This window comes from Fusobacterium sp., assembly GCF_032477075.1.
Lineage (GTDB): Bacteria > Fusobacteriota > Fusobacteriia > Fusobacteriales > Fusobacteriaceae > Fusobacterium_A.
In genome coordinates this window covers 1-57,671 of record NZ_JAWDXO010000012.1, presented here as the reverse complement: position 1 = coordinate 57,671, position 57,671 = coordinate 1, and the positions used below count along the sequence as shown (strand labels likewise).

The following is a 57,671-nucleotide window of genomic DNA, read 5'->3' as shown; positions in this document are numbered from 1 at the left end:
AGGATTAAATATAAGCGGTTATGAAAATATTTCTGTAATTAGAGGAAATAATTCAAATATTAGTGATTCAGTAATATCTCTAGGGTATAATTCAGGAACAGAAAGTTATTTAAGCTCATCAAATATAACTTCATCTGGAGCTCTTTCTATAGATAATTCCAGTGTTGTAATTGATTTAGCAAATCAAGCAGCAGGTATACCTTTGGTAAGTGCTGATAATTTAGTATTAGCAGGAGATATGAAACTTGCTTTTACTTCAACAAATGGGCAGAAAGAATTTAATTTAAAAGATATGCTTGGTGGAATAACTCTTGATGTTAACAATGCAAACTTTGGAGATACAGCAGTATGGGAATATAAAATTGACAGTGATGGAAATCTTCAAGTAACTAAAAATGACTATAGTAAAGTTATGACAAAATCTCAATTAAGAAACTTTGCAGATGTACTGGATAATGAACAATATACAGCAAGTGGAGATTTTCAGAAAGGTGTAGCCCTATTAAGTACTTTAAACGCAGGAGAATTCACTGGGGCTCTTACACAGTTATCAGGAGGAATACATGGATATATCCCAGATTTGACAGTTATTAATTCAAGGACTTTAACAGGAGTTATGAAAAATAGAACATTGTCAAGGGATACAACAAGAAACAGACCTGTAAGTTCATATGATCAGGATATAGCATATATAAATAATCATCATAAATTAAGTGGACTTATGGATGTAAAATATGATGAAAATGGAATTTTAGGAATAACAGAAAAACAGATACTTTCTAATGGAAGAATAGGACTTGTGTATGGAGGATCAAAAGGAAAAGTAAAATTTGATGGTGGAACAAATGGCAAGGCAGATATGGATAATTTATATATTGGAGGATATTATAATCATGAATTTTCTGATAAGTTAGTACTTATGTCTAATATGAATTTTGTTTATTCTCATAACAATGTAACAAGATACTTAAAATTTGGAGATTTAGATTATACTTTTGATTCTACTTATCCATCATTTGGATTTGGAGCAGGAACTACACTGTTCTATACTGTGTATGATAAAGATGGGAATAAAGCAGTCCTGTATGGTGGGATAAATTGGGAAAAAGTTATTCAGGGGAATATAAATGAAGAGCCTGACAGAAGAGATAGTAAAGATGATAAAAATCTTACTGTAAAAAATGTTCCAGCAAATGAACAATGGTATGATTCAGTAGTTCCAAGTATTGGAGTATCTTTACAGCATAATGGATATATATTAGATAGAAAATATAGATTAGGCGCAGATATAGGTTATGAAACAGAACTTGGAAATATAAAAGATGGAAAGAGATTAAAACTTTCAGCATTAAATAAAGTTCATAGTGTAGAAACAACTACTAGAGAAAATATATTGTCTTATTCTTTATATGGAGAATTAGATATGACAGAAAATCTTTCAATATTTGCAGACTATACAAAATCTAAATCAAAAGAATATGATGCAGATAAAGTTGGAGCTGGATTTAAATATAAAATGGATAGAATGTCTGATGTATTTGTCATGGGACCAATATTAAGTGGAATAGAAAATACAAGACTTCATTCAAATAGATGGAGTGGAGTGATGGGTCTGATGATGGAAGCAGAAGATGATACAAATAGACCATATTATGATGAAGCTGGAAAACTTTCAAGTGGAGATTATGCTACTTCATTAAAATTGAAACCTAAATTTACTTTAAGTTTAAATGATAGGCAGACAAAATGGTCTTACTACTTTGAAGGATATTATTTAGGAAATTCATTAGGAAAAGACAGAAGAGTCAATGAAAGAAAACAGTATGATACAAGATTGCATGGAGAAGCCAGATGGACAGATCAATATTCAAAAGGAAGATATGGTTTTACTATTGGATATAGAAATGAAACATCATCAAAGCCTAATCTTTCTCAATATGTAATAGCTACAAGATCAAAAAGAGGAACACATGAATTTAGATTTGCTCCTAATTTTACATATAATTTAGGAAATGGATTTGTTTTTGGTGGATCAACAACAGGTATTGTAACTTATGATTACAGAGGAGTCAGAAAAGGAGAAATGGACTTTGAAATGGAAAATCAATATGGAATAACATATAATGGGTTTATGCCAAGAATGAGACTTACAGTGAACTATTTTAGAGAGGAATTCTGGCGTGATCATGGATATAAAAAGCCAGCAAGAAAAAATCTTGGTAATGGACAATATGTATTTGATCTTATAGAAGGAGACAGAAGATATCAGTCTAATCAGTTGAGACCAAGTATGACATATTTCTTTGGAAATGGAGGAAGACTTCAATTAGATGCAAGAATTCCTTTAGGTAATGGAGCATGGTATAAAGCAGATGGGGATGGAAAAAAAGCAGCAGAGACTTATGAAACTAGATATGGAATAAAATATTTTCAACCTATTACTCCAGGATTGACAGGATTTATAGGAACAGAAATATTGACAATGAAAGTTAAAAATAAGAATCATGCCAGTTCTGATTATGGAAAAGAAACAAGAACATATTCTATAAGACCAAATGTTGGATTTTCATATAACTTTTAATTAGGGGGAAGAAATGATGAGAAGAATTATAGCTATTATTTTAATGATTTTTTTAACAATAACTGCTTTCTCTAATGAAGAAGTTAAAGATGAGGCAGAAGATTACAGAAAGATAAGAATAAAATGGGCAGAATTTCTAACAGGAGTAAGTGCAGATGATGATATCAATAAAGCTGATATAAAAACTGTAATACTTGCTAATGAAAGAAATGCAGAAAAATTTTATGAAAAGTTGAATAAAGATAAAAATAAAGGATATCTTCTAGAAGGAAATGAAGATATGAAAAATGGAGTTCAAATAATGGCATCTTATGATGCTATAAGAAATATAGCAAAAGGGTATGCTTCTAAAGGAACTAAGTTTTATAAAAATCCAGAAATTAAGGAACAGCTGATAGAGGGATTAGACTGGCTTTATGATAATGCTTACCATGAAGGAGTTCCAGAACTCGGAAACTGGTGGCAGTGGGAAATAGGAATACCTAAAGCAATAAATGATATTCTAGCTCTTATGTATGATGATATACCAGAAGATAAAAGAATAAAGTATCTCAAAGCAACAGAATTTTTTCAACCTGATGCAAGATATAGTGGGGCAGGAGCAACAGCATCATATTCTTCAACTCCTGATAAAAGAAAATCTACTGGAGGGAATAGAACAGATACAGCTATAATATCTTTTTTGAGAGGAATACTTCTGCAAGATAGAAAACATACTGTTGATGCTTTGACAGCTGTAACTGACATAGGAGAATATGTAACTAAAGGAGATGGATTTTATAAAGATGGATCATTTATACAGCATGAAAATGTAGCATATAATGGAACATATGCAGCTGTATTATTTAATGGTCTAGGCTCGATTCTTTATTTAGTAAAGGATACATCATTTGAAATAACAGATGAAAGAATAGATAATATCTATGAGGCTATTATTGATGGATATGGATATTTGTTTATAAATGGTGGAATAAATGATTCAGTAAGTGGAAGAGCAATTTCCAGAGATAAATCAAGTGATTTGGAAAGAGGAAGAGGAACTATTAATTCTTTAGCTATGCTTTCAGAAGGGGCATCAGATTTTTATAAAGAAAGAATTCAATCTCTTATTAAAGCAACTATAAAATCTAATAATTCATATGACATAGTAGAAAAATCAGCAAACAAAACAATAAAAAATATTCTTGAGAAAATAGTAAATGATAAAAATATAAAAATGAGTGAAACAACAGGAAATAAAATATTTCATTCAATGGACAGAGTTGTAAGTAAAAATGATAAAGGTGGGGCAGTAGTTGTTTCTATGCATTCTTCAAGAATAGCTAATTTTGAAACTATGAATGGTGAAAATATCAAAGGATGGTTTACTGGAGAAGGAATGACATATATTTATGGTGATGATTCAGAAGTGTTTACAGATTTCTGGCCTACTGTTGATCAATATCATCTTCCAGGAGTAACAAATAGTTTATCAAAAAGAGGTGACAGATCAGGAGAAAGGAGAGGAATCCCTACTCCTAAAGCATGGACAGGAGGAGCAGGAAATGAAAATGAAGTTTTTGCTGGAATGGATATGCTTTCTTGGAACAAATCTTTAAAGGTGAAAAAGTCATACCTTTTAACAGATGATGGAGCAGTATTAATTACAGCTAGTAATTTAACAGGTCATGATGGAGAAATTCATACAACTGTTGATAATAGAATAATTAAGAATGGAAAGATTTATGTAAATGGAAAAGAGATTAATGAAACTACAACTATAAAATCTGCTAAGGATATTTTTATAAATTTTACAGGAAATTATACTGATGAAAATATAGGATATAGAATAATAAATGCTCCTGAAATAACTATCAAGTTTGAAAATAGAAAAGGAAATTGGAAATCTATTGGAGGAACTTTTGAGGAAGAGATAGAGAAAAAATATGTAACTATATTTATAGCTCATGGGAAAAATCCAAAAGAACAAAAATTTACATATATGATTTTTCCTATGTTTACTCAAAAAGAAGTTGAGAATTATGATATTTCAAAATTTGATATAGTAAAATCAGATAAAGATATGCATGTAATAAAGAATAACGCAAATGGTGTTGTATATATGAATTTCTGGAGAGATATACCAGTAAAATTTGAAACTATAAAATCTTATTCTACAGCATCACTAATAATGAAAGAAGATGGAAATATACTTGACTTATATGTATGTGATCCTACACAGCTTTCTAAATCTGCTTCTATATTTGAATTAGATGGGATATATGGAATTCAGGAGACATCAACTGAAGATATAAAAATAATATCAGATAGAAATAAAACAAGAATAGAAATAAATTTGAGAAATAATGGAGCTACAGAGCATATAAAATTGAAAAAATTAAATATATAACTATTTATTTCAAATATTTATGGAGGAAAAATGGAACTTACAAAGGAAACAAGAGAAAGATTTTCATATGAAACTGAATTATCAAAGGAAATGCTAAATGGAGCTTTACATGAAGCACTAACAAAAATAGATCAGAATACTAAAACTTTTATAAATACATTTCCAAGACCTGCAAGTACAAACTATGTATATCCAGGAATATTAAATGGCGGAGAATGGGATGACTGGACAAGCGGATTTTGGACAGGAATATTATGGCTTGCTTATGAAATAACTCATGAAGAAAGATATAAAAAAGTAGCAGCATTTCAAACTAAAAGTTATGAAGAAAGAATAGATAATAAAGTTGGAGTAAATCATCATGATCTTGGCTTTCTATATACACCTTCTGTTGTTGCCCATTATAAGATTACTGGTAATAATTCAGCTAAAGAAGCTGGAGTAAAAGCAGCAGCTCATCTTATGGGAAGATTTAAGGAAAAAGGCGAGTTTATTCAAGCATGGGGAGAATTAGATGATCCTAATGCTTATAGATTGATAATAGACTGCAACCTAAACGTACCATTGCTGTTCTGGGCATCAGAGGCAACAGGAGATCCAAAATATAGAGAAATAGCTGCAAAACATATTAACACAGCAGCAAATGTAGTTCTGAGAGATGACAGTTCTACACACCACACTTATTATTTTGATAATGAAACAGGAAAACCTCTAAAAGGAGTAACAGCTCAAGGGGCTTCTGATACATCTGCATGGAGCAGAGGACAGGCATGGGGAATTTATGGTTTTCCTCTTGCATATAGTTATTTAAAAGATGAGAAATTTATAAAATTATATAAAAGAGTTACAAATTATTTTTTGAATCATCTCCCAAAAGATAATGTATGTTATTGGGACTTAAGCTTTGATGAATCATCAAATGAAGAAAAAGATACCTCAGCAGCAGCAATAGCAGTATGTGGAATGCTTGAAATGAATAAATATCTTCCTGATTCAGATCCAGATAAAAAAATTTATGAAAATGCAGTAAAAGCTATAATGGATTCATTGATAAAGAAATATACAACTAAAGATATGGAATGCTGTAATGGACTTTTAAAAGAAGCTGTATATAGTAAACCTCATGGAATAGGTGTAGAAGAATGTTGTATATGGGGAGATTATTTCTATATGGAAGCTCTTGTAAGAATTATGAAACCAGAATGGAAAAAATACTGGTAATATTGAGAGAAAAAAATAAATAAAACTATTGGAAGTTTGAAAAATGAATATTAACTGCTATTTTGGCTGTAAAAAGAACAGAAATATGTTAGGTATCATATAATTTATATCCTAGAGATTTAATCTCTAGGATTTTCTGTATTTAAAAAAAGTGTAAATTTATTTTTTAAATGATATAATTGTGGTATAAAGATATCTTTTGTATAGGAGAAGAAAAATGTTAGGGAATATAAATGAAAAGATAAAAGAAAGAATGAAAAGTAAAACAAACAAAATAATAACCCTGATTACACTTTTACTGCTTTTTTTAATTACAGGATATAATAGCAATAAAGTTATAGAAAAAATAACTGATGAAGAAAAAATGAAAATAGAACAAAGATATGAGAACATAAATAAAAAATTAGATTTTATGAATATTGCACTTTATGATTTTAAAACAAGCAGTATTTTTAAAAATTATTTTTTTGAAAATCTTACTTTTGAAGAAAAACAATATAGAAAAATACAGCTTTTTGATGAACTCAAAAAGAGAAATACTATATATGGAAAAATAGGATATTCTATAAATGTAGGAACAGAAGATGAAGATCTCATATTTTCTCAGGAAGGTACACTGGACAGAAAAAATTATTATAGAGATCATGGATTTCCAGAAAATATAGAAAAATGTGAAAGATATATTGTGAAAAATAATAATAAAATAAATATTTTTTTTAGAGAAGCTGATGATTTAGAAAAAACTGTAATTTATTGGATTGTTTCATTAAATGAAAATGACTTTTTTGCTGAAATATATGGAGAGTTAGAAAACTGGTATATAACTAATCATAAAAATATTTTAAATCTTGGAAACAAGAAAGAAAATGAAAAAAAATATAAAAAAATTCAAGAAATGATCATTGAAAAAAAGAATGTTGAAAATTTTTTTAGAGAAAAGAAAATATACCAATTTTACATTCCATATTTTTATGAAATTTTATTTTATGTTCAACCTAGAATAAATATTTTTAATATAGTTCTTTATGAATTATTTAAAGTAGTTTTGGTTATTGGAATAATCTATTTTATGATTCTTCTGGGAATATATCTTGTTATTAAACCAATGAAACAACTTGCTAGAAAAATGGGATATATGAAAAATAATAATGAAAAAGAACTGGAATATATTGAAAATAAAATAAAAGAAATAAGTACAATAAATGAAGATTTAAATTATAAAATAACAGATTTAAAAGTATATCAAAAAAAGAAAAAAATAAAAGATTTTCTGATTGGAATAACAGAGACAAAGGGTATTTCCAATTTGATAGAAGAATCTGAAATTTTTAAAGTAAAAAAATACAGAGTTATAATTATGGAAATATATGATATAGATTCTGTAGAAAATATATTTAATAAGTTTGATCTTTCTAAAGAGCTTATATTAAAATATTTTTCAGAAGATGTAGTTTGTGAAATAGTTGATATAGATTATAAGAGTATAGCTTTTATATTGGAAAATATTTTTGCTAAAGAGGAGCTGTATGAAATATTAAAATGTTTGGCTGTTCATATAGACAGAAATTTTTCACTTAAATTTACAGTGGCTGTAACAGATGCATATGAGAATCTGGAAGAACTTCCAAGAGCTTATAGAGCAGCTAAAAAAATTCTAGATTATAAATTTGTATTTAAACAAGAAAGAATAATATTTAAAGATAATATTGATGAAAGTAATCAGAAGAAATATTATTATCCAATTGAATTGGAGGCAAAGCTTATAATGAGAACTTTAAGTTCAAATGAAATTAGTGTAAGAAGAGTGCTTGAAGAAATGTTTGATGATAAATACAGTAGAAATATAGATAAAAAATATATAAAAGAATTTGGAGGCCTTTTATACAACACATTAGGAAGAATGTTTATAGAACTTAAAGATATGGATGAAACAATAGAAATAAAAAGTTTTAAGGCAGAGGAACTTCTCACTATAAAAGATGCTGATGAATTAAAAAATAAATTTGAAGAAAAAATCTTTGAAATATGTAAAGCTGTAAAAGTTAAAGATTTGAGTGATACAGAAAGCACTAGAATAAAAATAGAAAAATACTTAGATGAGAACTATATGATAGATATATCACTAGAAAACCTTGCAGATCATTTAGGACATTCATTTAAATATACAAGTGTATTATTTAAAAAGGTTATGGGGGATAATTTTAAAAACTATCTGAGCATCTACAGAATAGAAAAAGCAAAGGAACTTATGGAATATAATAAGGATTTAAAAATAAAAGAACTTGCAGAACTTATAGGATATAATAGTTCAAATACTTTTATAAGAATATTCAGAAAGTATGAAGGAGTTTCTCCAGGAAAATATTTTGGAGTTGGAGAACAAGAAGGAGAATAAAAATAAGAAATTTGCAATTATGAGAAAAATTATAAAACACGATTAACTATTCTTAGATAATCGTGTTTTTGTATTTAAGTATATTTTTAAATTGATGTGAGATAAAAATTTTTTAGGATACTTAAGATTTGGTCATTTATTTTTATGTAATTATATCACTCTTTATAGGAATTTTAATAATAATCTCCAAATATGCTTGCACATTACTTTTTATCATTTAATTTAATCTGTTCTTTTCCCCAATGATATAATTCATTCAATGTAGGAAGTAATGACTTTCCATGTTCAGTCAGTCGATATTCTACAGAGGGTGGAATGGTATTATGTTGAAATCTTGAAATAAGTCCATCTGATTCTAGCTCTCTTAAACATTTTGTGAGTATAGTATTTGTGATTCCTGCAACACATCTTTTTAATTCATTGTAATGCAGCATTTCAGATTCAGACAGATGCCACAGAATAGGAAGTTTCCATTTCTGCCCAATTATTTTTAATGCATAAAGTAATGGGCATTTATTATTGTATATTGTATCATAACTTTTTTTAAATTCATTCATATATTCGAGTTCGTTCATATTTTATATCCTCCTAGGTATATAATAGATACTAAGAAATAAAATTGTGCGTACTTGTACAATTGTTTTTGTTATTATATACTTATATAAACATAAAGTCAACCACCAAAAATAATTATTGAAGGAGAATGAACTATGAAAATAATTGCAATTAATGGAAGTCCAAGAAAAAAAGAAAATACAGCAACAATGTGTAATAAATTTTTAGAAGGTGCAAAATCTGTTTCTCCAGATATTGAAACAGAAATGATTAATTTATTTGATTTGAATTATAAAGGTTGTATAAGCTGTTTTGGATGTAAAAGAAAAGAGGGAAATACTTATGGAAAATGTATTGTAAGAGATGAGTTACAACCAGTGTTAGAAAAAGTTTCCACAGCAGATGGAGTTGTCTTTGGTTCGCCAATATATTTTGGAGATATAACAGGTCAATTACGCAGCTTTTTTGAAAGGTTAATTTTTCCATTTACTACTTATGAGGAGGGCTACAAAAAAATAGCTCCCAAAAAAATGCCTACAGCTATGATTTATACTATGAATGTTCCTGAAGATTTAATGAAACAATTTGGCTACGATGTACGTCTTTCAAATATGGAATCAATAATAGCTAATGTATTTAAAAAACCAGAGATTATTTATGCATTTAATACTTATCAGTTTAGTGATTACAATAAATATAAAATAGAAATATTTTCAGAAAAAGTAAAGGCAGAGCACAAACGTACACAATTTCCTATAGATTGTCAAAATGCTTTTGAAGCTGGAAAACTTATGGTAATGCAAATATAAAAACAAGGGAGTTGAAATTTCATCTCCCTTGTCAAATAGCAATCTATTATTTTTCAGTTAAAAAGTCAAAAGCAAATTGTGCAGCAACAGCTGCTCCTCTCTGTAATGCAGCTTCATCAACTGTGAAACATTCATGATGATTGCTTTTTTCAGAACCAGGAATTTCAGCACTTCTTGCACCAATAAAACCATATACTCCTGGAGCTTTTTCCATAAGGTAAGCAAAATCTTCAGAACCTGTCATTTTTTCAAGTTCAGCTAAGCCTTCTTCACCATATAGTTTTTTTACTGCATTTTGAGCTAAATCAACTAGATGTTGATCTTCATTAATAACAGCACCAGTTAGGTATGAATACTCAGTTTCAGCAGTACATTGATATCCAGCAGCTATATCTTCAGATATCTGTCTGATAAGTCCTTCAATTTCCATTCTGAATTTTTTATTAAAAGTACGTACAGTTCCTTCTAATACGGCTTTATCTGCAATTATATTAAATCTTTGTCCAGCATCAACTACTCCAATAGTTATAACAGCAGCATTCAATGGATTATTAATACGACTGACAATAGTCTGAAGTCCCATTATAACAGCACTGGCAGCAACAATGGCATCATGTCCTAAGTGAGGAGCAGAACCATGAGCTCCAAATCCTTTGATAGTTATTTTAAAGTTGTCACAAGAAGCCATTCTTTCTCCAATTTCCATATTGATTTTTGGAGAATCTACCATAGACCAGATGTGAATACCATAGCAGGCATCAACATCATCCATAACACCTTGCTCAACAACAGCCTTTGCTCCTACAGCTAATTCTTCAGCTGGCTGAAATAAAAACTTAACAGTTCCTGCAATTTCATCTTTCATATCAAATAGGATTTTAGCAGCTCCCAATAACATAGCTATATGATTATCATGTCCACATGCATGCATCTTTCCTTCAATTTTTGAAGCAAAAGGAAGTTCAGTTTTTTCTAATACAGGAAGAGCATCAATATCAGCCCGTAGAAGAACAGTTTTACCAGGCTTTCCTCCTTTTAATATTCCTACACATCCATAGAAATCTTTAAATGTTTTTATATCTTCTATCCCTATTTCTTTTAAATCTTTGATTATAGATTTTGTAGTTTCAATTTCTTGTAAGGTAAGTTCAGGATATTGATGGTAATATCTTCTACGATCTATTATATAATCATTATATTTTTCAGAAAGTTCTTTGATCAGCATTATTTATTCCCTCCCTCATTTTTAGATTTTTCAGCTAGGAAGTCAACTGCAAATTGAGCATATAGAGCAGAACCTCTGTGCAGTACAGTTTCATCCACTTTAAACTTGTCATTATGATTAGAATAACAAGCTCCTATTTCTTCATTTGCACATCCTAAAAATCCAAAGAATCCAGGAACTTTATCCATAAAATAAGCAAAGTCCTCTGAACCTGTAAGTTTAGGCATAGTAGTAAGAGATTCTTCACCATATAGTTTTACAGCAGCATCATGAGCAAGTCTGTTTAAATCCTTGTGCTCATTAATAACAGGGTTAGGGAAAGCATCATATTCTAATTCCACTTTGCAGCCAAAAATATTAGCAACATTTTCAATTATTGTCTTTATATTTGCTTCCATTTTTTTTCTTAATTCTCTTGAGTAAGTACGTATAGTTCCTTCCATTTCAACATGATTAGGAATTATGTTGAATCTTTGACCACCTTTAAAAGTACCAATTGAAAGAACAAGAGTATTCAAAGGATCATTCATACGACTTACAAAAGTTTGAAGATTCATTATCATTGAAGCAGCAGCAACAATGGCATCATGTCCAAGATGAGGAGCAGAACCATGAGCACTTGTACCTTTTACAGTTATTTTAAAGTTATCACAAGAAGCCATTCTTCCACCTGCTTCTAAATTGAAATAAGGAGCATCAAGAGTTCCCCAAATATGCATACCAAATACAGCATCTACATCATCAAGAATACCTTTTTCTACATAATATTTAGCTCCATAACAAGATTCTTCTGCTGATTGAAATAATATTTTTACATCTCCATCAAGTTCATCCTTAACTTCATTTAAAATTTTCACAGCTCCAAGGAGCATAGCCATATGACAGTCATGTCCACATGCATGCATTTTTCCATTTTTTGAAGCAAAAGGAACATCAGCATGTTCTTCTATAGGGAGAGCATCTATATCAGCTCTTAACATTATAGTTTTTCCTGATTTTTTTCCACCATGGATTATACCTACAAGTCCATAGTAATCATCAAAAGTAGTTACCTCTATTCCCATATCTTCAAGCTGATTTTTCAAGGCTTGAGTAGTTTCTTTTTCTTCAAAAGATAATTCAGGGCGTTGATGAAAATATCTTCTTTGTTCAATGATATAATCATCATATTTTTCAGCAAGTTTTTTTATATCCATGAAAAAATCTCCTTTTTATTAAAATTGATACAAAATATCTAGATCAGATTTACAAATATTCCAGCTATAATAACTGAAGTTATAGTTACTGTTACAAATCCTCCAACAATCATTTGAGGAAGAGTATTATCCATAAGAAATTGCTTTTCTTCTGGTGTTTGAGCTAGAGCTTTTGCAGCTTCTTCAGTAAGTATATAGTTAGGTGGGAATCCATAAAGAGCTGTAAGTGAGGTAGCAAGTGCCATTCTCCAGCTTACTTTCAGGAATTTTCCAACAAGAATAGAAAATATTCCCATTCCTATAACTCCAACAACTATGATTACAAACATTGGTCCTATACACTCTAAAAGCATTTCAGGAGTAGCATCTTTAAGACCAGAAAAAACAAATATCATAAGAACATACATTAAGAATCCATAAGAACCAGATTTTTGAAGAGAGTTTTTATCTAAGAATCCAAGTTCAGTAAAAACTATACCTAAAATAAGAGTAATAACTGCAGCATTAAGTTTTCCACCTGTCCAACCAGATATAACTGTAGATAAGTAAGATACAAGCATAAGTTTTAGTAATATAAATGCAGTAGTTGAATATTTTTCAGGCATAGGCGGAATAAGTGTTTTTTTAGTTTCTTCTTTGACAGCCATATTTCCTGTGTCAGTATCAACACCATCATTTCCAAGAACTCCTCTTTCTCCTTTGTGATATCTTTCAAGAAGTATTTTTCCTTCTTTTTTCAATACAATGGCAGTTAATGGATAACCAACAAATCCTTGAATAGCATACATAGCAATAGCAAGAACAGCAGCAACTTGAAGTCCTTTAGCTGCAGCAGCCTGATTCATCATTGTAGCAGCAACTATTCCTCCAGTAAGAGATGGAAGCCCAGCTATAACATAATCACGGCCTACTAAAGGGATACAGATAAACCAGCAGAAAACTACCATTCCCAATAATCCTGCAAGTGTTACACAGATAATCTTCCATTGTGATTTTAGTTGTTCTATACTAATAATAGTACCCATGTGAGTAATACAAAGCATAATAGCAAGTAATCCACCAAGTGGAGCTCCTAGTCCAGCAATATCAACTATATTCTTTGGAAAGAATGTCCAATATCCAAGTAAGAATAAACAAGCAGTGACAAAAACAGAAGGTATCCATGCCTTAGTCCTTGTTCCAATAAATTCACCAGCATAATATACTATACCTAGTACAATAAAAGCCTGTAAACTGTTCATTAACATACAAATTCCCCCTTATAATCTTTAATAAAAAGATTTAGATAAGTTTCCTAATTGTCTTTGCATTTTTCAAGAAAAAAGAAAACTTATTTATTATAAAGAAAAATACCACATTTTGACTAAAAATTCAAGAATTTTGTTTGAATAATTAGCATTAGGCAAAATGATAATATAAAATTTCATTTTTTTTATATAGAATTTAAGGATAAAATAGAGATAACTTAGAATAAACTATTTTGAAAAATATGTTTAAAATAACCAGAAAAAATTTATTCTAATAAAATAGAGCTGTAAAAATTTCAAAATATACAAATACATATAAAAGAAATCTTTACAAATATAAATAAACTTATTATAATTTTCTTATACAGGGTGTGATTTTTTATAGAAATAAAAGGCTGCATAAGGAGGAAAAGATGATAAGTTTTAAAAACGATTACAGTGAAGGAGCATTACCATATGTAATGGAAGCTTTATTGAAAACAAATATGGAACAAACAGTTGGATATGGTGAAGATGAATATACAGCTCAGGCTATAGAAGCAATAAAGAAAAGTATTAAGTGTGATGACTGTTATGTGCGTCTTTTGGTAGGAGGAACTCAAACAAATCTGCTTACAATAGCTCACTCCCTTCGTCCTCATGAGGCAGTAATAGCTGCAGATACTGGACACATAAGTGTACATGAAGGTGGAGCTATAGAAGCTACTGGACATAAAGTAATTGAATTAAAAACTTCAGGAGATGGAAAATTAGATGTAGAAATTATAAGCAAGTCTGTTGATCTTCATGAAGATACTCACATGGTACAGCCTAAAATGGTATATATATCAAATCCTACAGAGATAGGAACTCTTTATAGTAAACAGGAACTTATTGATCTTTATTATATATTGATGGAGCAAGACTTGCTTCAGCCTTAGCTTCAGAAAAAAATGATTTAAAACTTGAAGATTATCCAAAATATTCAGATGTTTTTTATATAGGTGGAACAAAATGTGGACTTCTGTTTGGAGAAGCTTTAGTAATAATTAATGAAGAATTAAGAAAGAGCCAATTTATACGTATCACAAAGCAAAAAGGAGCTACTTTAGCGAAAGGAAGACTTTTAGGAGTACAGTTTGCTGAATTATTTAAAGGTGATAATTATTATCAAGTAGGAAAACATTCTAATGAAATGGCTATGACATTAAAAAAAGCATTTTTAGATAAAGGATTTAAGCTAAAAACAGATTCATATACAAATCAGCAATTTCCAATATTTCCAGTGGAAATGATAGAAGAAATAGATAAAAAATATAGATATGAATTCTGGGAAAAAATAGACGAAAAGTATTCTGCTATACGTTTTGTTACATCTTGGGCAACTAAAAAAGAACATGTAGATGAGTTTTTAAAGGATTTTGAAGAATTATGCAAAAAATATAATTAAAATTTAAAAGAATAAATTTATTTTAATTAACTGAATTTTTTTAAATTTTTCATTAAGAAATAAAATAAAAGTTCTTCATTTTGTGAAAGAAAGGTATCTGAATGATAAAACCAAAGAGATTAAAAAAAGGTGATAAAATTGCTATTGTCAGTCTTTCATGGGGTGGACTAGGAGATGAAAACTTTATTCATAAATTTTATATTGCAAAAGAGAGACTGGAAAAAGATTTTCAATTAGAAGTTATCTGTATGCCGAATGCATTGAAAGGCAGTGAATTTATAGCACAACATCCAGAATTAAGAGCTAAAGATTTAATGGATGCATTTTTAGATAAATCAATTTCAGCTGTCTTTTGTGCTATTGGGGGAGAAGATACAATACGTATACTTCCATATATTGATTTAGAAATCATACAAAATAATCCTAAAATATTTATGGGATATTCAGACAGTACTATAAATCATTTTATGATGCACAAAGCAGGGCTTATATCATTTTATGGACCTTCCATAATGTGTGAATTTGGTGAATATGTAAAAATGTTTGATTATACTCAAAATGCTGTTAATGATATATTATTTGGAGAATGGAATAAATATTCTCTTCTTCCAAGTTTGGAATGGACAGATGAATATATTTTATGGGAAAAAAATAATATAAATATATCACATACAATGAAAAAAGATATACATGGTTATGAAGTTATAAATGGAACTGGAATTACAAAAGGGCATCTTTTAGGTGGATGTATAGATGTGTTTATGATGGTTAATTGTACAAAAATTTGGCCAACTTTAGACAAATGGACAAATTCCATATTATTTATTGAAACAAGTGAAGATAAACCATCACCAGAATTTATTAAATGGACTTTTAGAAATCTTGCTGCTCAAGGAATACTAAATGTAATAAATGGGATCATTGTAGGAAAGCCACAAGGGGAAGTATTTTATGAAGAGTATAAAACAGCAATTAAAGATGTTGTAGTTAATGAGGAAAAATTAGTAAATCTTCCTATTTTTTATAACATAAATTTTGGACATTCTAAACCAATAGGAATAATTCCATATGGAATTGTAGCAGAGTTAAATTGTGAAGAAAAAACGATAACTTTTTTAGAGAATCCAACAGTATATTAATTTTATCTTATATATTTTATAATGAAGGTTTTAGAAATAGAATCTATATGAAGATAAAAATAAACAATTACTGTAGAAGCAATTAGATCAGGAAGTCATGAAGATATAAGAGTATAATCTTTGAAAATCAGCAAGACCTTATTTAATTAACATAAATAAAAAATATGAAAATAGCAGATCAGTTTTTTACTGTCTGCTATTTTCATATACTTATATATTAAAACATCTTGGGGAAAGATTTTATATGTTTAATATATCAAGTAATTATGGCAAAATTGTTACAAAGAAAAAAATAAAATTTCAAAAATCATCTTGATTTTAGATATTAATAGAGTATACTTATATTGTTACAGATTGGAAATATTAGGAGGGAACCATTTATGAAAAAGAAAATATTTACAATTTTGATGTTTATGATGATTGCTTTATTTAGTTTTAATGCAGTTTATGCTGAAACTACTGTAGTTGTAGCACAGAATGCAGATGCAAAAAGTATGGATCCAACAGCTTCAAATGACGTTCCATCACACAGAGTATATCTTAATATTTATGATACTTTGATAGAAAGAGATACAAATATGAAACTTGTTCCAGCATTAGCAGAAAGTTGGGAACAGATAGACCCATTAACTTTAGTTTTGCATTTAAGAAAAGATATTAAATTTCATAATGGAGATCCATTAAAAGCTTCAGATGTTGTATTTAGTCTGACTAGAGCTAAAGAAGCTCCAAGTTTAATGAGTTTTTTTTATGATGTAGATAAAATAGAAGCTGTAGATGATAGTACGGTTAAAATAACAACAACAAAACCTTTTGGACCATTAACAAATTATCTAGCTCATAAAGGTGCTGCTATTTTAAATGAAAAAGCAGTGAAAGCAGCAGGGAATGATTATGGACAACAACCAATAGGTACAGGACCATTTATCTTTGATTCTTGGAGATCAGGAGATAAAGTTACTTTGAAAGCAAATCCTAACTATTTTAAAGGAAAACCAGCAATAGATACATTGGTCTTTAGAGTTATTCCAGAAGGAGTAAACAGAACAATATCTTTAGAAACAAAAGAAGCAGATATTGCATATGATATAGATCCTGTTGATTTAAAAATGGTTAAAGAACATTCAGATTTAAATCTTATTCAAGAACCAGCAATGAATATAAATTATCTTGGATTTAATACTAAAAAAGCTCCTTTTGATAATAAACTTGTAAGACAGGCAATAGCTTATGCTGTGGATAGACAGAGTATTATAGATGCAGTATATTTAGGAGCAGCTAATGAAGCAAATTCACCAGTATCTCCTAGCGTATTTGGATATAGTAAAGATGCTAAAAAATATTCTTTTGATATAGCTAAAGCCAAGGAACTTTTAGCACAAGCAGGATATCCAAATGGATTTAAAACAAAAATATGGTTAAATGATAATACAGTAAGAAGAGATATAGCTGTTATCCTTCAAGACCAATTGAAACAAATAGGAATAGATCTTCAAATAGAAATATTAGAATGGGGTTCATATCTTGATAGATTGGCAAGAGGAGAACATGATATGTTTTTATTAGGATGGACTTCAAGCCCAGATTCTGACTCGGCTTTGTATGCTTTATTCCATTCTAAAAATCATGGAAGTTCAGGGAATAGAACATATTTCAATAATTCAAGAATGGATCAGCTTCTTGATATGGGAAGAGAAAGCACAGTTCCAGAGGATAGAATTAAATATTATAAAGAAGCTCAAAATATAGTTCAGGAGGAAGTTCCAATGCTTGTTCTTGTATATCCATATGATAATGTAGGTTTACAAAAAACAATAAAAGGATTTATATTAGATGCCGAAAGTGAGCATCGTTTGATACATGTAAGTAAATAATAAAAAAATAAAAATAGCAGAACAAACAGGGAGGTTTGCTCTGCTATTCTCATCTATATATAAAACATCTTGGGGAAAGATTTTATACACATAATATATCAATGAATTGTGACAGAAATGTTACAAAGAAAAAAATAAAATTTCAAAAATAAAAAAAATATTTAGTTCTAAGTTTTCATAGTGAGAATAACAGTTGTATAAAAAAGTAATTTACGATATAATTTATATGTTAATAATTTTTTATTTTAGAAGGGAAATAATAAATGAAAGTTTCAATTTTAGGAAGTGGAAGTAGTGGAAACTCTATTTTTGTGGAGAATGATGGTATCAAGCTTTTAGTTGATGCAGGTTTTAGCTGCAAAAAAATAGAAGAAAAATTAAAATGTATAGATAGGGATATAAATGAAATAGATGCTTTGCTGATAACACATGAGCATACAGATCATATACAGGGAGCAGGAATAATATCAAGGAAATATAACATTCCAATATATATAACACCTGAAAGTTATACTGCAGGAGAGAGTAAGCTTGGAAAAATTTCTGATAAAAATTTAAGATTTATAACAAAGGACTTTTTTTTAAAAGATGGAATAAAAGTACGTCCTTTTGATGTAATGCATGATGCAGAAAGAACCATAGGATACAGATTAGAAACTGAATGTGGAAAAAGAATGGCTATATCAACAGATATAGGTTATGTAAGCAATACAGTAAAGGAATATTTTAAAGAAGTAGATATTATGATTATTGAATGTAATTATGATTATAATATGCTTATGAAATGCAGTTATCCATGGGATTTGAAAGCAAGGGTAAAAAGCAGAAATGGTCATCTTTCTAATAATGATGCAGCTAAATTTATAAAAGATATGTATACTGAAAGATTAAGAAAAGTATATCTTGCTCATATCAGTAAGGATAGTAACAATTATGATATAGTGAGAAATACTTTAAGAGAAGAGCTTTTAACCAGTAATATAAAACTTGATTTTGAAATAGCTATGCAGGATAAAGTAACAGATGTTTTTGAGCTGTAAGGAGGTGTAGATAATGATAAATGAAGAAGTAGGAGAACTTTGGGAAACTATAAAGTTTGAAGTAGGAGGTCTTGGAAATAATTATGGAGAGGGAGCTGATAGAAAGCTTCTTATAGGAAGCGGAAATAAAGAGGCCCCTGTACTTTTTATAGGAGATGATCCAGATCTTTATCAAAATGATGATTTAAAAGTTGCTTCTGGTTCTAGTGGAGAATTCCTTATAAAATTATGTGATATAGAAGGAATAGTGCCAGATGAATACTACATAACTACACTTGCCAAAAAAGATTGCAAATTTAGAGATTATATGGAAGATGATCAAAATGAATTGTTGGAAATGCTGGATATGCAGATAGCTCTTATAAATCCTCAAATAGTTGTGGCATTAGGATCTGAAGCAGCAAGAGCTCTTCTTAAAAGAGAAGTAAAAATAGGAGAGGAAAGAGGAAAATTTATTCAATGGATTGGTGGAATAAAACTTCTTTTGACTTATGACGTGAATTTTGTAAAAAAATCTAGAAATGACAGCGGAAAAAAATCTAAAGTAGCTATAGAATTCTGGAGCGATCTCAAACTTTTGAAAGAGGAGATGTCAAAAGGATATGGAGAAGAAGAGTATTAGAAATTGTATAAGAGAAAAAAGAGAACTACTTCCTTCTTTTGAAGTGAAAGAAACTAGTGAAAAAATAACAAAAGCTTTATTGAAAAGCAGATATTTTCGAGAAGCACAAATAATAATGAGTTATATGAGCTTTAGAAATGAAATAGATACTCATGAAATAAATGAAGCTTTAATAAAAGCAGGGAAAAAACTTCTACTTCCAAGAACAGCAGGAAAAGAAAAAATGGAAGCTGTAGAATATGGAAGAGGTTTTCAAAAAGGAGCTATGGGAATAGAAGAACCTATTGGAGATAAATACACTGGAAAAATAGACTTGATAGTGGTTCCAGGAATAGCTTTTGATAAAGATGGAAACAGAATAGGATTTGGAAGAGGATATTATGATAGATTTTTAGGAAACTATCCAGATTCTGTAAAAATATCTATTGCTTATGATTTTCAATTGGTAGAAAAAATAGAAAATGAAGAACATGATAAAAAAGTAGATATCATTTTTTTAAAAAATAGTATGATTGAAGTTAAGAAATATTGAAAAATCTAAGCTAATGTGATAAAATTTTATATTATTAAGAAAAATTAGGAGGTTTTTTGTGTCAGGACATAGTAAATGGAATAATATTCAGCATAGAAAAGGTGCTCAAGATAGAAAGAGAGCAAAATTATTCACTAAATTTGGGAGAGAACTAACAATAGCAGCTAAAGAAGGTGGAGGAGATCCAAATTTCAACCCTAGACTCAGACTTGCAATAGAGAAAGCAAAAGCTGGAAATATGCCTAAGGATATATTAGAAAGAGCTATAAAAAAAGGGACTGGAGAACTAGAAGGAGTAGAATTTTCTGAAATCAGATATGAAGGTTATGGACCAGCAGGAACTGCTTTTATAGTTGATGTAGTTACAGATAATAAAAATAGATCAGCTTCAGAAGTAAGAATGACTTTCACTAGAAAAGGTGGAAATCTTGGAACTGATGGTGCTGTTGCTTGGATGTTTAAAAAACAGGGAGTTATCACTGTAAAATCTGAAGGAGTAGATTCTGATGAATTCATGATGGCAGCTTTAGAGGCAGGAGCAGAGGATGTATCTGAAGAAGATGGAATATTTGAAGTTATTACTGATTATACTGAATTTCAAACTGTTCTTGAAAATCTGAAAGCAGCAGGATATACTTATGAAGAAGCTGAAATTTCAATGAATCCAGAAAATAAAGTTGAGATCACTGATCTTGAGACTGCTAAGAAAGTAATGGTTCTTTATGATGCATTAGATGATCTTGACGATGTTCAAGATGTTTATGCTAACTTTGATATTGCAGAGGAATTACTAGATCAATTAGATTAGAAAAAAGTATAGTGAGGGGGTTCAAAATTATTTTAGTTTTGAGCTGCCTCATAATTTTTATATAAAAGGAGGGAAATTTAGATGAAAAAAGAAGAGTACAGAGATATGTATCAGCCTATAGAAGATGCTGAAATAAAGTATTTCGATGAAAAAAATACAAATAAGCTGAAAAGACTGGGAATAAAATCTTTGTATGATTTATTTTACTATTTCCCAAGAGCATATGATGACAGAACTAATATCATGAAAATAGGAGATCTTCGTGGAGATGAATATGTAGTTCTCAAAGCAACTCTTCTTACTGTGAGTGCACCCCCCACTAGGTCGGGGCTGAAGATGGTCAAGGCAACAGCTACCGACAATACAGGGATAATAGAACTGGTATGGTTTCAAATGCCCTATCTCAGAAAAACTTTAAAGATAGGAGAGGAATATATATTCATTGGTCAGATAAAAAGAGGTTATATATATCAGCTGGTAAATCCAGAATTCAAATTAGGAAGTAATCAGCAGAAACTTGAAGCAGGAGAAATACTTCCCATATATAGTACAAGCAAAGAAATGCCACAGAATACTCTTCGAAAATTGATGAAAGAAGCTGTGAAAAGTAAATTATATATTTTTCAGGAAAATATTCCAGAGGAGATATTGAAAAAATATAAAGTAATGGATCGAGAACATGCAATGAAGGAAATACATTTTCCAACTAATAGCAAAAATCTTGAAGAGGCAAAAAGAAGATTTGCTATAGAAGAACTATTAGTTTTAGAAATGGGAATCCTTCAGAAAAGATTCGAAATGGATAGCCGGAATACAAGTAAATATGAACTTGAGGATAAAAAAACCTTAGTAAAAGAATATCTTGAAAAGTTAACTTTTTCTCTGACAAAAGCGCAAAAAAAAGTCATAACAGAAATATACAGAGATCTTTCTAATGGAAGAATAATAAACAGACTTATACAGGGAGATGTAGGAAGTGGAAAAACAATAGTATCTATGGTTCTTTTGCTTTACATGGTAGAAAATTCATATCAGGGAGTATTAATGGCACCAACAGAGATACTTGCAGTACAGCATTATCTTTCTGTAAAAGATAAATTTGAAAAACTTGGAGTAAAAGTGGAACTTCTTACAGGAAGTTTTAAAGGGAAAGTTAAACAGAAACTTCTGGATTCAATAAAAGAGGGAGAAGTTGATATAGTAATAGGAACTCATGCTCTTATAGAAGAAAATGTAGAATTTGAAAGGCTTGGTCTAATAATAATAGATGAACAGCATAGATTTGGTGTAGTACAAAGAAAACTATTGAGAGATAAGGGAGTTCTCGCTAATTTAGTAGTAATGAGTGCGACACCAATTCCAAGATCATTGGCATTGAGTATTTACGGGGATTTAGATGTATCAGTAATAGATGAGCTTCCTCCAGGAAGAAAACCTATAAAAACTAAGTGGATAGCTACAATAGATGAAACAAAGACTATGTATGAATTTATTGGGAAAAAATTATCTCAAGGAAGACAGGCATATTTTGTAGCACCTCTTATAGAGGAAAGTGAAAAACTAGCAGCTAAATCTACAGAGGAACTTCTTGAAGAAGTGAACAAATATCTTCCTGATTATAGAATAGGAGTACTTCATGGAAGAATGAAGAACGCCGATAAAGATGAAATAATGAGCAGTTTTAAAAACAAGGAACTGGATATTATGGTATCTACTACTGTTATTGAAGTCGGAGTAGATGTGCCAAATGCTACAGTTATGGTAATAAATAATGCTGAAAGATTTGGACTTTCTGCTCTTCATCAATTAAGAGGAAGAGTAGGAAGAGGAGAATATCAATCTTACTGTTTTCTAGTATCAAGAACAGATAATGCAGTATCTAAATCCAGACTTCAAGTAATGGAAGAGACACAGGATGGATTTAAGATAGCAGAAGAAGATTTAAAACTTAGAAAATCAGGAGAGATATTTGGAACAAAACAAAGTGGATTTAGTGATCTTAAATTTACAGACATAGTTCATGATGTAAAAACTATCAAGCTTGTGAAGGATATCTGTACAGATTATCTCAAAGAAAACAAGGGAATAATAAAAAATAGATATCTGAAATATGACATTGAAGAAAAGTTTAAAGAAAATTAGAAAAAAAAATTAAAATATGATAGAATATAGAGTAAATTATAGAAAATTCGGAGGGTAAAATGAGATTTAGTAAGAGTTATATAAAAACACTTAAGGAAACTCCAAAAGAAGCAGAAACAGCAAGTCATAAACTTCTATTGAGAGCAGGTATGATAAAAAAACTTACAAGTGGAGTTTATACATATTTACCATTAGGATATAAAGCTTTAAGAAAAGTGGAAAATATAGTAAGAGAAGAAATGAATAGAGCAGGATCACAGGAAATATTGATGCCAGTACTTCAACCAGCTGAATTATGGAAAGAAAGTGGAAGATGGGATGTAATGGGACCTTTAATGATGAAGCTTCAAGATAGAAATAAAAGAGATTTTGTATTAGGACCAACTCATGAAGAAGTTGTAACAGACCTGATAAGAAATGATATATCTTCATATAAAGCATTGCCATTAAGTCTTTATCAAATTCAAACTAAATTTAGAGATGAAATAAGACCAAGATTTGGACTTATGAGAGGAAGAGAATTTGTCATGAAAGATGGATACTCTTTTCATGCAACAGCTGAGTCATTAGATGAAGAATTTTTAAATATGAGAGATACCTATTCAAGAATATTTTCAAGGTGTGGGCTTAAATTCAGACCAGTAGAAGCAGATTCAGGAGCAATAGGAGGAAGTGGTTCTCAAGAGTTTCATGTATTAGCAGATTCAGGAGAAGATGAAATCATATACTGTGATTCTTGTTCATATGCAGCAAATGTGGAAACTGCTGTAAGCAATGTAGAAGCAGCCCCAAAAGAAGAGATAAAAAATGCAGAATTGATAGATACTCCAAATGTGTCTAAGATACATGATATAGTTCAATTTCTTAATATTCCTTACAGTAAAACTGTAAAAGCTATGATGTATAGAGATATGGGGAATGATCAAGTGTATATGGTTCTCATAAGAGGTGATTATGAAGTAAATGAAACTAAGCTTAAAAATGTAATCAATGCTGTAGATGTAGTTCTTCTTACAGATGAAGAAATTGAAAATTATGGGTTTATAAAAGGATTTATTGGACCATATGGAATAAAAATAGAAAATATAAAAGTAGTTGCAGATACTGCTGTAACTGAAATCAATAATCATACTGCTGGAGGAAATAATCTTGATACTCACTACATAAATGTAAATTATGGAAGAGATTATAAAGCTGATATAGTTGCAGATATAAAAACTGTAAAAGCAGGAGAAACATGTGAAAGATGTGGAGGAAAACTTCATAGTGCAAGAGGGATAGAAGTAGGACATATTTTTAAACTTGGAGATAAATATTCAAAAGCTATGAATGCAACTTTCCTTGATGATAAAGGTGAAAGTAAAGTTATGGTTATGGGATGTTATGGAATAGGAATATCAAGAACTCTCGCTTCTACAATAGAACAGAACAATGATGAATTTGGAATTATTTGGCCTACTGCTTTGGCACCATATATTGTTGATGTTATTCCTGCTAATATAAAAAATGAAGAGCAGGTAAAGGTAGCTGAAGAAATATATGAAGCTCTTTTAAATGATGGAATAGAATCTATGATAGATGACAGAGATGAAAGACCTGGATTTAAATTTAAAGATGCAGATCTTATTGGATTTCCATTTAAAGTTGTTTCTGGTAAAAAAGCTGGAGAAGGAATTGTGGAACTTAAGATTAGAAGAACAGGAGAAACTATTGAAATATCTAAGGATAATGTAGTTTCAACGGTGAGAGAACTTATGAAAAAATATTAATTGCAATAAAGTTGAAGAGGCAGATGAATTTTTCGACCTGCCTCTTTTTTAATTATTTTAATGGGGGATATTATGAGTGAAAAAAGAGAAAGTTTTACAGGAAAAATAGGATTCATGCTTTCATGTGTTGGAGCAGCTATTGGACTTGGGAATATATGGTTATTTTCTTGGAAATTAGGAAAATATGGAGGAGCAGCATTTCTTATACCATATTTCATATTTATTGCATTATTTGCAGTAGTTGGTCTTGTAGGAGAAATATCCTTTGGAAGAATGATGAAAAAAGGAATATTTGGTTTACCTGAGGTAATAAAAAATACTAAAATACCTTTTAAAAAATATCTTTCAGTAGTTCCTATAGTATCAGTTACAGGAGTATTTATATTTTATGTTATAGTTTTTGGTTGGGTAATAAGATACTTTTTTTCATATCTAACTGGAACTATAAATCATGTTGAGTATGGAGAGTATTTTGGTCAACTTGCAGGACAGAGAGCTTCTATTCCATGGCATATAGTGGGAATAATCTTTAGTGTAACAGTTATATCTTTTGGAGTTGTAAAAGGGATAGAAAAGATAAATAAAATAATAATGCCTTTAATGTTTGTAATATTTTTAGGACTTATGATAAGATCACTGACTTTGCCAAATGCTGTATCTGGAGTTAATTTTCTTCTTCAGCCTAATTGGAATATGCTTAAAGAGCCAATGACATGGATAATGGCATTAGGACAGGCATTTTTTACAGTTGGATTGAGTGGATCAGCACTCTTGGTATATGGAAGTTATCTTGGAGATGATGTAAATATATTTGAAAGTGTAATTCAGACTTGTTTTCTCGATACAATAGCAGCTCTCATGGCTGGATTTATAATAATACCAGCAGCTTTTGCTTTTGGATTGGATGCAGGAGCAGGACCTTCACTTTTATTTATAACAATACCAGCAATTTTTTCACAGATTCCAGGAGGAAGGTTACTTGGAGGAATATTTTTCTTAAGTATTATATTTGCTGCTCTCTCATCTGCCATTAATCAACTGGAAGTACCAGTAGAATCATTTATGAATAAATTTAGTTTTTCAAGAAAAAAATCTGCTGTAATAGTAGGGTTTATAGCTTTGATTATAGGATTGCTTTTGGACTTAAATATGAATTATTTTGGAAAATTTGCTGATTTTGTTTCAGTTATTCTTATTCCATTAGGAGCAGTTATATCTCTAGGAATTTACTTTTATTGTATAGATAAAAATAAAGTAGTGGCTGAAATCAACAAAGGAAGTAATTTTAAAAGTGGAAATATAATATTATGGTTTGGGAGATATATATTTATTCCAGGAACAATAGTAATAATAATTTTAGGACTTATTTATGGAAGTATAGGATAAGGGTCTTGACAAAATAGATTAAATTAATTATAATCATAAGGAAGTAATACAGTAGAACAGTAGAAGCAGTGAAAAAGTAAAATTATGTAGAATAGTAGAATTGTAGTATAGGAAAATAATTAATTTAGTAATATATTAAAAATCTCCTTTTTAGGAAATGTCTTTTTGTATTATTTTGCCTTTTTACAATTTTATGTAAGAAGGCTTTTTTTATGCAGAAAGAGGAGAGATGAAAATGAGAGAAAAGATTAAAAAAAGTTTGATTATGGATATTCTTCCAATAATTTTTATTATAGTATTTGGAGAGATATCGATACTTCAATGGAGAACAGGTGTGGTTCCTCCTATACTTGCAGGAGTAGTAGTATCAGGAACAATAGCCTTTATGAGAGGGGAAACTCTTAAGAATATTGAAGAAGCAATGGGAAGTGGTGTAAAAAGAGTATTTCCAGCACTCCTTACAGTTATTTTGGTAGGACTTATTGTAAGCAGCTGGATAATAGGAGGAATAATTCCATCTATGGTCTATTGGGGTTTTAAAATAATAGATTTTAGATTTTTTGTTCCAATTGTTATGGCTATGACTGGAGCTGTAGCGGTTATAACAGGAACATCTTTCACATCTATAGGAACAATTGGAGTATCATTTATAATAATAGCTAAACAAGTTGGGATACCTCTTGAGATTACAGCGGGAGCAATAGTATCAGGAGCTTTTTTAGGAGATAAAATGTCACCACTTTCAGATACAACAAATATATCTGCTGCACTTGGAAAAACAGATCTTTTTGAACATATACAGTATATGCTTATGGATACAATACCAGCCTTTATTATTGCTATAATAGGATTTACAATAGTTGGAAATAATATAGTAGTGGAGAATATAAACTTAGAAAACATAAATGGATTTTTAACAGAACTGGAAACAGTATTTAATATAACTCCGGTACTTCTTTTAGTTCCTCTTATTGTCATAATTTTGGGAGTAAAAAGAATACCATCAAATATAGTTCTTTTTTCTTCAGTAATAATGGGAGTATTGAGTAGCTTTATATTTCAAAACTTCAAAACTGTAGATATAATGAGAAGCACAATATTAGGAGTAAATCAAAAGTTTAATGATCCTTCAGTAACAAAATTGTTTGCTAGAGGAGGAATGAATGAGGTAAGTGGAACTGTAATAATTATAATATTTATAGGATGCCTTATTGGAATAATAAATGAATGCCATTCTTTTGATAATCTCTTGAGTAAGATACAGTCAGGAATAAAGAATTCCAGACAACTTACAGTAACTGTATTTTTAGTTTCTTTTGGAGTAGGTTTTGTAACAGGAGCACAACTTCTGGCAATTATTCTTCCAATATCTATTTTTCTCCCACTTTTTGAAAAGTTTAATTTAAAAAATAAAAATATAACAAGAATAGTAGAAGCAACTGGAACAGTGGGAATAACTCTTGTTCCATGGAGTGTACCTGGAATATTTATAGCAGGAACTTTAGGTGTGGATATGGTAAAAGTAATACCTTATCTATTTTTTCCAATAGCTTTATTAGCTGTAAATTTATTTTTTAATATAACAGAAATAGGAACAAGTAAACTTGAAAATAAAAGTAAAAAAGAAATAAAAATTAAGAAGGAAAGAATTATATTTAATCTTTTCAGTAAGTAAAAATAATTGATTTTAAGCAGCTTTGAACTTTACAGAGCTGCTTTTTTATTGTTATAAAAAAATTATAAATAAAAAATGAAATAGAAGAAATTGATCGAATAATTTTATAATAACATATACTAAAGAAAATTTTTTTAGATTTTTTGAAAATTTTAATAAAAAATAATAAAATTCATTATAAATTGTTCTATTTAAAATAAAAATTCACCAATAAAAAACAAAAATTATAGTTGACATTAAAAGTCCACAATGATACTATGTATATATAGTAAAAAAACATTAAATTTAATTTTGTATCCATTATAAAAAAGTTTTAAGAGTCACTTGGAATATTAAAACAAAAGGAGGCAGTATATGTTTTTTAAAACAACAGAAGATCATGAAAATTTGCGTATGAAAATCAGAGAATTTGCTGAAACAGAGGTAAAGCCCATAGCCTTTATGTTAGATAAGGAGAATGAATTTCCAACTGAGGCAGTAAAAAAATTAGGTGAAATGGGAATATTGGGAACACCATTTCCAAAAGAATATGGTGGAGCTGGTTTAGATACACTTAGTTATGCGATTGCTGTTGAGGAATTATCAAGAGTAGATGGAGGAACAGGAGTAATATTATCAGCTCATGTTTCTTTAGGTTCATATCCTATTTTTGCTTATGGAACTGAGGAACAAAAACAAAAATATTTAGTACCACTGGCAAAGGGAGAAAAATTAGGAGCCTTTGGACTTACAGAACCAAATGCAGGAAGTGATGCTGGTGGTACTGAAACAACAGCAGTATTAGAAGGAGACTATTATATTCTCAATGGTGGAAAAATATTTATAACAAATGCTGATAAAGCAGAAACTTATATAGTTTTTGCAGTTACAACTCCTGATATAGGAACTAGAGGAATAAGTGCTTTTATAGTTGAAAAAGGATGGGAAGGATTCACATTTGGAGATCATTATGATAAGATGGGTATTCGTTCATCTTCAACTGCTGAATTGATATTTAATAATGTAAAAGTGCCAAAAGAAAACCTTTTAGGGAAAGAAGGAGAAGGATTTAAAATTGCTATGTTCACACTGGATGGTGGCAGAATAGGGATAGCTTCTCAAGCACTTGGAATTGCTCAAGGTGCTTTTGAAAATGCTCTTGCATATGCAAAAGAAAGAGAACAATTTGGAAAACCTATTGCTTTTCAGCAGGTAATTTCATTTAAATTAGCTGATATGGCAACAAAATTGAGAGCAGCAAGATTTTTAGTATACAGTGCTGCAGAATTAAAGGAAAATCATGAAGATTATGCCATGGAATCTGCTATGGCAAAACAATATGCTTCTGATGTATGCTTGGAAATTGTGAATGAGGCATTGCAAATTTTTGGAGGAACTGGATATCTTAAAGGAATGGAAGTAGAACGTGCTTATCGTGACGCAAAAATTTGTACTATTTATGAAGGAACAAATGAAATTCAGAGAGTGGTTATTGCTTCTCATTTAATTGGTAAAATGCCTAAAAGTGATGGCGGATCTAAAAAGCCATCTTCAAAAGGTCTTCCAACAGGTGTTCGTAAAAATATAATATTAAAAGAAGGAAATGCAAAAGAGAAAGTAGAAGCTCTGGTAGAAGCTTTAAAAGCTGATGGTTATGACTTTACAGTAGGGATAGATTTAGATACTCCTATATCAAAAGCTGACCGTGTAGTAAGTGCTGGAAAAGGAATTGGACCAAAAGAAAATATGGAACTTATTAAAAAACTAGCTATACAAGCTGGAGCTGCCATTGGATCATCTAGACCAGTAGCTGAAACTTTGAGATATCTTCCATTGAATCGTTATGTTGGAATGTCTGGACAAAAATTTAATGGAAATCTGTATATAGCTTGTGGAATTTCTGGAGCAGGGCAACACTTAAAAGGAATAAAAGATGCTACAACAATAGTTGCGATTAATAATAATCCAAATGCACCTATATTTAAAAATGCTGACTATGGAATAATAGGAACTGTAGAAGAAATACTTCCTTTACTTACAGCTGCATTGGATAATGGAGAGCCTAAAAAAGAAGCTCCTCCAATGAAAAAAATGAAGAGAGCTATTCCTAAAAAAGAAAAACCTACTTGGAAACTTCATGTCTGCAACGGATGTGGGTATGAGTACGATCCAGCTGTTGGAGATGAAGAAAATGATATAAAACCAGGAACTCTTTTTGAAGCTCTTCCTGAGGAATGGATCTGTCCATTATGTGGAGAAGATAAGGATATGTTTATTGAAGTTTAAGATACCTATAAAAATTTAAGCTGTTTTAAGCATAAAGGAGGAGTAATTCATGCATAATGTTAGAAAAATAACTGAAGATTTATACTGGGTAGGAGGAGATGATCATCGTCTTCATCTATTTGAAAATATACACCCTATTCCTAGAGGAGTTTCATATAATTCATATCTTCTTTTAGATAAAAAAACTGTATTATTTGATACAGTAGATTGGTCAATAGGGCGTCAATTTATAGAAAATATACAAACAGTTCTAGATGGAAGACTTTTAGATTATATGGTTATTAATCATATGGAACCAGATCATGCTGCTATGATAGAAGAAGTAATGCTTCGTTATCCAAAAGTTAAAATTATCAGCAGTGAAAAAGCTTTTTATTTTATGACTCAATTTGGATTTCATATAGACAGTTCAAAGACTCAAGAGGTAAAGGAAGGAGACAAGGTATCTTTTGGAAAACATGAGATTTTATTTGTTGCAGCTCCAATGGTACATTGGCCAGAGGCTATGGTAAGTTTTGATCTATCTAATGGAGTATTATTCAGTGCAGATGCTTTTGGGTCTTTTGGAGCTTTAGATGGAAAGTTATTTAATGATGAAGTAAAATTTGATAGAGAGTGGCTTGATGATGCAAGACGTTATTATACAAATATTGTTGGAAAATATGGTCCTCATGTACAAGCACTTTTAAAGAAAGCTGCTGGAATAGATATAAAAATTATATGTCCTTTACATGGCCCAGTTTGGCGTAATGATTTAGGATATTTCCTTGATAAATATGATAAGTGGAGCAGATATGAACCTGAAGAAAAAGGGGTAATGATTGTATATGCTTCAATGTATGGAAATACAGAAAATGCAGTATCTGTACTGGCATCTAAGCTAGTACAGAAAGGAATGACAAATGTAGTAATGTATGATGTTTCTAAAACTCATGTTTCTCAGCTTATATCTGAAACATTTAAATACAGCCATGTAGTGCTGGCTTCTGTGACATATAATTTAGGAATTTATCCATTAATGCATAATTATTTGATGGATATGAAAGCATTAAATTTACAAAAAAGAACATTTGGTATATTAGAAAATGGTTCTTGGGCTTGTGAATCTGGTAAATTGATGCAGGAGTTTTTAGAAGATATGAGGGAAACGACTGTATTGAATGAAAGAGTTACATTAACTTCTTCTATGAATGAAAGTACAATTGAAGAAATGGATATTTTTGTTGATAGTATACTTGAATCAATGAAAGAAAAGGAATAATTTTATAATAAAAAAGCTTGCTGATTTACTCAGTGAGCTTTTTTTATTATTTAAAAATAACTATGAGAAAGTTAAAAATTATCTCTAAAAGAATAGTAAAATTTAGAGTTTCTAAAAATATAAATAAATAATAGGGTGTTGGAGATGCATTAAGCATCTCTTTTTTATATTAAAATTTAAATGGTAGAGTAAGTATTAATGTGATAAAATTTAATTAGATTCAGTTTTATACAGATAAAATTTTTTTGAGGGGAATAAAGATATGGAAAAACTACAGAAATATAAAAAAGCTGTTATTTTTTCTGGAGGTGGATCCAGATTTGCTGTCTATGGGGGCATATTTTCTGCATTGAAAGATATGGGGCATACACCTGATCTCATTATAGGAAGCTGTGGTGGAGCAATAGCTGCTGCCATTATAAATTCACTTGAAACCGACATTGAGATAAAAGAATATATGAAGTCATTAGAGTTATATGGTTTTATGAAATCTTTAAAATTAACTAGAGAAAAAATGCTCTATAGAATAGGTATTGATTGTAAGTTGAGGGAATTAAGAAAAAAATTATATATTGAAAATATTTTTGATAAATATTTAGTAGATATACCAGAAGATTTAGATAATTATCTTCCAACATTGAGTAAAAGAAAAAATCTTTCTATTAAAACTATTATAATTGGTTCTAAAATACTATTTGATAAATTTGAAACAGGTAAAATATGTGGAGATAGAAAATTGTACCAAGAGGTTATTTTTACAGATAAAAAAACAGAAAAGTTATTTAAAAAAGAGGAATTAAAAGTAAAATCAAAAGTTTTATTGAAAAGCACAATTGCAGAAAAAGAAGAAATAATAACAGATTTTTCTTTATTAAAAGCAGCAAGAATATCAATTTCAGATATGTTTTATACTAAACCAGTACTACATAATGATGAATATTTTGCTGGTGGGGCAATAAATCTTGTACCAATAGAATTGGCAAAATTATTAGCAGATGAAGTAATACTGGAGCTAAAACAGGAATATGATAAAATAGAGGATTCTTCTGTAAAATCAGTTTTTGGTTATAGTGGAAATGAAAGATTGCAAGAAGTACATGATTCCTATGGAGATTATTGGATAGATACATCTGATGTTCCTTCAAAATTAAAAGGACATTATGTGACAGCCAGATTGAATTTACTTAAGTTACAAGTTGAATTATCAATTCCAGATGAATATGAAAAATTCAGAGAGGATGTAGATATTCAATGGAAATATGGGTATGAACGGGCAAAGGAAGCTATAATAAGTGGAAAGAATAATAAAAAAAATATGAGAAATAAAAATATATATAATACCTCTGAAATATTTAGAAAAATTAATACTGGAGGAATATAATGAAAATATTTATTGCAGGAGGAACATCAGGAATAGGATTGGCCATTGCTGAAAAATATTTAAAACAAGGTCATGAAGTAGCAGTTTGTGGACGTAATAAAGAAAAAATAGATAAAATAAGAAAAAATGATAAACTCAAAATTTATAGATTTGATACTTATGATAAAGAAGTTTTTGAAAAAGCAGTGAAAGATTTCTCCAATGGAGAATTGGATATAATGATAGCTTCAGCTGGAAATTATTCAAATAGCCGTACTAGAAGATTAACTCAGGAAGAAGCTGTAAATATGCTGAAAGTAAATATAGCTGGAACTATAAATGCTTTTGAAATAGCAAGAGAAATTATGTTGAAAAATAAAAATGGGCATATTGCTGCAATATCTTCAGTGGCAGCATTGTTAGAATATCCAGGGGCATCAGTATACAGCAAATCAAAAAGAGTAGTTATTAATTTATGTGAAGCATACAGAGAAGCTTTGGCAGATTTTGGAATAAGGGTGACAGCTGTTATACCAGGGTATATTGATACTTTAAAATTGAGGGAATTGAATAATAATGATGTCTCTAAAAAACCTTTTATAATATCAGAAGAATATGCAGCAGATATTATTATCAAAAGTATTAAAGAGAATAAAGAAAAAATAATATTCCCCTTGAAAATGAAAATAATTGTTTCTATCCTTTCTATATTACCTAAAAAAATGTTAAGTAAGATACTTTTAAGGAAAAGTAATGGAAAATAAAAATATAAAATTAAAAATTCAAAGTTTTTTATGGATGATAATAAGTTACTTGATTTTTATATTTTTTTATAAAGCAGCTGGAATACATGCTTCCACTTTAGAATCAGTACCATCATTTTATTTTCCTTGGGAGAAAAATATACCCTTTATTTCATGGTTAATAATTCCATATATGAGTTCTGGTATATTTTTTGTAATAATATTTTTTTTATGCAAAACAAAAGAAAGCTTATATATATTAGTAAAACAAATAAATTCCATAACAGTAATATCATCAATTTCTTTTTTTATATTTCCTTTGAAGTTTGCATTTGAAAAGCCTGAAATAAGCAATGGTTTTTTAAACACTATTTTCCAATTTCTTGAAAGAATGGACAATAATTTTAACCAATGTCCATCTCTACATATCAGCTATGCAATAGTATTTGCAATAGTATTTCAGAAAGAAATAAAAAGTAAAGTAAAATATGTATTTTATATTTGGTTTTTATTCATGGGATTATCAACAATTTTTATTTATCAGCACCATATTATAGATATAATATTTGCTTTGCTGCTTACTATATTTATTTTATTTATTTTTTCAGAAAAAGTTAATGAAAGAAATAAGAAAATAGGATTTATTTATTTTTTACTTAGTTTTCTTTTGTTTTCAACAGGAATAATATTTTTTAATTGGAGCATAGTATTATTTTTTCCTTCCTTAACTTTTTTTCTCGTTGGAAAAGCATATATAGAAAATAATCCAAATTTTATAAAGAAAGTGGGGAAAATAACACCATATAATAAAATAATATATTTCCCATATTTGTTTTGTTATAATATATTATGGAAATTTTTTAGAAAATATGAGGAAAATCCTTGGAAAGAAATTGCACCAGATATTTTTATTGGTTCAAAATTAAATGACAGACAAGTTAAAGAATTTATTTCAGATAAAAAAATTATCATAATAGATTTATCAGCTGAAGCAGAGGAAAACAGGATATTGAAAGAGAAAGGGGAATATTATTCTTTTCCTCTTTTAGATATTTGTAATTTTAATGAAGAAATATTTTTATCTGCTTTAGAATTTATATTAGGAGAATATAAAAATTTGGGGAAAAATGAAAAAATATATATCCATTGTTTAATGGGATATTCAAGGAGCACAGCATTAGGAATTGCTTTTTTAAAAAAGAATTACCAGGTTGAAACTAATGAAGCTGTTTCAGTAATAAAAAAAATAGTTAAATATGCTGTAATTCCAAACTATATATTAGATATTATTGAAAAATATTGAGAATTCAAATAAGGAGAATTTTATGGAGATGAATTATTTTAAAAGTTTTGATGGTACAGATATATTTTATAGAAATTGGAATTTTGATGAGAATAAAAAAACTTTAATTGTGATTCATAGAGGTCATGAACATTCAGAGAGATTAAATGATTTTGCAACTAGCGAAAGATTTAAAAAATATAATATTTTTTCTTATGATTTAAGAGGTCATGGATGTACAAAAGAAAAAAGTTCTCCAATATTTATGGATTATGTAAGAGATTTAAATTCATTTGTAAATTTTATAAAAAAAGAATATAAAATATTAGAAAAAGATATTTTTATAGTAGCAAATAGTATAGGAGGAGTTATTCTAACAGCATGGGTACATGATTATGCACCTGAAATTGCTGGGATGGCACTTCTTGCTCCTGCTTTTGAAATAAAATTATATGTTCCTTTAGCAAAGGAATCTATTATGCTTTTAACAAAGCTTAATAAAAATGCCAAAGTTCCAAGTTATGTTAAATCTAAGGTACTGACTCATGATGTAAATGAGCAAAAGAAATATGATTCAGATAGATTAATAACTAAAGATATCAATGCTAGGCTTCTTGTTGATCTTTTAGATGCAGGAAAAAGATTAGCTGATGATTCTGCTGCCATTGATATTCCTACAATCATTTTTTCTGCTGGAAAAGATTATGTCGTAAAAAATAATTCTCAGAAAAAATTCTATTTAGAACTAGGAAGTGAATTAAAAGAATTTGTATATTTAAAGGATTTCTATCATGGAATTATGTTTGAAGAAAAAAGAGAAGAAGTTTATAAAAAAATAGATGATTTTATTATAAAAAGTTATAGTTTAAAAAAGGAAAGTATAAATATTCTTCCAGAAAAATTTTCTCAAAAAGAATATGAAACTATTTTATTGAAGATGATCCCAATTAAAGAAAAAGTATCTTTTGGAATACAAAAATTTCTTCTAAATAAATTAGGATGGTTAAGTAAGGGAATGAGTATAGGATTGGAGCATGGGTTTGATTCAGGACCTTCTCTTGATTATATTTATAAAAATCAAACTGATGGAAAATTTGGGATAGGGAAATTCATGGACAGATGCTATTTGAATGAAATAGGGTGGCAGGGAATAAGAGTGAGAAAGAAAAATCTTCTTGAATTAGTCAGAGAAAGAATAACAACATTATCCAAAAATGATGTAAGGATATTAGATATAGCAGGAGGAGTTGGGAACTATCTTTTTGACATTAAAAGAGAATTTCCAGATGTTGAAATTATAATAAATGAATTTAAAAAAGAGAATATAGCAACAGGAGAAAAAGTCATTGAAGAAAATGGATGGGAAAAGATAAGATTTACTAATTTAGATTGTTTTGATTATGAAACTTATAAAAAACTTGAGTTTACACCAGATATAATTATAATTTCAGGAATATTTGAATTGTTCAATGAAAATGAACTTATAAATCAGGCAGTAAAAGGAGCTGTTGAAATACTTGAAAAAAATGGATGCATTATATATACAGGTCAGCCATGGCATCCTCAACTTCATAAGATAGCTTTTGTTTTAAATAATCATAGAGAAAGAAACTGGATAATGAGAAGAAGAGGTCAAAAAGAACTGGATAATATTTTCAGATATAATGGATTAGAAAAAAGAAAGATGCTTATAGATAATTTTGGAATTTTTACAGTTTCTTTAGTTGAAAAGAGAGGAGAATAATGGATATTTCAATATATAATTTAAAGAAAAAATTTCAGGATTTATTGATGCCATTATGCAGAAAGTTGAACTCTTTTGGTATAACTCCTAATCAGATAACCATTGGAACTATGATTTTAAGCATTATATTTTCTGTAATTTTTTATATATTTTCAAAATATAGATGGTTATTTTTGACAGTTCCATTATTTTTCTTAATAAGAATGGCTTTTAATGCATTAGATGGAATGATTGCCAGCAGATTTGATAAAAAAACAAATTTAGGTATTTTTCTCAATGAGATTGGAGATGTAGTTGCAGATACAGTTTTTTTTCTGTGCTTTTTTTCTGCTGTAAATATTAATATTATATCAACTATGCTGTTTACTTTTTTAGGAATATTATCAGAATATACAGGAATAGTGGCTATACAGATTGATAGAAAAAGACATTATGAAGGACCAATGGGTAAAAGTGACAGAGCTTTTTTTGTAAGTATATTGTCAATTTTCATATTTATAGGAATAGATAATAAATATATAAACTATCTCATATATTTAGGAATATTTTTATTAGTAGTCACTATATATAATAGAATAAAAGCTACTTTAAAAAATATTGTATAGAGGAGGAAAAGATGATATGAATATTTTTCAGAAAATTCCTATACTTATTTTTTTCTTTTTTATAGCAATAGGAGCATATATATTTGTTTATTTGTTAAAAAATAAATTTAGTAAAGAAAGATATACAAATCTATGCCAGAGAATAAAAACATGGTTGATGATAATTGGTATTTTTTATCTAGGAAGTATAAATAAAATATCAATGATTATTTTATTTATTTTGATATCTTATCTATCATTAATAGAATTTTTAAAATTATTTGATGTAAAAAGAACTTTTGGAATAAAAATGATATGTATATTAATAATAGGGATTAATTATTTTATAATATATCAGAATATGATTTATATTTTTTATTTCTTTATTCCATCTATAATAATATTTATTAATATATTTTTTAAAAAAGAAAAAATAATTTTAAGTCTATTTTTCAGTGTTTATTTCATAAGCTTTATTTCATATCTTGTAAATATAGAAAGTGGAATTCTATTAATTTTAGCTTGGATTATACTTATAGAACTGAATGATGTTTATCAGTATATAACTGGAAATATTTTTGGCAAAAGAAGGATAGCTCCTAAAATCAGTCCAAATAAAACTTTAGAAGGTGTAGTTGGTGGAATAATAATGACAACAGCAACCATATTCTTTTTAAATACAGCTTATGGATATAAAATTAATATTTGGATGGGACCAATAATAGCTATATTAGGATTTTTAGGAGATATTTCAATTTCTTATTTTAAAAGGAAGGCAAATAAGAAAGATTCAGGAACTATACTTGCAGGTCATGGGGGAATACTTGATCGTGTAGACAGTTTGATTTTTAATTCTCCTGTTATTTTGTTGATAACATTATACTTGAATTAAATACTTTAATTTAAAGAAGCTTATTAAAAAGATAGAGAAATATTTAAAGATAAAAATTAGAAAGTAAATATTTTTACTAAAATTTTTAAGATAGAATAAAATTCTTTATAAATGCTTCTTTTTTATTTTGTAAAGTTTGAAAGTGCTGATTGATAAAGAAAGAACGAAGAAAAGAGGATTAATAACTGTTTACTTATAGTTGCGGAAAAATTATCTGTAAATATATATAGGAGAATGTTTATTTATTTGAAATTTTGAAGTATAATAAGAAAGAAGATCAAGACCTGTCTATTCAGGTAAATAGATAAAATTATTATAAAACACAGGGGGTAAAAATGGCAAGAAAAGAAGCAGCAGAAATTATTATGAGAAATGTGTATTCTTATAAAGAACCTCAATTGAAAGAACAGATTGAAAGTTATATACTAGGGGAAACAAATACAGCTCCATCAGGTAATGATTTAAGACAGAAAATATCAATGTATCAGGCATATGGTTTTGATCAATTAGGGTGTTTTGATGAAAATAAAAATTTTATAGATAATGAAGATGGAGAGGTATTAAAAAGATATACAGAACTGTTATATAAAGAATGTCCAGATAAACTGAGCACTCAGTTTCAGCTTTTTAGTGGAAAATATAGCCTTTATAAAAAATTAGGATTCAGTAAGGCATTTATAAAAGAAGATTTCCAGAAAACTCTTTTATATACTACAAGATATTGGTGGCAGACAGAAAAAGAATCAGTAGACAAATTTATTGAGAATTATAAGGATATTGCTGATGAATATATAAATGAATATGATAAAGTAAATGGAAATGCAGCTTTTGCAGCAGGAATAATTCTTATAACAAAATTAGTAAATGAAAATGAAAGTACACCAATGGAAAAAATAGGTAATATTTTCTTTGGAAAAAAAGAAAAAGTAGTAGAAAAACTGGAAAGATTTTTTTATAGTATTTTAAAGAAAAGATTAAAAGATAAAACTGTAAAAAGAATTTTAGAAAATGATATAAGAGATACTCAAATAGATAAATATTATAATGAAGTTGTTCAAATAAAATTAGTTTTTACATCTGAAATGCATGAAACTATTTTAATTAATAAAATAATAAAAGAGATAAAAATGGCTTCAAATATTATTTTTCAAGGTATAAGAATAGCAGCAATGGCAGAACCTGTGACATTTCTTTATGTTCATAATAATGATGAACAGACTATGAAGAATATAGAAGAATTAAAGCTTTCAGATAAATATAAATTAGATTTCTGTTTAGAACGTATTTCAAATGACTACAGACATAATGAAAAATATTTTTATAAGGTAATAGAAGGAAGTATGAAATTATCCCCAGATTATGTTAAATCTATAATGAAAAGAGAAATAGATGAAGAAGACATTATGGGAGGAATACTTCTTAGTCTTCTTATAAAAAATAACTATATTGATGGAGCAGAGAAAAAAGAGTATTTAGGTAAAATTGAGAATCTATTTATAAAATCATATAGTGAAATATATGCAAATAAAGAAGTATATGGATATGAATTTCCTGAGATAGGAATGGAAGATTTTGAATTCTTGAGAAATGAAAAAGCAGTACTAGATGGAATAAAAATATCTGAAAGTGGAAGTGCATATAAATATAGAGCAAAAGCTAATAAAATAAATGTTTCAGCTCTTTCTTTAATAGAATATTCTACAGTGGCAAGAAATGCTGTTGGAGTAATTTTTAAGATGAAAGGATATATAAGATATCTTTTCCATTTTATAATAAATTATAAATGTGTATGTCCTGTAAAAAATGAAAATGTCTATACAAGGCTTTATGAAAAATTGGGAGTTTCATTTGAAGATATCTGTCAAGGATATCTTGACTATAGATTTAGAGAAGATGCAATAGAAAAAGATGAATTTTTAGAATTTGCTCATAAGTATGAAAAAGAGATATATGAATTATTAAAAAATAATTTTTTTGAAATAGAAAGTCTAAAGGATTTTATTAATATTCTTTACAAAGAAAATAATGGATTTGATTATGTAGAACTTACTAATGTATTTGAAAAGAAAATAAAAAGTGTAACAAGTATGGTAGAAGATATGCTTAAATCTAAAGAAAATGAAGTACGTTCTAAGATAGAGGAATTAGCTGGAGCTAAAAGCAAAATAACTGCTGATACTGCTATGCGTCTTATAAGAATATGGGATAATGATAAAATAGAAAAGGATTTAAAAGCAATGGAGGATATTAATAAAGTGACAGAATATATAGAAAATCTATATACAAAAACTAATGATAAAAATACTCCTTATGCTAAAGAAATAGATTATGGAAATGTTAGAATAAAAGATTCAGAAGAAAAAATTTCAGAAAAAGTAATGAAATATTTTGTATCAGAATATATAGTTTTAAAAGATCTATATATAATTAAAGGATGCAAAAAAATACAGGAAATTGTAAATATTTATGATTTGAGACTTTTAATGAAGAATATTTTTGATATGTGGATTGCTGAAGGATCAACTACAAAATATAGAAATTTACTTTTACCTCTAGCTCTTACAGCTGGTGAGACTCAAATACCTATGATTAAAAAGCAAATAGACTTCTGGGCAGAGAACAGTAAGCCTGGTCTTGCAACTTTTGCTATCCAATCTTTATGTATGAATGGAAGCAAAATGGCATTGCTTACAGTAGACAGTATGTCAAGAAAACATAAAAATAAAAGAGTAAAAAGAGCAGCTCTTGAGGCTATGGATATAGCAGCAGAAGCTATGGGAATGTCTAGAGATGAACTGGATGATATAATAGTTCCCGATTTAGGATTTGGAAAAGACAGAACTAGAATATTCAGTTATGGAGAAAGGGAATTTAAAGCTGTATTAGATGATAAAATGGAAATAACACTTTTTGATAACACAGGAAAACAGATAAAATCACTTCCAAAGGCATCAGCTAAAAATAATGATAATGAAGATATGGCGGCAGAATGTAAAGAGGAATTAAAGAATATAAAAAAACAGATCAAAATTGTTATAGAATCTCAAAAGTTAAGAATAGCTAAAGCAGTTATAATAGGAAGAAAATGGAGTATAGATAAATGGAAGGAACTGTTTATAGAAAATCCTATAATGAATAGCTTTGCAACAAAACTTGTATGGGAAGAGGCAGACAGTAAAGGAAATATTATAAAAACTTTCAGATACATGGAAGATGGAACATTTAATACAGTGGATGAAGAAGAGTACGAATTGGAAAATGGGACATATATACTTCCATTACACCCAGCTGATATAGATGAGGAAGAGTTGGCAGCATGGACAGAACAATTGGAAGATTATGAAATAGTACAGCCAGTAGATCAATTAAATATCCCAGTATATACTTTAAAAGATGAAGAGCTTGAAGAAAAAGAGATAACAGAATTCAAAACAAAGAAAATTTATGCTTCAACTTTCAAAAGTGCAGCAAATAAACTTGGTTTCAATATGGAGTTTGCTGAATATGGAGAATGTTGTGGGTGTACTTTTATAGATGAATCAAGTAATATAAAGATGTTTATATCTACTAATAATTTCTATCCAGGAGATTATAGTACAATTATCAGTATACTTAAAATAAGTTTTATTTCAAGAGAAAGCAATAGTGAAATAATTCTTAGAAAAGTACCTAAAAAACTTATTAGTCTTGCATATCTTGCAGGAAATATGATAACAGAAAAAGCTATAGAAAACAGGGAGGAATAGTTGTGGAAGTAAAAATTTTAAAACCTACTATGGAGATGAAATATGCTGAGGAGTTAGAAGTATTGAAAAATACAGATACTGGAAAAAAACCAGAAAATTGGCTTATGTCTCCAAAAGCAGTGAGAACATTCATCCTTGGAAGTGATAAAGCCATAGAGTATAATGGAAAAAAAGTAAAAATAACTAAAAAATTCTATGGAGATGATTCTCTTGTAGAAAGAAGTATAATTACTCTTGCTGGAAATAGAGGACTTATGCTTGTAGGGGATCCTGGAACAGCTAAAACTATGTTGAGTGAACTTTTATCTGCAGCTATCTGCGGAACAACTACAAACACTATTCAGGGAACAGCAGGAACTACTGAAGATATGATTAAATATTCATGGAACTATGCAATGCTTTTAGCAAAAGGACCTGTAAGAGAAGCTCTTGTTCCAGCACCTCTGTATATTGGAATGAAAGAAGGAATAATAACTCGTTTTGAAGAAATAACTAGATGCCCATTGGAAATGCAGGATAGCATGATAAGTGTTATGAGTGATAAAATGTTGAATATTCCAGAGTTTGCAGAAGAACCAGTATTGTATGCAAGACCTGGATTTAATGTGATAGCCACTGCTAATACTAGAGATAAGGGTATTAACGAGATGAGTAGTGCTTTGAAAAGAAGATTTAATTTTGAAACAGTTCTTCCAGTAAGCAGTGTAACTATAGAGGCTAAAATAATAGAGCAGGAATGTGAAAAAATGTTTAATGAGGCTAATATAGAAATGAAAATAGACCATAATGTTATTGAGGTACTGGCTTTGACTTTCAGAGAGTTAAGAGAAGGTATAACTTATGAAAATATAAAAGTAGATATACCATCATCAGTTATGAGTACAGCAGAAGCAGTATCAGTATATTTCCAGACTGCTATTGATTCATATTATTATAGTGATGGGAAAATAACTGCTGACAAACTTGTTCAAAATATAAAAGGAGCAGTAATCAAGGAAAATAGAGATGATTTGTCAAAACTTAAAAATTATTTTGGAACTGTTGTGAAAAAAAGAGCAGAAAAAGAGGGGTCATTATGGATAGATTATTACGAGGCGAGAAACAATTTGAAATAGGTGAAGAAATAAAGAGGATAGATGAGCTTTTTAAAAAAAGTTATGATTTATCTTCAAATTTCCTACTGTTTCCAGTGAGACATCATAGTCCAGTCTGTTCTTTTCATTTGGAAAAAGTAATAGAAGAGTATCAGCCAGAAGCTATATTGATAGAAGGACCTAAAAATGCAGGGCATTTAATAGAATATGCAGTATCAGATAAAACAAAAACACCTTTCTGCATATATCTAAGTTATGATGATAAATCAGGAAAAATAAATGAAGAAAAAGGTAAATATAGAGCATTTTATCCATTTCTTGATTATTCTCCTGAGCTAACTGCATTGAGAAAAGGAACAGAGAAAGGGATACATTGTGAATTTATTGATCTCAGCTACGGAGAAAAGCTTTTAAATACTCCCAACCCAGAACAAAAAAATATAGAGAATTATGAAGATGACAGAGTATTTTTACAAAGCAGTTATTATAAAATGCTCATAGAAAAAATGGGTTGTAAAAATTTTAATGAACTATGGGAGATGCTTTTTGAAATAGAGGGATTTCATACAGAAACTGAAAGTTTTTTAAAAAGCCTGTTTTATTATTGTTATTACAGCAGAGAGAATACTTCTCAGGATGAATTAATTTATCATGGAGATATAATCCGAGAGTATTATATGGCTGAGAATATTCGAGAAGCTATGAAAAAGTATAAAAAAGTATTAGTTGTAACTGGCGGAATACATACAATAGAACTTGTAAACCTTATTACAGCAAAGAAACTTCCTTCATTTAAAATAGAGAGCATAAAGGAAGAAGATTCACCTAGTTATCTTATGCCTTATTCTTTTGAAGAATCTGATAGAAATTCAGGATATGAATCAGGAATGGTATTTCCATTTTTCTATCAAAAGGTATGGGAGAATATAAATAAAAATAGAAAAAAACCTTTTGAGGAATCAGTATTGCGTTTTATTATTAATACAGCTGGAGCTGTAAGAAAAAAACAGCCTCTTTCAATAGCAGATGAAATGCAGTCATATTATATGGCCAGAGGATTAGGAGAATTGAGAGAAAAAAAAGAATGTGGAGTGTTTGAACTGATAGATGGAGTCAAGGCATCTTTTGTAAAAGGAGAAATAAATTCATATCACCAGCCATCATTAAAAAATCTCTACAGACTTCTTACTGGAATGGAAATGGGGAGTATAGATCCAGATTGCGGAGTTCCTCCTTTAGTAAATGATTTTTTTGTAAAATGTAAAAAATTTAAAATAGCTACAACAGTAAGTATGAAAAAAGAAACTAAGCTGGATGTATATAATAATGAAAGCCATAGAGAGAAAAGCAGATTTTTTCATCAAATGAAGTTTTTAGAAACAGATTTTTGTCATTATATCAGAGGTCAGGATTCCAATACTGGAAAAGGAAGAATACTTCTTAGGGAAACATGGGAATATCGATTTTTTCCAGGAGTACAGGTAGCTCTTATTACAAACTCTGCATATGGAGGAACAGTAGAAGAAGCATGTCTTTCTCTGATAATAAAAGGAATATCAGCTGAACATAGTAATGCCAGAGAACTTTCAGAAAAGCTTTTACAGGCAAATCGTATGGGCTTAAACAGTGTATATGGTATTATTTTTGAAAAGCTGATGGATATAATAGGTAATGATATGGATTTTTTAAGTGTATCTGATTGTTTTAAAAATCTTAGCGAAGTCAAAACTTATAATACAAGTTTTACTGGGATAGATATACCAATGCTTGATAAGGTAATAGAATTGAATTTAAATCGTATGCTTACATTGATTTATACTATTATAAATTCTAAAAAAGAAGATGAAGATAATATTTGCGATGGGATAAAATTTTTGTATACTTATTTTATAGATAGTTTAAATAGAGAAGAGGAAGAAACTTTTATTCAAAGTATGTTTTCCATATATGAAGATAACAATGCTAATACAGCTCTTTCTGGATCAGGGAGTGCAGTTCTTTTTAAGAAAGGAAGAATATCTTTAGAAGAAGCTATGGCTAAGTTTAATTCTTATCTTAATGGATCTGATGTTTCTAAAAAAATGTCAGCATCTTTCTTAAAAGGATTTTTTAAGATAGCCAAAGATATAGTTTTTGTAGATGATAGAATGCTTCATTCTTTAGATGAGATATTGAAAGACACTGATGGAGATTTATTTTTAGAGATACTTCCAGATTTGAGATTTGCATTTACATATTTTCTTCCTTTTGAAACTGATAAAATTGCTAAACAAGTATCTTCATTTTATGACATATCAGGAGAGGCATTATTATATGGAGATGTTTTTGATCAAAAACAAATAGAAAAAGCGGCAGATATTGATAAATATTGTGCTGAAAAACTGGATGAGTGGCTTTTAATAAAGGGGGAAGAAAATGGAAGATAAAAAAACACTTAATAAGTGGAGACTTGTTCTGGGAGAATTTGCTCAGGAAAATATGAGTCTTGACCCTCAATATGCCACTATGGATTCTGTCCTTGATTTTCTTTATTCAAGAGAATACTCAGAAGAACAGGGAATACGTAAGGATGGAGGAAGGGGAGCTTCAAGTCTTACTGTTCCAGAGTGGATAGGAAAAGTAAGAGAACTTTTCCCAGAAGAAACAGTAGAAATAATGCAAAAACAAGCAATTTCTAAATATAATCTGACAGAACTTCTTACTGATGAAAAGATTCTTAAGCAGATGCAGCCTGATATGGAATTATTAAAAAATATATTGGCATTTAAAAAAATGATGAGTCCACAAGTATTGCAAACAGCTAGAAATATAATAGGGGAAGTAGTTAAAGAGATTGAAGAGCAATTAAGAAAAGAGATAATAGAAGCTTTTCATGGAAAGAAAAATCCATATAAAAGTGGAGTACTTCGTACAATGAGAAATTTTGATTTTAAAAAAACTGTAAGAAGAAATTTAAAAAATTATGATACAGAAAGAAAAGTTCTCATTCCTTCGAGATTATATTTTTCTTCTCGTATAAAAAAACAAAATGAATATCACATAATAATAGTGGTAGACCAAAGCGGAAGTATGGTATCTTCTGTAATTTATAGTGCTGTTATGGCTGGAATATTTTCTAAATTATCTATGATAGATACAAAACTGATAGTATTTGATACAAGTGTAGTGGACTTGACTGATTATGTGAGTGACCCTGTGGAAACTCTTTTAAGTGTACAGCTGGGAGGAGGAACAGACATATCAAAAGCTCTTGATTATGCTGCTTCTAAAATAACTCAGCCTCAAAAAACAATAGTTGTGTTAGTAAGCGATCTCTATGATGGATATGATTACAGACAAATGTACAGGAGAGTTTTTGATATCATAGAAACAGGTGCAAGAATGTTTGTACTTCCTGCTTTAGATTATAATGCACAAGGTAGTTATGATAAAAATGCTGCTCAAAAAATGGCAAATTTAGGTGCTGATGTAGCAGCTATAACACCAAAGGAGTTGGCACAATGGATAGCAAAAATAGTATTATAAATGAAATAAAGTCTTTTCTTCCTTTTATCAATGAAGAATTTATAGTAAGTATTTCAAATAAAGGAATATATAAACGTTCTGTAAAAGATCTGGAAAAAGCTAGAGAAAATATTTTATTGTCAGTAAAAAATGCAGGAACCATAGAGGTAAAAATAGAAGATGTAGTTGTAGAGCTAAATATAAATGTGCAAAACAGTAAATGTACATGTCCATCTTCAAGTATCTGTAAACATACTGTAATGGCACTCCTATATTTAAAAGAATTTTATGATAATAATCAAAATATAGAAGAAGAAATAAAAGAAGATGAAAAAGAAAAAATTGATGAAACAATTTTTTATGAGGAATTAAAAAAACTTACAGGAGAAAAGGTACTGGAAATCGTAGGAAAGAAAATCTATAACTCTCTTATAAATTCAATCTTTATAAGAAATGAAGCTGTTTTTGAATATGGAGATATGTTAACTGTAACTATTGCCAGTCAAAATGTAAAAGTATATTTTCCTAAAGAAAAGTCTATAGAAAATGCAATGTGTTCTTGTAAGGAGAAGGGAATATGTTCACATAAAGCATATGCTTTAATATCATATTTAATAAAAGAAGGAAAGATAACAGAAGAAGATACAGAATATGATAAGATAGAGATAGGAGAAAAAGAAAGAGAGATTATAGAAAATCTTCATATTTTTATAAGTTCAATATTTGATCGTGGAATATCTGGGTTGACTGGAAATGAAATAAGTCAGACAGAAAAATTTTATATACAGACTTATGGAATAAAACTTTTTGCAGCAGCAGATGAACTGAAAAATCTTTCAAGTGAACTTGGATTTTATTTTTCTAAAAATATATCTTTTTCTAATAAAAGGCTGATGCATATATTGTGTTCTGTTTATAATAGAACATCAGCTCTTCTTATAATAGAAGATAACAGAAAAAAATTGATGCTGGCAGGGCAGAGACGAGAGGAAAAATTTAATCTTGACAACATTGAGTTAATTGGATTAGGAGCTTCTGGAGGTATTACAAAAAGAAATGACCTTCTGATAACTGTATATTTTTATTGTAAAGATATAAAAAATATTCTATCAATGAGCACCCTCAGGCCTTATGAAAATAGGTCACAATTAAGCACTTTGTATAATATGGGACAGGTATGGTCAAATGAACTTTCTTTTAAAGATGTATCTGTGTCAAAAATGGTTTTGAAAGATGCAAAACTTTCCCTTGGAAAGATATCTTCTACAAAATCTACAGTTTGTAATATAAAAGGCAAAACAACTGAAGAAGATATACATGAGTTAGCTGTTTCTGATTATTCTTTTATCATAGATGAATTGAAGAAGCATAAATTTAGGTATTTTGAACCATATTCAGCTACTAAAAATATATTTTTAATAAAAGCAGAGGAAATAAAAAATATAGAATATGATAAAATAGAACAGAAACTTAAATTTGATTCTTTAGATTCAAATGGAAATACTATAATATTTGATATAAAATACAATTCTGTATCAGAAAATGCTATAAAATATTTTGAAAAAAATAAAACTGGACTATATTTTGATTATATACTTGGAAATATTATTGAAAAGAATGGAATAATATATGGAAAATTTTTAAGTGGTATACAAGATGGTCAAGTAAGAAATATATTTTTTTAAGTAGGTGAAAAATGAAAAATAATAATGTTTTAGAAACAATAATAAATGATACAGAAAATATTATGAATGATATTTTTTTAAGTGGTTTTCATACAGTACAGCCTGCAACTTTTGAAAAACTTGAACAAATAGAGGAATTATGCAGAAAAACTGGAATGAATAGAGCAGAGGAGCTTGTAAAAAATTTGAGAGATGAACTTAATAAGAGAAGAAATAGTTTTGAATATAATATAGGGGCAACCACTGATATATTCTGTAAGTTAGAATTTTATATTCAGAATGCAAAAGATATGGTTTTATAGAACTTTTTATTCCTGTTAAATAGAGCAACTTCATTTATAAATGAGGTTATGGAAGTGATTGCTTCTTAAAATAAAAGTATCAAATTTAGAGCAAAAGAGGAAATAATTTGGAAATACTTAAACAGCTGTGTTAAAATATAATTAAAATTAAAACATTAAAGGGGATGCATAATAATGGATGAGAAAGAAAATGAATTTGATATATTAGAGGAAGAAAAGGTTTCAAGGAAAAATGATGATAGAGGTGGATTTGCCTGGGGATGTCTAGGTTTCTGTATTCCAATAGTTGGACTGATACTATGGCTGGTATGGAGAGATGAAAAACCTAAAACAGCAAAAGCAGTAGGAATAGGAGCTTTAGTTAGTGCAATCATAGGAGCAATATTTGTTATTATCTATTTTATTTTTCTTGTATTTATTGTAGGAATGGTTATTGCTACAACAAGTTAATGGATAAAATAGAAAAATTTTTAAAGATATTGTTCATGTGTCACTCAAGACCAGAGAGAAGTTTTTATTTCAAAGGAAAGCAATTTCCAATATGTGCAAGATGTACAGGAGTATTATTGGGATGGATAGCAGGAATAATCTATTGTATTTTATTAGAGGTTCCAAGAGGGTACTTTGCTTTACTAGTTATCATTCCTTTAATAATTGATGGAGGTACACAGTCTTCAGGAAAAAGGGAAAGTAATAATGTTCTTAGAATTATTACAGGGATTTTATTTGGAATGGGAACTATATTTATTTTTCTATATTTTCATAGAATAATGCATAAACTGGCTATTCTTTTTTTGCAAAAATATATTTTTATTAAATAGATAATATTAGCTTAAAGAACAGAATTGAATTAATTTGATTCTGTTCTTTGTGATTATACATAGAAATTGAAATAAAGGAGGATAGAATCTATTTTAATACAGATTCTAAAGATGAAGTGACAAGATTCTTATTAAATTTATTCAGAAAAATAAAAAATGAAAAAGTATTTGATAAAGGAAGAGATTGTCATGATAATGGTTTGCTCCTTGATTATCAAATAGAAAAAAGTGAAAATAAAAATGAAACTATATTTGAAATGGAAGGAAGAATTAATGGAACTGGAGAAGTATATACTCCTGAAATAAAGTTCACCAAAAATGAACTTATAGATTTTCATTGTAATTGTGTTTACTTTGATTTAAATAAATGCATATGTGAACATATAATAGCTTTGGCATTTGAAGGAAATAATTTTATTGAAGAATTAGAAGAAACAGAAGAAAGGGAAATAATAGAATATTTTAAAAAGAAAGAAGTTGAAAAAAATAGAATATTTTTAGAGATAGAGTTATTGATAGTTAATAAAAGTGAAATAAATAAACCAAGTCTTAATATAGATATAACACTTTCAGCATATGGGAAAAGGTATAAACTTAATAATAAAGTTTCAGAATTTTTAGCAAATTATGAAGAAAATCCAATGAAATTTGGAACAAAATATACATATAACCCAAAAAGAGATTATTTTAGTGGCTGGGAAAAAGAATTTATAGAGTATTTAAAAGAGCTGCATGAATTTTATACTTTTAATACTTCAAATTCAGCTTTTTCTATTGAAAAAATACTTGAAAGAAAAAAATCTACTGAAAGACTTTTTAATATATTAGAAAAAAATAAAAAATTAAATATTAAAGAAGAGAGTTTAGAAAAATTTATAAAAATTAATTTAGAACATTACAATGAAAAAATAAATATGAGTATTTCTGATTCTGGAAAATATGTAAGTGTTGGACATAGTTATATTGTATGTAGAGATGTTATTGATACGAAAATATATAAAATATCTTCAAAAAAACTGGAAGAGTTCAGAGAGTTTGAAAAAATAATGGAATTAAAAAATTGGAATATAGGCTTAAAGGAAGAATATATAGAAGATATTATAAATAAAATATCAAGATTTTGTCAAATAAATTTAGATAAAAAACTAAAAGAAAAAATATATGAGCCAAAACTAATAGAGACAGGAATACTTATAGATTTATATAGACGAGAAGGAATAATTTTAAATATAAAAAAATTATTTGATGGAAAAGAGAAAAAAGATATAGAAAAAATTGTTATTGGAAATGAAGATGTAGATAAAGAAGATATTTTTCAAATATTAGGAAAATATAATTTTGTAGAAAATGATGAAAGATATATTTTAAATGATCCAGAAGAAGTATATAGTTTCGTAAAAGAAGATATTCCAAATTTAAGTGAAAAATATAAAATACTTTATTCAAAAGATTTTAAAATAAAAAAATATGAAACAGTGAATTATCAAGTTTCAACTAAAATAACTGATCTTTTTGAAATAAGTTTTGAAGTATATGGAATTACAAATGAAGAAGTTTATGAAGTATTAAAAGCCATTAAAGAAAAGAAAAAATATTATATTTTAAAAAATGGAGAAATGCTCCTTTTAGAAGAAAATAAAAATATGGAAGAGCTTTCAAAACTATTAGCTGAATCTGATGCTAAAAAAAATGAAATACTTTCTGGAACAATAAAAAGAGAAAAGAGTTATGGATATTTTCTATCAAGTTTTCTGGAAAAATTGAGCAATATAAAATTAACAAATGATTTTGAGAATATATATCAAAAGATTATACAGTGTAAAGAAAAAAGCAATGTCACTATAAATAAAAATTTCCCTATGTTAAGAGAATATCAAAAAATAGGAGTACAGTGGCTTTTATTTTTAAGAAAATTAGGAATGGGAGGAATATTAGCTGATGATATGGGACTTGGAAAGACTATCCAAATAATATCATATCTTTCAGCAATAAAAGAAAAAAAGGGATTGAAACTTATAATAGTACCCAAAACTCTTATGTATAATTGGAGAAATGAATTTAAAAAATTTGCTCCAGAACTTAATGTGAATATTGTAGAAGGTAAAGCAGCAGTTAGAAAAGAAATTATTGAAAACTCAGAGACTGGAGATATTCTCATAAGTACATATGGTTTTTTAGTTAAAGATGAAGAATTATACAAAGATATTTCTATTGATACATTGGTGATTGATGAAGCTCAGAATATAAAAAATTTCCTGTCTAGAACTGCTGGCTCTGTAAAAAAAATAAAAGCTGATATAAGAATAGCTCTAACTGGAACACCAATAGAAAATAATACTTTAGAGTTATGGAGTATTTTTGATTTTGTTTTTCCAGGATACTTAGGAAAACATACAAAATTTTTAAAAAAATATAGTGAAAATTTAAAAGAATTAAAAGAGATGATAGCTCCATTTATTTTAAGAAGACTTAAAAATGAAGTGCTTGATGAACTTCCTGAGAAAATTGAAACTGATATTATAGTTGAATTAAGTGATGAGGAGAAAAAACTGTATTTAGCCTATTTAGAAAAGTCTAAAAAAGAAATTCATGAAAAAAATAATTCGTTAGAAATACTTGTGTATCTTACAAGATTAAGACAGCTATGCAATCATCCAAAACTTTTTTTAGAAAATTATAATGGAGAAAGCTCTAAATTGGAAACTCTATTAGAACTTTTAGAAGAATGTAAAAGTGGTGGACATAGAGTTCTTTTATTTTCTCAATTTACAGAAATGCTGGATATAATAAAAAAGAATATACCTAAAAAAATGACTTATTTATATTTAGATGGAAAAACAAAATCAGAGCATAGGGTGGAATTGGTAGAGAGATTCAATTCTGGAGAAGGAGATATATTCATTATTTCATTAAAAGCTGGAGGAAGCGGACTCAATCTTACAGGAGCAGATACTGTGATACATTTTGATCCTTGGTGGAATTCTTCTGTTGAAAATCAAGCTACTGATAGAGCCTATAGAATGGGGCAGACAAAGAATGTCAATGTTTTTAAATTGATAGCTAAAGGAACTATTGAGGAAAAAATAAATATAATAAAAGATGAAAAAGAAAAATTAATAAGAGAAATATTAGATGAAAAAGAAGAAGGATTAAATTCTATAACTCAAAAAGATATATTTGAATTATTAAATGCAAAATAAAATCTAGACAGAAATTAATAAACATGATAGAAAGTAGATATATTAAAGTAATCTTGGGAGGAACATATGATAAGAAAAGTAGCAGTGGCAGTATTATCAATATTTTTACTGGGGTGTGGAGAAAAAGCAGAAGAAAAGAAGGAAGTAAAAAATGAAAAAGTAATTGTGACAGTAGCGCAGGCAGCAAAACCTAAAACTTTGGATCCTCCTCTTGCTAATCAGGTAGCTTCTATGACTGTAGCAAGACAGGTATTTAATACTCTTTTAGCTGTAGATGATGAAGGGAATCTTATTCCTGAAATAGCTGAGAAATGGGAATTTGAAAATCCAAAATCAATTCTTTTTACTATAAAAAAAGGAATAAAATTTCATAATGATGCTGAACTCACAGTAGAAGATGTGGCTTTTTCTGTGGAAAGAATGAGAGAAAAGGCTGGAACTCGTATACTTTTAGAGAAAATAAGCGGAGTGGAAATAGTAGATGATTCACATGTAAGAGTACTTTTATCAAGTGAATTTTCACCACTATTATATAATATGACTCTTTCTCTTTGTGGAATAATAAATAAAGAAGATACACTAAAAAGAGGAGAAAGTGAAATAGCTGTAAATCCAAATGGAACAGGACCTTTTAAACTTACTTACTGGAATAGTGGAGATGTATTAAAATTTGAACCTTTTGAAAATAGTTTTATGGGAAAACCAGAAATAGATGAACTTGTATTCAAAGTGATACCTGAAGGAAATAATAGACTTATAGCTCTGGAAACAGGAGAAGTAGATATAGCATATAATCTTAGTCCATCAGATATAAAATTTGTAGAAGAGAATGAAGATCTTACTTTAGTAAACAGACCATCTATGAGAACAGAATATGTGGGATTCAATACTGAAAAAACGCCATTTAATAAAAAAGAATTCAGGCAGGCTGTAAATTATGTATTAGATAGAGAAGGAATATTAAGTGCTGTTTATGATAATGCTGGAGAACCTGCTACTTCAATGGTAAGTCCTAATATGATAGGAGGAAAACCAACAGGAGATATCAGCTTGAACTTGGATAAAGCAAAAGAACTTTTAAATAAAGCTGGAGATATTCCTAAAGAAATGAAAATAATGACAGATTCTACACCAGCTAATATTCAAACTGCTCAAATTATACAAGCTAATTTAAAAGAATTAGGAATAGATTTGATAATAGAGCCAGTTGAATGGGGAACTTATCTTGAAAAAAGTGCCATTGGACAGCATGAGTTAATATTGGGAGGATGGTTTCCAGGAACTAATGATTCAGATATTGTATTATATCCACTTTATCATACTGATGCAAGAGGAGCTGCTGGAAATAGAAGTTTTTATAGTAATCCAGAATATGATAAACTTGCAGAACAAGGGAGATTAGAAACAAATCTTGAAAAAAGAGCTGAAATATATAGACAGGGTCAAGCTATATTAGAGGAAGATCTTCCATTGATACCTATTCTTAGAAAGAATGAATTAGTAGGAATGAGAAAAAGTATAACTAATTTTATATTCAGACCAAATGGACATCATGTTTTAACAAAAATAAAAAAAGATAAGTAAATAAATAGAAGAAAAATAAAAAACTCTCTCAGTGATCAATTGAGAGAGTTTTTTTATTATAATTATATTTATTGAAAAATATTAATTAAGTTTTTTATATAAACTAGGCGAAAATAATATTAATATAGGAAAAATTTCTAATCTTCCTAAGAGCATTACCAAAGACAATATCAATTTATTTACATCGGAAAAAGATGCATAATTAGATGTTGGTCCAACTATTCCCATACCTGGCCCTATATTGTTAAATGTAGCTGCAACTGCACTGAAAGCTGATAGGAAATCAGGAGAATCCCAAGATATACATATTATAGCTATTAAGAATATAGTGATATAGAGCATTAAGTAAGTGCTTATTCCACTGGATAACTCTTTAGTTATAACTTTTTTATCCATCTTTATATTTATTACTCTGTTGGGAGTACCTATTTTTTTAAATTCACCAATAACAGTTTTAAAGAGTATCGCTATTCTTGATACTTTTAAACCTCCTGCTGTAGACCCAGCACATCCTCCTACAAACATAAGGAGAAGAAGAATGGTTTTTGAAAATACAGGCCAGGTATCAAAATCAACAGTGGAATAACCTGTTGTGGTAATCACTGATGAAACAGTAAAAAATACATCTCTGAATAAACGACCAATACTTTTATAAGTTGGAGCAATATTTATTCCAATACCAATTACAGCCATTACAACTATACCACAATAATATTTTAATTCTTCATTTTTAAATACCTGTGCGTAGTTTTTCAAAAGCAAGGCATAAAAAAGGTTGAAGTTCATACCACACAGAAGCATCCCTATTCCTAAAACATAATCAATATATGAACTGTTATAATGAGCTACACTGCTGTTTTTTATTCCAAACCCTCCAGTTCCCACTGTCCCAAAGGCATGAACAACTGAATCAAAAAGTGGCATACCACCAAGTTTTAGAAGTATTGTTATAATGATAGTAATGAAAATATATATCATATAAAGAATTCTAGAATTATAAGACATTTTTGCAACTAACTTACCAAATGTAGGACCTGGAACTTCAGCTTTCATTATATGCAAAGACTGATTATTATTTTTAGGAAGTATAGCTAATGCTAAAACCAGTACACCCATTCCACCAACCAGATGAGTAAAGCTTCTCCAAAATAAAAGAGAATTTTCTAAAACTTCAACATTAGATAGTATACTGGCTCCAGTTGTAGTAAATCCACTTACTGTTTCAAAAAAAGCATCTATGAACGAAGGTATTCTTTTGCTGAATACAAAAGGAAGAGCACCAAAAAATGACAGAGCTATCCATGAAACAGATACAATGATAAGACCTTCCTTGGCATAAATCTTTTGATTTTCAGGAACTTTTTTAGAAATAAGAAGACTGGAAAACAAAAGCAATATTATAGTAAAAATATAAGATTTTTTTACAATGATACTTTCATGATAAAAAAAACTTAATGCTAATGGAATCAGCATAAAAGCAGTTTCTATTTTTAGGATATGTCCAATAACATATCTCACCATTTTATTATTCATAATCATTCCCCATTATTTCAATATTTTATTAATATCATCTAAGAATTTTTCAGTAGTGACAATAATGACTCTATCCTTAGGCTTTAAAATATCAAGCCCTCCTGGAAAGATCAGTTGACCATTTCTTAAAATATATGCAATCAAAAGATTATCTTTTGTATCTAAGTCTTTTAATGGAATATTAATAACTTTGCTGTTTTCAGGAACTTTAAATTCAATAGCTTCAACATTATTATCAACAAGCCTGTAAAGAGTTTCAATATTTTCTCCTTGTGAACTTAGAAGTGATCTAACTATTCTTACTATATAATCAGCAATTATTTTTTTAGGAGTGACAATAGATTGAAGTCCTACAAGTTCTAAAACGTTAAATAAGGATACACCATTTATTTTTGTAATAGTTTTTTTAATTCCTAATTTATTTGCATACATAGACAGGATAATATTTTCTTCATCTATACCAGTGAGAGATACAAAAGCATCATATTCTCCAAATCTTTCTTCATCGAGAAGCTCACTGTCAGTTCCATCTCCATGTACTACAACAGCATTTTCATATATACCACTCAACTCTTGTGCTTTGTTTTCATTGATTTCAATTATTTTTACATCTATCATTTTTTCTAAAAGAATATCTGTCAGATAATAAGTGATACGTCCTCCCCCTATTATAATAACAGATTTTATACGTTCTTCTTTATGACCAAGAGATTTATAGAATTTTGAAAGTTCACTTTGAATACCAGTTACATATATTCTGTCTCCAGCCTGTAAGATAAAATTTCCAGTTGGAATATGTATTTCCTGTCCTCTTTTTACAATACAGACAAGTAAGCTGGCAAAATATTTATTTTTAAATTCCATCAATCTTATTCCATCTAAATAAGTATCTTTTTCTATAAGTACTTCCACAAGATTCACTTTATTACCTGCAAAAGTTTCAACATTTAAAGCATTTGGAAATTCAAGATTTCTAGCTATAAAAAAGGCAGCTTCTGCTTCTGGATTCAGCATTATATCTATTCCTAGAGAGTCACTCATAAACTTCATTTGTGAAGAATATTCAGGATTTCTTACTCTGGCTATTGTATATTTAGCTCCCATTTTTTTTGCTATTACAGATGAAATAATATTTATCTCGTCAGAATGTGTAACAGCTATAAAAATATCAGCTGTTTCTACAGAAGCTTCCCTCAAGACTTCACAGTTGGCACCATTACCAACCAATCCCATAATATCTGAAGATGAGAGAATCCTGTCAAGTATCTTTGGATCTTCCTCAATAAGTGTTATATCATTTCCTTCTATAGCAAGGTCTTTGCAGAGCAGTTCCCCTATTTTTCCTGCACCAACAATTGTAATTTTCATACTGTACTCCTATTTAAAAATATAATTCTATTAATTTTAGTATGAGGTAATTATATCATAAGATTCAAATGTTTCCAAAATTAAAAAATATAAAATAAAAATTAAAGGTTCTTTTACAAGTTTTTAATAAGAAAAAAGTTGTCTACTGTCTATATTGTAAAATAATAATCTATTAATTTTTAGATAGTTCTATGGTAAAAAGTATAAAAAAATAAAATATAAAAAAACTTTTAAACTTTTTTGTTTAAGTAAGAGTCTAAATATCATAGAAATAAAACAACAAAATAATAAAGATTTTTTCTCCCCCAGAAAAAATGATCTCCCCTCTGATAAAAAAGAGGGGGGAAAACAAAAAATAAAAAATATTTAAACTTTTTAAGAAAATTAAGAGTCTAAATAATATATATAAAAAATAATAAAGAATCTAGTAAAAATCTTAATACCCCCATTATATAAAGATTTTACTTAAAATTTTATAAGCCCTCCTAATAAAGAGGGAAACGCTAATAATAAAAATTTTATATAAAAAATCTCTCCCCGAGGTTGAGACTGTTCTGAAAAGATCAGTCTTTTTTTTATTTCTTAGGAAATTATAATTTGATAAATTTGTTGAAAAAATAAAAAATATTAATTATTTTGGATTCATATTAGATATATTAATCGAATAAG

Annotated in this window: 39 protein-coding genes and 1 pseudogene (1 of these 40 running past the window's edge); 34 read left to right on the top strand and 6 right to left on the bottom strand. The window is 28.8% G+C overall.

What is annotated here, in order from left to right; all coding sequences use genetic code 11:
* The 4 genes from E6771_RS06810 to E6771_RS06795 all read left to right on the top strand — a co-directional run.
* Positions 1 to 2,581: the 3' portion of a hypothetical protein gene (locus tag E6771_RS06810; RefSeq protein WP_316090472.1), read on the top strand. It extends 2,219 nt beyond the left edge of the window; 2,581 of the gene's 4,800 nt are visible here — the last part of the coding sequence; its start codon lies off the left edge, out of view; the stop codon is at positions 2,579 to 2,581.
* Positions 2,582 to 2,594: 13 nt separating this feature from the next.
* On the top strand, positions 2,595 to 4,970 hold the full coding sequence (locus tag E6771_RS06805; protein WP_316090471.1) for a polysaccharide lyase 8 family protein: 2,376 nt from the start codon (positions 2,595 to 2,597) through the stop codon (positions 4,968 to 4,970).
* 30 nt (positions 4,971 to 5,000) lie between these two features.
* On the top strand, positions 5,001 to 6,191 hold the full coding sequence (locus E6771_RS06800) for a glycoside hydrolase family 88 protein (RefSeq protein WP_316090469.1): 1,191 nt from the start codon (positions 5,001 to 5,003) through the stop codon (positions 6,189 to 6,191).
* Between the two features lie 217 nt (positions 6,192 to 6,408).
* Positions 6,409 to 8,586 (top strand): helix-turn-helix transcriptional regulator, encoded by a 2,178-nt coding sequence (locus E6771_RS06795; RefSeq protein ID WP_316090468.1) that lies wholly within the window; start codon positions 6,409 to 6,411, stop codon positions 8,584 to 8,586.
* Positions 8,587 to 8,789: 203 nt separating this feature from the next.
* Here E6771_RS06795 and E6771_RS06790 read toward each other — a convergent pair whose 3' ends face one another.
* Positions 8,790 to 9,161, bottom strand: coding sequence for a helix-turn-helix domain-containing protein (locus E6771_RS06790; RefSeq protein WP_316090467.1), 372 nt, complete (start codon positions 9,159 to 9,161; stop codon positions 8,790 to 8,792).
* 135 nt (positions 9,162 to 9,296) lie between these two features.
* Here E6771_RS06790 and E6771_RS06785 point away from each other — a divergent pair, with 135 nt between their 5' ends.
* The gene (locus E6771_RS06785; protein ID WP_316090466.1) at positions 9,297 to 9,950 is read left to right on the top strand and encodes a flavodoxin family protein; all 654 of its coding nucleotides are present in this window, start codon (positions 9,297 to 9,299) and stop codon (positions 9,948 to 9,950) included.
* A gap of 46 nt (positions 9,951 to 9,996) precedes the next feature.
* Here E6771_RS06785 and E6771_RS06780 read toward each other — a convergent pair whose 3' ends face one another.
* The 3 genes from E6771_RS06780 to E6771_RS06770 are packed head-to-tail and all read right to left on the bottom strand — an operon-like array spanning position 9,997 to position 13,618.
* Positions 9,997 to 11,175, bottom strand: coding sequence for an amidohydrolase (locus E6771_RS06780; protein WP_316090465.1), 1,179 nt, complete (start codon positions 11,173 to 11,175; stop codon positions 9,997 to 9,999).
* The gene (locus E6771_RS06775; RefSeq protein WP_316090464.1) at positions 11,175 to 12,371 is read right to left on the bottom strand and encodes an amidohydrolase; all 1,197 of its coding nucleotides are present in this window, start codon (positions 12,369 to 12,371) and stop codon (positions 11,175 to 11,177) included. The genes E6771_RS06780 and E6771_RS06775 overlap by 1 nt, the downstream gene beginning before the upstream one ends.
* A 38-nt stretch (positions 12,372 to 12,409) precedes the next feature.
* Positions 12,410 to 13,618: a hypothetical protein gene (locus tag E6771_RS06770; RefSeq protein WP_316090463.1), complete on the bottom strand. Its 1,209-nt coding sequence runs from the start codon at positions 13,616 to 13,618 to the stop codon at positions 12,410 to 12,412.
* Between the two features lie 413 nt (positions 13,619 to 14,031).
* On the opposite strand from E6771_RS06770, the pseudogene E6771_RS06765 reads away from it, so the two are divergent.
* The 29 genes and pseudogenes from E6771_RS06765 to E6771_RS06625 all read left to right on the top strand — a co-directional run bounded on the left by E6771_RS06765 (position 14,032) and on the right by E6771_RS06625 (position 54,101).
* Positions 14,032 to 15,047 (top strand): annotated as a pseudogene (locus E6771_RS06765) (threonine aldolase family protein).
* Positions 15,048 to 15,148: 101 nt separating this feature from the next.
* Positions 15,149 to 16,186 (top strand): LD-carboxypeptidase, encoded by a 1,038-nt coding sequence (locus E6771_RS06760; protein WP_316090462.1) that lies wholly within the window; start codon positions 15,149 to 15,151, stop codon positions 16,184 to 16,186.
* Positions 16,187 to 16,566: 380 nt separating this feature from the next.
* Positions 16,567 to 18,060, top strand: coding sequence for a glutathione ABC transporter substrate-binding protein (locus E6771_RS06755; protein ID WP_316090461.1), 1,494 nt, complete (start codon positions 16,567 to 16,569; stop codon positions 18,058 to 18,060).
* A gap of 263 nt (positions 18,061 to 18,323) precedes the next feature.
* Positions 18,324 to 19,100, top strand: a complete 777-nt coding sequence (locus E6771_RS06750) for an MBL fold metallo-hydrolase (protein WP_316090460.1) — start codon at positions 18,324 to 18,326, stop codon at positions 19,098 to 19,100.
* Positions 19,101 to 19,110: 10 nt separating this feature from the next.
* Positions 19,111 to 19,722: a uracil-DNA glycosylase family protein gene (locus E6771_RS06745; RefSeq protein WP_316090528.1), complete on the top strand. Its 612-nt coding sequence runs from the start codon at positions 19,111 to 19,113 to the stop codon at positions 19,720 to 19,722.
* Positions 19,703 to 20,254, top strand: coding sequence for a 5-formyltetrahydrofolate cyclo-ligase (locus tag E6771_RS06740; protein ID WP_316090458.1), 552 nt, complete (start codon positions 19,703 to 19,705; stop codon positions 20,252 to 20,254). Before E6771_RS06745 ends, E6771_RS06740 begins: the two co-directional genes overlap by 20 nt.
* A 58-nt stretch (positions 20,255 to 20,312) precedes the next feature.
* Positions 20,313 to 21,062: a YebC/PmpR family DNA-binding transcriptional regulator gene (locus tag E6771_RS06735; protein WP_316090457.1), complete on the top strand. Its 750-nt coding sequence runs from the start codon at positions 20,313 to 20,315 to the stop codon at positions 21,060 to 21,062.
* 81 nt (positions 21,063 to 21,143) lie between these two features.
* Entirely contained in the window at positions 21,144 to 23,204 is a 2,061-nt protein-coding gene (recG, locus tag E6771_RS06730; protein WP_316090456.1) for an ATP-dependent DNA helicase RecG, read from the top strand.
* A gap of 59 nt (positions 23,205 to 23,263) precedes the next feature.
* The gene (locus E6771_RS06725; protein WP_316090455.1) at positions 23,264 to 24,973 is read left to right on the top strand and encodes a proline--tRNA ligase; all 1,710 of its coding nucleotides are present in this window, start codon (positions 23,264 to 23,266) and stop codon (positions 24,971 to 24,973) included.
* A 72-nt stretch (positions 24,974 to 25,045) separates the two neighbouring features.
* On the top strand, positions 25,046 to 26,359 hold the full coding sequence (locus E6771_RS06720) for a sodium-dependent transporter (RefSeq protein ID WP_316090454.1): 1,314 nt from the start codon (positions 25,046 to 25,048) through the stop codon (positions 26,357 to 26,359).
* A gap of 235 nt (positions 26,360 to 26,594) precedes the next feature.
* The gene (locus E6771_RS06715; protein WP_316090453.1) at positions 26,595 to 28,034 is read left to right on the top strand and encodes a Na+/H+ antiporter NhaC family protein; all 1,440 of its coding nucleotides are present in this window, start codon (positions 26,595 to 26,597) and stop codon (positions 28,032 to 28,034) included.
* Between the two features lie 354 nt (positions 28,035 to 28,388).
* Positions 28,389 to 30,299: an acyl-CoA dehydrogenase family protein gene (locus E6771_RS06710; RefSeq protein WP_316090452.1), complete on the top strand. Its 1,911-nt coding sequence runs from the start codon at positions 28,389 to 28,391 to the stop codon at positions 30,297 to 30,299.
* A gap of 49 nt (positions 30,300 to 30,348) precedes the next feature.
* The gene (locus E6771_RS06705) at positions 30,349 to 31,560 is read left to right on the top strand and encodes an FprA family A-type flavoprotein (protein WP_316090451.1); all 1,212 of its coding nucleotides are present in this window, start codon (positions 30,349 to 30,351) and stop codon (positions 31,558 to 31,560) included.
* A 262-nt stretch (positions 31,561 to 31,822) separates the two neighbouring features.
* On the top strand, positions 31,823 to 32,941 hold the full coding sequence (locus tag E6771_RS06700; RefSeq protein WP_316090450.1) for a patatin-like phospholipase family protein: 1,119 nt from the start codon (positions 31,823 to 31,825) through the stop codon (positions 32,939 to 32,941).
* Entirely contained in the window at positions 32,941 to 33,684 is a 744-nt protein-coding gene (locus E6771_RS06695) for an SDR family NAD(P)-dependent oxidoreductase (protein ID WP_316090449.1), read from the top strand. The genes E6771_RS06700 and E6771_RS06695 overlap by 1 nt, the downstream gene beginning before the upstream one ends.
* Positions 33,674 to 34,966: a dual specificity protein phosphatase family protein gene (locus E6771_RS06690; RefSeq protein ID WP_316090448.1), complete on the top strand. Its 1,293-nt coding sequence runs from the start codon at positions 33,674 to 33,676 to the stop codon at positions 34,964 to 34,966. Before E6771_RS06695 ends, E6771_RS06690 begins: the two co-directional genes overlap by 11 nt.
* Positions 34,967 to 34,988: 22 nt before the next feature.
* Entirely contained in the window at positions 34,989 to 36,689 is a 1,701-nt protein-coding gene (locus E6771_RS06685) for a bifunctional alpha/beta hydrolase/class I SAM-dependent methyltransferase (protein ID WP_316090447.1), read from the top strand.
* Positions 36,689 to 37,294, top strand: a complete 606-nt coding sequence (locus E6771_RS06680; protein ID WP_316090445.1) for a CDP-alcohol phosphatidyltransferase family protein — start codon at positions 36,689 to 36,691, stop codon at positions 37,292 to 37,294. Before E6771_RS06685 ends, E6771_RS06680 begins: the two co-directional genes overlap by 1 nt.
* A 16-nt stretch (positions 37,295 to 37,310) precedes the next feature.
* Positions 37,311 to 38,165 carry a phosphatidate cytidylyltransferase gene (locus E6771_RS06675; RefSeq protein ID WP_316090443.1) on the top strand — a complete coding sequence of 285 codons (855 nt, stop codon included), beginning with the start codon at positions 37,311 to 37,313 and terminating at the stop codon, positions 38,163 to 38,165.
* A gap of 335 nt (positions 38,166 to 38,500) precedes the next feature.
* Complete coding sequence (locus tag E6771_RS06670; protein WP_316090442.1) at positions 38,501 to 41,911, top strand: DUF4132 domain-containing protein; 3,411 nt, start codon at positions 38,501 to 38,503, stop codon at positions 41,909 to 41,911.
* 2 nt (positions 41,912 to 41,913) lie between these two features.
* Entirely contained in the window at positions 41,914 to 43,026 is a 1,113-nt protein-coding gene (locus E6771_RS06665; protein ID WP_316090441.1) for an AAA family ATPase, read from the top strand.
* On the top strand, positions 42,987 to 45,431 hold the full coding sequence (locus E6771_RS06660; protein ID WP_316090440.1) for a DUF5682 family protein: 2,445 nt from the start codon (positions 42,987 to 42,989) through the stop codon (positions 45,429 to 45,431). The genes E6771_RS06665 and E6771_RS06660 overlap by 40 nt, the downstream gene beginning before the upstream one ends.
* Positions 45,421 to 46,530 carry a VWA domain-containing protein gene (locus E6771_RS06655; protein WP_316090439.1) on the top strand — a complete coding sequence of 370 codons (1,110 nt, stop codon included), beginning with the start codon at positions 45,421 to 45,423 and terminating at the stop codon, positions 46,528 to 46,530. Before E6771_RS06660 ends, E6771_RS06655 begins: the two co-directional genes overlap by 11 nt.
* A complete protein-coding gene (locus E6771_RS06650; RefSeq protein WP_316090438.1) occupies positions 46,506 to 48,194 on the top strand; it encodes an SWIM zinc finger family protein in 1,689 nt (562 codons plus the stop codon). The genes E6771_RS06655 and E6771_RS06650 overlap by 25 nt, the downstream gene beginning before the upstream one ends.
* 11 nt (positions 48,195 to 48,205) lie before the next feature.
* On the top strand, positions 48,206 to 48,496 hold the full coding sequence (locus tag E6771_RS06645) for a hypothetical protein (protein ID WP_316090437.1): 291 nt from the start codon (positions 48,206 to 48,208) through the stop codon (positions 48,494 to 48,496).
* Positions 48,497 to 48,670: 174 nt separating this feature from the next.
* A complete protein-coding gene (locus E6771_RS06640; RefSeq protein ID WP_316090436.1) occupies positions 48,671 to 48,946 on the top strand; it encodes a hypothetical protein in 276 nt (91 codons plus the stop codon).
* Positions 48,946 to 49,317 carry a DUF2085 domain-containing protein gene (locus tag E6771_RS06635; protein WP_316090435.1) on the top strand — a complete coding sequence of 124 codons (372 nt, stop codon included), beginning with the start codon at positions 48,946 to 48,948 and terminating at the stop codon, positions 49,315 to 49,317. Before E6771_RS06640 ends, E6771_RS06635 begins: the two co-directional genes overlap by 1 nt.
* A gap of 116 nt (positions 49,318 to 49,433) precedes the next feature.
* On the top strand, positions 49,434 to 52,517 hold the full coding sequence (locus tag E6771_RS06630) for a DEAD/DEAH box helicase (RefSeq protein ID WP_316090434.1): 3,084 nt from the start codon (positions 49,434 to 49,436) through the stop codon (positions 52,515 to 52,517).
* Between the two features lie 66 nt (positions 52,518 to 52,583).
* On the top strand, positions 52,584 to 54,101 hold the full coding sequence (locus E6771_RS06625) for an ABC transporter substrate-binding protein (protein WP_316090433.1): 1,518 nt from the start codon (positions 52,584 to 52,586) through the stop codon (positions 54,099 to 54,101).
* An 81-nt stretch (positions 54,102 to 54,182) separates the two neighbouring features.
* Here E6771_RS06625 and E6771_RS06620 read toward each other — a convergent pair whose 3' ends face one another.
* Positions 54,183 to 55,634 carry a TrkH family potassium uptake protein gene (locus E6771_RS06620; RefSeq protein WP_316090431.1) on the bottom strand — a complete coding sequence of 484 codons (1,452 nt, stop codon included), beginning with the start codon at positions 55,632 to 55,634 and terminating at the stop codon, positions 54,183 to 54,185.
* A 12-nt stretch (positions 55,635 to 55,646) separates the two neighbouring features.
* Positions 55,647 to 57,002 (bottom strand): Trk system potassium transporter TrkA, encoded by a 1,356-nt coding sequence (trkA, locus tag E6771_RS06615; protein ID WP_316090430.1) that lies wholly within the window; start codon positions 57,000 to 57,002, stop codon positions 55,647 to 55,649.
* Between the last annotated feature and the right edge of the window lie 669 nt (positions 57,003 to 57,671).

What these genes read in the sequence shown, in the direction of transcription:
- E6771_RS06805 (WP_316090471.1), top strand. Translation starts at nt 2,595, where the DNA reads ATGATGAGAAGAATTATAGCTATTATTTTAATGATTTTTTTAACAATA.
- E6771_RS06800 (WP_316090469.1), top strand. Translation starts at nt 5,001, where the DNA reads ATGGAACTTACAAAGGAAACAAGAGAAAGATTTTCATATGAAACTGAA.
- E6771_RS06795 (WP_316090468.1), top strand. Translation starts at nt 6,409, where the DNA reads ATGTTAGGGAATATAAATGAAAAGATAAAAGAAAGAATGAAAAGTAAA.
- E6771_RS06790 (WP_316090467.1), bottom strand. Translation starts at nt 9,161, where the DNA reads ATGAACGAACTCGAATATATGAATGAATTTAAAAAAAGTTATGATACA.
- E6771_RS06785 (WP_316090466.1), top strand. Translation starts at nt 9,297, where the DNA reads ATGAAAATAATTGCAATTAATGGAAGTCCAAGAAAAAAAGAAAATACA.
- E6771_RS06780 (WP_316090465.1), bottom strand. Translation starts at nt 11,175, where the DNA reads ATGCTGATCAAAGAACTTTCTGAAAAATATAATGATTATATAATAGAT.
- E6771_RS06775 (WP_316090464.1), bottom strand. Translation starts at nt 12,371, where the DNA reads ATGGATATAAAAAAACTTGCTGAAAAATATGATGATTATATCATTGAA.
- E6771_RS06770 (WP_316090463.1), bottom strand. Translation starts at nt 13,618, where the DNA reads ATGTTAATGAACAGTTTACAGGCTTTTATTGTACTAGGTATAGTATAT.
- E6771_RS06760 (WP_316090462.1), top strand. Translation starts at nt 15,149, where the DNA reads ATGATAAAACCAAAGAGATTAAAAAAAGGTGATAAAATTGCTATTGTC.
- E6771_RS06755 (WP_316090461.1), top strand. Translation starts at nt 16,567, where the DNA reads ATGAAAAAGAAAATATTTACAATTTTGATGTTTATGATGATTGCTTTA.
- E6771_RS06750 (WP_316090460.1), top strand. Translation starts at nt 18,324, where the DNA reads ATGAAAGTTTCAATTTTAGGAAGTGGAAGTAGTGGAAACTCTATTTTT.
- E6771_RS06740 (WP_316090458.1), top strand. Translation starts at nt 19,703, where the DNA reads ATGGAGAAGAAGAGTATTAGAAATTGTATAAGAGAAAAAAGAGAACTA.
- recG (WP_316090456.1), top strand. Translation starts at nt 21,144, where the DNA reads ATGAAAAAAGAAGAGTACAGAGATATGTATCAGCCTATAGAAGATGCT.
- E6771_RS06725 (WP_316090455.1), top strand. Translation starts at nt 23,264, where the DNA reads ATGAGATTTAGTAAGAGTTATATAAAAACACTTAAGGAAACTCCAAAA.
- E6771_RS06720 (WP_316090454.1), top strand. Translation starts at nt 25,046, where the DNA reads ATGAGTGAAAAAAGAGAAAGTTTTACAGGAAAAATAGGATTCATGCTT.
- E6771_RS06715 (WP_316090453.1), top strand. Translation starts at nt 26,595, where the DNA reads ATGAGAGAAAAGATTAAAAAAAGTTTGATTATGGATATTCTTCCAATA.
- E6771_RS06710 (WP_316090452.1), top strand. Translation starts at nt 28,389, where the DNA reads ATGTTTTTTAAAACAACAGAAGATCATGAAAATTTGCGTATGAAAATC.
- E6771_RS06705 (WP_316090451.1), top strand. Translation starts at nt 30,349, where the DNA reads ATGCATAATGTTAGAAAAATAACTGAAGATTTATACTGGGTAGGAGGA.
- E6771_RS06700 (WP_316090450.1), top strand. Translation starts at nt 31,823, where the DNA reads ATGGAAAAACTACAGAAATATAAAAAAGCTGTTATTTTTTCTGGAGGT.
- E6771_RS06695 (WP_316090449.1), top strand. Translation starts at nt 32,941, where the DNA reads ATGAAAATATTTATTGCAGGAGGAACATCAGGAATAGGATTGGCCATT.
- E6771_RS06690 (WP_316090448.1), top strand. Translation starts at nt 33,674, where the DNA reads ATGGAAAATAAAAATATAAAATTAAAAATTCAAAGTTTTTTATGGATG.
- E6771_RS06685 (WP_316090447.1), top strand. Translation starts at nt 34,989, where the DNA reads ATGGAGATGAATTATTTTAAAAGTTTTGATGGTACAGATATATTTTAT.
- E6771_RS06680 (WP_316090445.1), top strand. Translation starts at nt 36,689, where the DNA reads ATGGATATTTCAATATATAATTTAAAGAAAAAATTTCAGGATTTATTG.
- E6771_RS06675 (WP_316090443.1), top strand. Translation starts at nt 37,311, where the DNA reads ATGAATATTTTTCAGAAAATTCCTATACTTATTTTTTTCTTTTTTATA.
- E6771_RS06670 (WP_316090442.1), top strand. Translation starts at nt 38,501, where the DNA reads ATGGCAAGAAAAGAAGCAGCAGAAATTATTATGAGAAATGTGTATTCT.
- E6771_RS06660 (WP_316090440.1), top strand. Translation starts at nt 42,987, where the DNA reads ATGGATAGATTATTACGAGGCGAGAAACAATTTGAAATAGGTGAAGAA.
- E6771_RS06655 (WP_316090439.1), top strand. Translation starts at nt 45,421, where the DNA reads ATGGAAGATAAAAAAACACTTAATAAGTGGAGACTTGTTCTGGGAGAA.
- E6771_RS06650 (WP_316090438.1), top strand. Translation starts at nt 46,506, where the DNA reads ATGGATAGCAAAAATAGTATTATAAATGAAATAAAGTCTTTTCTTCCT.
- E6771_RS06645 (WP_316090437.1), top strand. Translation starts at nt 48,206, where the DNA reads ATGAAAAATAATAATGTTTTAGAAACAATAATAAATGATACAGAAAAT.
- E6771_RS06640 (WP_316090436.1), top strand. Translation starts at nt 48,671, where the DNA reads ATGGATGAGAAAGAAAATGAATTTGATATATTAGAGGAAGAAAAGGTT.
- E6771_RS06635 (WP_316090435.1), top strand. Translation starts at nt 48,946, where the DNA reads ATGGATAAAATAGAAAAATTTTTAAAGATATTGTTCATGTGTCACTCA.
- E6771_RS06625 (WP_316090433.1), top strand. Translation starts at nt 52,584, where the DNA reads ATGATAAGAAAAGTAGCAGTGGCAGTATTATCAATATTTTTACTGGGG.
- E6771_RS06620 (WP_316090431.1), bottom strand. Translation starts at nt 55,634, where the DNA reads ATGAATAATAAAATGGTGAGATATGTTATTGGACATATCCTAAAAATA.
- trkA (WP_316090430.1), bottom strand. Translation starts at nt 57,002, where the DNA reads ATGAAAATTACAATTGTTGGTGCAGGAAAAATAGGGGAACTGCTCTGC.